At 48.1% G+C, this 57671-nt stretch carries 49 protein-coding genes, 3 tRNA genes and 1 other annotated feature (1 of these 53 running past the window's edge); of the genes, 43 read left to right on the top strand and 9 right to left on the bottom strand.

Annotated features, from left to right (window positions below; genetic code table 11):
* The 4 genes from OCV96_RS09745 to OCV96_RS09730 form a co-directional block, all read left to right on the top strand.
* Positions 1-130 carry the 3' portion of a hypothetical protein gene (locus tag OCV96_RS09745; RefSeq protein WP_227733678.1) on the top strand. The gene continues 8 nt to the left of window position 1, outside the view, so the window shows 130 of its 138 coding nt (coding positions 9-138); its start codon lies beyond the left edge, outside the window; the stop codon is at positions 128-130.
* Positions 131-138: 8 nt separating this feature from the next.
* Positions 139-651 carry a hypothetical protein gene (locus OCV96_RS09740; protein ID WP_262594398.1) on the top strand — a complete coding sequence of 171 codons (513 nt, stop codon included), beginning with the start codon at positions 139-141 and terminating at the stop codon, positions 649-651.
* Positions 652-916: 265 nt separating this feature from the next.
* Positions 917-2149, top strand: coding sequence for a carboxypeptidase regulatory-like domain-containing protein (locus tag OCV96_RS09735; protein WP_118504063.1), 1233 nt, complete (start codon positions 917-919; stop codon positions 2147-2149).
* A 30-nt stretch (positions 2150-2179) separates the two neighbouring features.
* On the top strand, positions 2180-2836 hold the full coding sequence (locus OCV96_RS09730; protein WP_117466709.1) for a hypothetical protein: 657 nt from the start codon (positions 2180-2182) through the stop codon (positions 2834-2836).
* A 411-nt stretch (positions 2837-3247) separates the two neighbouring features.
* Here the strand turns inward: OCV96_RS09730 and OCV96_RS09725 are convergent.
* From OCV96_RS09725 to OCV96_RS09715, 3 genes are all read right to left on the bottom strand, one after another.
* Positions 3248-3321, bottom strand: a tRNA-Met gene (locus OCV96_RS09725).
* A gap of 22 nt (positions 3322-3343) precedes the next feature.
* Positions 3344-3416: transfer RNA gene (locus tag OCV96_RS09720), tRNA-Val, on the bottom strand.
* Between the two features lie 125 nt (positions 3417-3541).
* Positions 3542-4657, bottom strand: coding sequence for a DUF362 domain-containing protein (locus tag OCV96_RS09715; protein WP_262594397.1), 1116 nt, complete (start codon positions 4655-4657; stop codon positions 3542-3544).
* Positions 4658-5012: 355 nt separating this feature from the next.
* Between OCV96_RS09715 and OCV96_RS09710 the strand changes: the two genes are divergently transcribed.
* The 17 genes from OCV96_RS09710 (at position 5013) to OCV96_RS09630 (ending at position 25694) form a co-directional block, all read left to right on the top strand.
* Complete coding sequence (locus tag OCV96_RS09710; protein WP_412195671.1) at positions 5013-6674, top strand: DEAD/DEAH box helicase; 1662 nt, start codon at positions 5013-5015, stop codon at positions 6672-6674.
* A gap of 109 nt (positions 6675-6783) precedes the next feature.
* The gene (locus OCV96_RS09705; protein ID WP_262594396.1) at positions 6784-8391 is read left to right on the top strand and encodes a hypothetical protein; all 1608 of its coding nucleotides are present in this window, start codon (positions 6784-6786) and stop codon (positions 8389-8391) included.
* A gap of 107 nt (positions 8392-8498) precedes the next feature.
* Positions 8499-9035, top strand: coding sequence for a 2-C-methyl-D-erythritol 2,4-cyclodiphosphate synthase (gene ispF, locus OCV96_RS09700; RefSeq protein ID WP_022153966.1), 537 nt, complete (start codon positions 8499-8501; stop codon positions 9033-9035).
* 168 nt (positions 9036-9203) lie between these two features.
* Positions 9204-9557: a BlaI/MecI/CopY family transcriptional regulator gene (locus OCV96_RS09695; protein WP_317239294.1), complete on the top strand. Its 354-nt coding sequence runs from the start codon at positions 9204-9206 to the stop codon at positions 9555-9557.
* Positions 9558-9616: 59 nt separating this feature from the next.
* Positions 9617-9852: a binding site (T-box leader), on the top strand.
* Positions 9853-9891: 39 nt separating this feature from the next.
* Positions 9892-10617, top strand: coding sequence for a serine O-acetyltransferase (cysE, locus tag OCV96_RS09690; RefSeq protein ID WP_262594394.1), 726 nt, complete (start codon positions 9892-9894; stop codon positions 10615-10617).
* A gap of 2 nt (positions 10618-10619) precedes the next feature.
* The gene (gene cysS / locus OCV96_RS09685) at positions 10620-12029 is read left to right on the top strand and encodes a cysteine--tRNA ligase (RefSeq protein ID WP_118504119.1); all 1410 of its coding nucleotides are present in this window, start codon (positions 10620-10622) and stop codon (positions 12027-12029) included.
* The gene (locus OCV96_RS09680; RefSeq protein ID WP_022312152.1) at positions 12014-12454 is read left to right on the top strand and encodes a Mini-ribonuclease 3; all 441 of its coding nucleotides are present in this window, start codon (positions 12014-12016) and stop codon (positions 12452-12454) included. The genes cysS and OCV96_RS09680 overlap by 16 nt, the downstream gene beginning before the upstream one ends.
* A gap of 76 nt (positions 12455-12530) precedes the next feature.
* Positions 12531-13274, top strand: coding sequence for a 23S rRNA (guanosine(2251)-2'-O)-methyltransferase RlmB (rlmB, locus tag OCV96_RS09675; RefSeq protein ID WP_117466732.1), 744 nt, complete (start codon positions 12531-12533; stop codon positions 13272-13274).
* A gap of 27 nt (positions 13275-13301) precedes the next feature.
* Positions 13302-13919, top strand: coding sequence for an RNA polymerase sporulation sigma factor SigH (gene sigH, locus OCV96_RS09670; protein WP_022312154.1), 618 nt, complete (start codon positions 13302-13304; stop codon positions 13917-13919).
* Positions 13920-14119: 200 nt separating this feature from the next.
* The gene (locus tag OCV96_RS09665) at positions 14120-15547 is read left to right on the top strand and encodes an efflux RND transporter periplasmic adaptor subunit (RefSeq protein ID WP_262594393.1); all 1428 of its coding nucleotides are present in this window, start codon (positions 14120-14122) and stop codon (positions 15545-15547) included.
* Between the two features lie 13 nt (positions 15548-15560).
* Complete coding sequence (locus OCV96_RS09660; RefSeq protein ID WP_262594392.1) at positions 15561-18623, top strand: efflux RND transporter permease subunit; 3063 nt, start codon at positions 15561-15563, stop codon at positions 18621-18623.
* Positions 18616-19251 (top strand): TetR/AcrR family transcriptional regulator, encoded by a 636-nt coding sequence (locus OCV96_RS09655; protein ID WP_022313261.1) that lies wholly within the window; start codon positions 18616-18618, stop codon positions 19249-19251. The genes OCV96_RS09660 and OCV96_RS09655 overlap by 8 nt, the downstream gene beginning before the upstream one ends.
* 77 nt (positions 19252-19328) lie before the next feature.
* Positions 19329-19401 (top strand) — tRNA-Thr (locus tag OCV96_RS09650).
* Positions 19402-19592: 191 nt separating this feature from the next.
* Positions 19593-20840 carry a hypothetical protein gene (locus OCV96_RS09645; RefSeq protein ID WP_262594391.1) on the top strand — a complete coding sequence of 416 codons (1248 nt, stop codon included), beginning with the start codon at positions 19593-19595 and terminating at the stop codon, positions 20838-20840.
* Between the two features lie 71 nt (positions 20841-20911).
* Complete coding sequence (locus tag OCV96_RS09640) at positions 20912-21778, top strand: hypothetical protein (protein ID WP_262594390.1); 867 nt, start codon at positions 20912-20914, stop codon at positions 21776-21778.
* Positions 21779-21862: 84 nt separating this feature from the next.
* Complete coding sequence (locus OCV96_RS09635; protein ID WP_262594389.1) at positions 21863-24952, top strand: AAA family ATPase; 3090 nt, start codon at positions 21863-21865, stop codon at positions 24950-24952.
* A 55-nt stretch (positions 24953-25007) separates the two neighbouring features.
* Positions 25008-25694: an HAD family hydrolase gene (locus OCV96_RS09630; RefSeq protein ID WP_262594388.1), complete on the top strand. Its 687-nt coding sequence runs from the start codon at positions 25008-25010 to the stop codon at positions 25692-25694.
* A 3-nt stretch (positions 25695-25697) separates the two neighbouring features.
* On the opposite strand, the gene OCV96_RS09625 is transcribed toward OCV96_RS09630, so the two are convergent.
* Entirely contained in the window at positions 25698-26030 is a 333-nt protein-coding gene (locus OCV96_RS09625; protein WP_119623520.1) for a cupin domain-containing protein, read from the bottom strand.
* Between the two features lie 122 nt (positions 26031-26152).
* Between OCV96_RS09625 and OCV96_RS09620 the strand changes: the two genes are divergently transcribed.
* From OCV96_RS09620 to pgsA, 7 genes are all read left to right on the top strand, one after another.
* Positions 26153-27331 (top strand): PP-loop family protein, encoded by a 1179-nt coding sequence (locus tag OCV96_RS09620; RefSeq protein ID WP_262594387.1) that lies wholly within the window; start codon positions 26153-26155, stop codon positions 27329-27331.
* 106 nt (positions 27332-27437) lie between these two features.
* The gene (locus OCV96_RS09615) at positions 27438-28316 is read left to right on the top strand and encodes a YicC/YloC family endoribonuclease (RefSeq protein WP_262594386.1); all 879 of its coding nucleotides are present in this window, start codon (positions 27438-27440) and stop codon (positions 28314-28316) included.
* Between the two features lie 17 nt (positions 28317-28333).
* Positions 28334-28612 carry a DUF370 domain-containing protein gene (locus OCV96_RS09610; RefSeq protein WP_262594385.1) on the top strand — a complete coding sequence of 93 codons (279 nt, stop codon included), beginning with the start codon at positions 28334-28336 and terminating at the stop codon, positions 28610-28612.
* A complete protein-coding gene (gene gmk / locus OCV96_RS09605; protein WP_022313125.1) occupies positions 28602-29237 on the top strand; it encodes a guanylate kinase in 636 nt (211 codons plus the stop codon). The genes OCV96_RS09610 and gmk overlap by 11 nt, the downstream gene beginning before the upstream one ends.
* Before the next feature lies 1 nt (position 29238).
* The gene (rpoZ, locus tag OCV96_RS09600) at positions 29239-29478 is read left to right on the top strand and encodes a DNA-directed RNA polymerase subunit omega (protein WP_022153806.1); all 240 of its coding nucleotides are present in this window, start codon (positions 29239-29241) and stop codon (positions 29476-29478) included.
* 5 nt (positions 29479-29483) lie between these two features.
* The gene (gene rimO / locus OCV96_RS09595) at positions 29484-30812 is read left to right on the top strand and encodes a 30S ribosomal protein S12 methylthiotransferase RimO (RefSeq protein WP_262594384.1); all 1329 of its coding nucleotides are present in this window, start codon (positions 29484-29486) and stop codon (positions 30810-30812) included.
* Between the two features lies 1 nt (position 30813).
* Positions 30814-31368 (top strand): CDP-diacylglycerol--glycerol-3-phosphate 3-phosphatidyltransferase, encoded by a 555-nt coding sequence (pgsA, locus tag OCV96_RS09590; RefSeq protein ID WP_117466760.1) that lies wholly within the window; start codon positions 30814-30816, stop codon positions 31366-31368.
* 668 nt (positions 31369-32036) lie between these two features.
* Here pgsA and OCV96_RS09585 read toward each other — a convergent pair.
* Both OCV96_RS09585 and OCV96_RS09580 read right to left on the bottom strand, forming a co-directional pair.
* Complete coding sequence (locus tag OCV96_RS09585; protein ID WP_262594383.1) at positions 32037-33662, bottom strand: type 2 periplasmic-binding domain-containing protein; 1626 nt, start codon at positions 33660-33662, stop codon at positions 32037-32039.
* 190 nt (positions 33663-33852) lie between these two features.
* Entirely contained in the window at positions 33853-35991 is a 2139-nt protein-coding gene (locus OCV96_RS09580; protein ID WP_262594382.1) for a glycoside hydrolase family 3 C-terminal domain-containing protein, read from the bottom strand.
* A gap of 220 nt (positions 35992-36211) precedes the next feature.
* Here OCV96_RS09580 and OCV96_RS09575 point away from each other — a divergent pair, with 220 nt between their 5' ends.
* From OCV96_RS09575 to OCV96_RS09540, 8 genes are all read left to right on the top strand, one after another.
* Positions 36212-37084: a helix-turn-helix transcriptional regulator gene (locus OCV96_RS09575; RefSeq protein ID WP_262594381.1), complete on the top strand. Its 873-nt coding sequence runs from the start codon at positions 36212-36214 to the stop codon at positions 37082-37084.
* 86 nt (positions 37085-37170) lie between these two features.
* Positions 37171-38436 carry a competence/damage-inducible protein A gene (locus OCV96_RS09570; RefSeq protein WP_227062014.1) on the top strand — a complete coding sequence of 422 codons (1266 nt, stop codon included), beginning with the start codon at positions 37171-37173 and terminating at the stop codon, positions 38434-38436.
* Between the two features lie 345 nt (positions 38437-38781).
* Complete coding sequence (gene recA / locus OCV96_RS09565; protein WP_227062016.1) at positions 38782-39810, top strand: recombinase RecA; 1029 nt, start codon at positions 38782-38784, stop codon at positions 39808-39810.
* A 4-nt stretch (positions 39811-39814) separates the two neighbouring features.
* Complete coding sequence (locus OCV96_RS09560) at positions 39815-40444, top strand: regulatory protein RecX (RefSeq protein ID WP_262594380.1); 630 nt, start codon at positions 39815-39817, stop codon at positions 40442-40444.
* 272 nt (positions 40445-40716) lie between these two features.
* Positions 40717-42237: a ribonuclease Y gene (rny, locus tag OCV96_RS09555; RefSeq protein ID WP_412124024.1), complete on the top strand. Its 1521-nt coding sequence runs from the start codon at positions 40717-40719 to the stop codon at positions 42235-42237.
* A gap of 216 nt (positions 42238-42453) precedes the next feature.
* Positions 42454-43740, top strand: coding sequence for an aspartate aminotransferase type Ic (locus OCV96_RS09550; protein ID WP_022313230.1), 1287 nt, complete (start codon positions 42454-42456; stop codon positions 43738-43740).
* A gap of 33 nt (positions 43741-43773) precedes the next feature.
* Positions 43774-44316, top strand: a complete 543-nt coding sequence (locus OCV96_RS09545) for an NUDIX hydrolase (protein WP_022313229.1) — start codon at positions 43774-43776, stop codon at positions 44314-44316.
* Positions 44317-44496: 180 nt separating this feature from the next.
* Positions 44497-45096, top strand: a complete 600-nt coding sequence (locus OCV96_RS09540; protein ID WP_022313228.1) for a stage II sporulation protein M — start codon at positions 44497-44499, stop codon at positions 45094-45096.
* A 44-nt stretch (positions 45097-45140) separates the two neighbouring features.
* On the opposite strand, the gene OCV96_RS09535 is transcribed toward OCV96_RS09540, so the two are convergent.
* Positions 45141-46169, bottom strand: a complete 1029-nt coding sequence (locus OCV96_RS09535; protein ID WP_022313227.1) for a 3-deoxy-7-phosphoheptulonate synthase — start codon at positions 46167-46169, stop codon at positions 45141-45143.
* A 237-nt stretch (positions 46170-46406) separates the two neighbouring features.
* Here OCV96_RS09535 and OCV96_RS09530 point away from each other — a divergent pair, with 237 nt between their 5' ends.
* Both OCV96_RS09530 and glf read left to right on the top strand, forming a co-directional pair.
* Positions 46407-47954: a Na+/H+ antiporter NhaC family protein gene (locus tag OCV96_RS09530; protein WP_022313226.1), complete on the top strand. Its 1548-nt coding sequence runs from the start codon at positions 46407-46409 to the stop codon at positions 47952-47954.
* A gap of 44 nt (positions 47955-47998) precedes the next feature.
* Positions 47999-49114 carry a UDP-galactopyranose mutase gene (gene glf / locus OCV96_RS09525; protein WP_022313225.1) on the top strand — a complete coding sequence of 372 codons (1116 nt, stop codon included), beginning with the start codon at positions 47999-48001 and terminating at the stop codon, positions 49112-49114.
* Positions 49115-49213: 99 nt separating this feature from the next.
* Here the strand turns inward: glf and OCV96_RS09520 are convergent, their stop codons facing one another.
* A complete protein-coding gene (locus OCV96_RS09520) occupies positions 49214-49897 on the bottom strand; it encodes a phosphatase PAP2 family protein (RefSeq protein ID WP_022313224.1) in 684 nt (227 codons plus the stop codon).
* Positions 49898-50027: 130 nt separating this feature from the next.
* A complete protein-coding gene (locus OCV96_RS09515; RefSeq protein WP_022313223.1) occupies positions 50028-50987 on the bottom strand; it encodes a diacylglycerol/lipid kinase family protein in 960 nt (319 codons plus the stop codon).
* A gap of 264 nt (positions 50988-51251) precedes the next feature.
* Here OCV96_RS09515 and glyA point away from each other — a divergent pair, with 264 nt between their 5' ends.
* From glyA to OCV96_RS09490, 5 genes are all read left to right on the top strand, one after another.
* Positions 51252-52490 (top strand): serine hydroxymethyltransferase, encoded by a 1239-nt coding sequence (glyA, locus tag OCV96_RS09510; RefSeq protein WP_022313222.1) that lies wholly within the window; start codon positions 51252-51254, stop codon positions 52488-52490.
* Positions 52491-52627: 137 nt separating this feature from the next.
* Complete coding sequence (locus OCV96_RS09505; protein WP_262594379.1) at positions 52628-54295, top strand: sulfatase-like hydrolase/transferase; 1668 nt, start codon at positions 52628-52630, stop codon at positions 54293-54295.
* A 145-nt stretch (positions 54296-54440) separates the two neighbouring features.
* Positions 54441-54884 (top strand): ACT domain-containing protein, encoded by a 444-nt coding sequence (locus OCV96_RS09500; protein ID WP_022313220.1) that lies wholly within the window; start codon positions 54441-54443, stop codon positions 54882-54884.
* 85 nt (positions 54885-54969) lie between these two features.
* Positions 54970-56181, top strand: coding sequence for a homoserine dehydrogenase (locus OCV96_RS09495; RefSeq protein ID WP_118539258.1), 1212 nt, complete (start codon positions 54970-54972; stop codon positions 56179-56181).
* Between the two features lie 42 nt (positions 56182-56223).
* Positions 56224-57543 (top strand): aspartate kinase, encoded by a 1320-nt coding sequence (locus OCV96_RS09490; protein ID WP_117466294.1) that lies wholly within the window; start codon positions 56224-56226, stop codon positions 57541-57543.
* Positions 57544-57671 lie beyond the last annotated feature (128 nt).

The raw sequence follows: 57671 nt of genomic DNA, 5'->3' as shown, positions 1-57671 counted from the left end.
AAAAGAGGAAGCAATGAAAAAGTATATTGCGAGTTTTTTAGCTATTTGTATGATCTTTGTTATGGTTCCGATTTTGCCCGCAGAGGCGGCTGGCCTGGAAGATACAGAAAGGGTGGAGATACTTGGGTAGAAAGCTACATGGATAGTCGGGAAACAGCAGTCATGACCGGGGACACGGAAAGCTTGAGAACAGTGGCTGTCAACGGCATCGTGAACGATGAAAATGCTCACAGAATTACATTGTCCGAAAATAACGTCAGCGTTTCTGATATGTCTTTTCAAATTTCTGGGATTGACATAGAGGATACAATAACTTTTGTGACATTATATGAGAGCATGGAATATGTAGATGACGGTGTTGTGAAGACTGCAGACATTGAACACAACCTGACTATCATGTACGATGAGGCATATGATGTAGCCAAAGTAGTGTCTGACAGTTATAGGGAGACTGTGTCAGGATTCCAATCCTGTTCTTATGTTTCTGAAGAAATTCAAGCTGTTAGTGAAGCGTTATACAGCTTGAATTCCATAAATACTGATTATTGTGCTGAAATTGTCAGAGTTGCAGAATCCCAGGTTGGGTATAAAGAAAAGGCTTCCAATTCAGACTTGGATAGTTTCACAGCGAACGCCGGTTCTGCAAACTAAAAGGTAATGTAAACCGAATTATGAAAAAATCGTATTCCTTTCCATTGGGGTGAACGATTATATTTTGCTTACGAAAGCCCCGTCAAGGTTGAATTTAACGGCTTTCAGTCCGGTCTTGACTGATCTTCCGATGCAAAATTTTGGTCACCCAAGCCAAAGAAAGGGGAGGTAAAGGCACAGCCTTGGAACACTTGATTTTACTGGAGTTGGGGTGATTTTGAGCGTATAAAGTTGACACTACCTATAAAAAATGGGAGGGTGAAATATGAAGAAAAGAATAATATCTTTGGCAATTGCTGTTATGTTCGGATGCTCTATTTATACTTCTGCTATTACTACATATGCAGAAGAAGCATGTGGAGAAACGGATACTGTGAGCAAGGGAACTTTACTTTATGAGACAGAGGTAATAACACAAAAAGATTATGACGAAGGATTCCAAAATTATGCCCTTTCTGCAGCAACAGTAGACTTGGCAGTAAGTATGCACACTTTTTCCAACAATAATTTGGCAAATGTTGTCGGTGTTGTAAGAGATTATGATACAGAAGCCTTTATTCCAAATGCTACAATTTCTGTAGATGGGGAAGTTGCGGTCATTACGGGTGAAGATGGACGTTTTCAAATAAAAAATCTCCCTTCAGGAACATACGATTGGGAAATAAATGCAGCAGGGTATTTTGCGGCAAATTATAGTAATTATGATGTTGACAGTGCGGATGGAACTACAATTTTTACATTCTATATAAATGATGACTTTTCTGTTTCGCAGGATAGAGAAGAAATAATGCATGATATAGGAGGACAAACTGTACTGCCTTCTATTATAGATAGAGGAAATTTTGCAACATCATCTGTTGCCAGAGCAATGAGTTCTGTTCCGGATGTAAGCAATTCTATTGCGGTTTACTATAATAATCAAACAAAAACTGTTGATAGAGAGACATATATCTATACTGTATTATCTTCGGAACTTTACGGAAAAAGTTATTACACTGGTAAAGGACTAACTTCAACACAGGTTAGTGAATTGTATGAAGCACAGGCAGTGGCGGCAAACACCTTCTTAGAGTATGCGCTGAGTGTTTATTCGAATCATTCGGGTAAAGATTATAAGGTTTGCTCATCTTCTTGTTGTCAGGTATATGATCCTACTAAGGTTACCGAGGAGGCAATAGATGCAACGGCAAATATTTTTTATACTTCTGGAGGTAAATCTAAAACGGATATTGTAATGTATAAACCATCATCTACAACTTATGATTATATTTGGGGTGCCTTTTTCTCAAGCTGTAGTGGTAATGGAACAAAAGATCATTCTACGCAGCCTGCTTTGAAAGCTGTAAGTTGCACAGATATTGCAACTGGTGCGGGAGGACATCGTTACGGGCTATGTCAAATGGGTGCCGCATTGCGTGCAAAAAATGGTGATTCCGCATCGAATATTTTGTTGTATTATTACACTGATTGCAGGATCATATCCTGCACATTAAAATAGAAAATGTGCCAGAAAGAGATTAAGACGAGTATGGGTAAGATGAAAAATAAGGTTTTGCCGGTCTCTGTTCTTGTGTTGTTTATGCTGATGTGCATCAATGCGTGTGGAATATCGAAATCCAGGGATAGTGCTGATATGGTCTCAGAGCTTAATAACAGGATTATAGAAAAGGTAGCAGAGAATTACGAAGAAGGTAACATCAGTGCATTAGATATTGTTATAGTTCGGATTGATTTTGGTTCTTTCTCGCAAGATAATGCCAGTGAAATATTCGTGTTATGCAAGATTTTGAATACCCCTCATGTTGCAGGATTGGATAAAACGGTGGGTATCCTTTTAGATGCTGATTCATTAGAAATGGTAGCATATAAGGAGTTTGCGGCTGATAAAGTAGTTATAAACTGTATTCAAGCGAGTGACGGACAAAGCAGAATATTGGTATCAAAAACCACAACATATCAAGGAATATCAACACAGGAAATTCAGCTTTTAGCTGTCGAAGGCAGTCAATGGGTAGAAATTCCGATAGATGCGCTAAAGATCATTGGAGATGAATCTTTTTATTATATGGATATAGTAGATGATTTGATTATTGTGGCATCTGAGGATAAATTGATAAGTTCTGAAGAAATCGTAGCAGTATTAAAGTGGAACCCTGAGACAGAGCAGTTTGTTTTGGAACAGTAACGGGTTTGGCGGTGTGCAAGTCCAAATTATTAAATAACAATGTGCATAAAGAAAAGCGGAAATCTGGCTATATTAGATGAAATCACCATGACCACTAATTCCTTTGTCTATCAGAATGCTGAAAGCGGTGATGCTAAAGTTTAATTTTTATTTAAAACCGTATTTTCCAAAGAGGGAAGAAGTTCGGCAACCGTAACTTTTTCCACGGAGTCAGCTTTCGTACCTTTTGTTTTAGGCTTCTTAACCCTGGTTTTAAGAGGAGAAAACCGGCGCATTTTAAACTCTGGTTTAACCATTATCACCGTCAGAAATCCAGAAGTAAACAAAAGTAAACATATTATTTGATACTTTGAGAAATCAAAAAAATCGGAAACGCTGTATTTATCAGCATTTCCGACCCTTTTAACCTAATAGCGAGAGGGGGATTCGAACCCTCGACACTGCGGGTATGAACCGCATGCTCTAGCCAACTGAGCTATCTCGCCATATGACCAACCGAAGTTGGAATGGAACCTATAGGGCTCGAACCTATGACCCTCTGCTTGTAAGGCAGATGCTCTCCCAGCTGAGCTAAGATTCCATTTCGTTGCTCTCGCAACCGACCTGTTCAGTATACAATGCGTGTCCCACTTTGTCAACACGTTTTTTGATATTTTTGTAAAAATTTTGTATGCAATTAGAACAATAATAGCAAAAAGCAGGAAATTACAGGGCTTTCTTTACACTGATAGCCTTCATGGGGCACATTTCCTGACAACAGAAGCAGGAGATGCAGCCTTTTCTCTTGAATTTCGCCTTGCGATTTTCGATTCTGATGACATGTGCCGGACAGCTTTCCGCACATTTTCCGCATCCCACGCATTTCTCCGGGGTCAGCTGCGGATAGGATTTCAACAGTCGGGAAGCCACGAACATGAAAGGCTTGCGTAAAAATTTCGGCACACCGTTGGTAAAATCTAATTTTATGGTATCCGGCTTCTGAAAAGGAGATAAGCCTTCCGGAACCGGATCTCCCACAAGCGCCAACTCCTTAGGGCGAGCCAGACCTTTTTCCAGTGCCTGACGCAGCATGACGATCTCTGTAGGTTCTAATCCCATAAGTTTTGCGGCGAAGCAGTCCTGGGTATAGAAATCTTTTGCCGCCAGCAGCATATGCAAAGGATGCGAAGTGCCGCCGGTGGGACCGTTACCCTCCATGGCATCAATGGCGTCAATGACGGTGAGATTGGGAGCTACGGTCTGAGCCAGTTCTAAGAGCATGTTGGAGAAATCTTCGATCTCCGGCCAGCGGTAGTGCATCTGGGGCTTTTCCAGACCGGGGATGGTGCCGAAGAGATTCTTGATGCCGCCGGAATAGCCGGTCATGGCATGGGTCTTCAGTTTACAGATATTAATGATATAATCGGCTTCCACGATAGGAGTGATCAGGTGGAAACTGTGATTTTTAAATCCTGCCGGACAATTTACGGTCTGTGCGGAAAAGTCCATGTTGAGTTCAGCACCTTCGCCCAGAGTATCCATGCCGCATACGTGATATACGTGTTTCATGGCTTCGGCATTGTAGAGACCGCCGGAACTTTCCGCAATGGTGATGTGCTGCATGCCCTGCTCTCGCAGCCACCTGATCACAGCTTTTATGACCAGAGGGTGGGTCGTGGCGGGAAAATCCGGGGATTTCGCCATGACGAGGTTGGGCTTGATGACGATCTTCATCTCCGGGCGTAAATCTGTGGCGATGTGCAGCGCCTCCATGCTTTTGCAGATGGCGGGATAGATCAGTTCTTCGTTATATTCCGGTACGATGTGTAATGTCTGTATCATAAAATCTCCATTCTGCCGCCGAACGGCATAAATAGTAATGCGAAATTTAGGTTATTCTGCTTTGGAAGCATTACTTTTTATTATATGGTAAACGAAATCACTTGTTTTTTCAATGCTTCCGTGCTATACTACGAAATGTTGTTGAGATTTGATGGAAGAAATCAGAAGCGCATCGCAATGATTTCTTTTTTTGTGCAACAATTCAGAACCAAGGTGATTTTCATGAAGATGCGATTTTGCGAATGAAGTTCTGAAGGTTGCCACGATTTTGAATTTAAAGGAGTATTTCGTGAGTTATTTTTTGGAAAATGAAGAAGTGAACGAAGCAGTAGAAGAAGTGAAAGCGCAGGACGGCATTGCCTCCATCGAGCCGTTGCTGGACAACCGTATTGTCCGTGCGATCCGGGAGATGGGGTTTGAAAAGCTGTCTCCGATCCAGGAGCAGGCGATTCCCTATTTATTACAGGGGGAGGACATCATCGGACAGGCCCAGACCGGTACGGGCAAGACTGCTGCATTCGGCATTCCGGCGATCCAGCACATTAATCCGGATGTGAAAAAGTTACAGACCATTATCTTGTGCCCCACCAGAGAACTGGCGATCCAGGCAGCGGAAGAACTGCGGAAAATCGCAAAATACATGCACGGCATTAAGGTACTGCCGGTCTACGGAGGACAGGATATCAGCCGTCAGATCGCGGGACTGCGGGGCGTACAGATTATCGTGGGAACCCCGGGACGTGTCATGGACCATATGCGCAGACGCACTATTAAGCTGGATCTGGTGAACATGGTGGTATTGGATGAGGCAGATGAGATGCTGAACATGGGCTTCCGTGAGGACATGGAGCTGATCTTGGGACAGATTCCCGGAGAGCACCAGACCGCACTGTTCTCCGCTACCATGCCGAAGCCGATCCTGGAGATCACGGACCGGTTCCAGAAGGATGCAAAAATAGTAAAAGTAGCGGCAAAAGAACTGACGATTCCGTTGGTATCCCAGAAATTCTACCGTGTGAAAAATCAGGACAAGGATGCAGCCTGTGTAAGACTGTTAGAGTACTATCAGCCGAAGCTGACCCTGATCTTCTGTAATACGAAGAAAAAGGTGGACGAACTGGCGGATCTGTTGAAGCAGCAGGGCTTTCAGGCAGAAGGGCTGCATGGCGATCTGTCCCAGGCACAGCGTGATGTGGCCATGAACCGTTTCCGTAACGGCGGAGCCAGCATTCTGATCGCTACGGATGTGGCAGCCAGAGGGATTGATGTGGATGATGTGGAAGCTGTCATCAATTACGATATTCCACAGGATATTGAGTACTATGTGCACCGTATCGGCAGAACCGGCCGTGCCGGCAGAAAGGGCAGATCCTTTACTTTTGCCAACAGCAGGGAAATTGGCAAGATCCGTGAGATCGAGAGAGTCTGTCATACCACCATTACCGAGAAAAAGCTTCCCGGAGCTGCGAAGGTGCTGAAAGCGAAAGCAGACAAATATCTGAACAAGGCATGGGAACTGCATGAGCATGAAGACATCGAGCTGATGAAGAGCTTTTTACAGCGGAAAATGGAAGAGGAAGGCTGTGATGCACTGGAGTTGGCAGCTGCCATGCTGAAATTACAGGTCGGCGACAAGGGCGAGGAGATCGCCGCAGATGAATATACAAAGCGTGGCAATCGTTTCGGGGACAGAGGCCGATCCGGCAGAGACGGTGGTGAAGGCCGCAGTTTCGGCAGAGGCGACGGAAGACGGAAGTTTGGCCGTGAAGACGGGGACCGCAGAAGATTCGGTCGCGGTGACAGAGACCGCAGGGACGACGACAATACCGTTTCCGGCGAGAACAGAAGACACCGCAGAGACGAGAACCGCGAGGACGGAAGAAAATGGGGCGGCCGCGACAAAAAGGCAGCGGACCGTAAATACTCCGGGGACAGAGCGGAGAGAGAAGTAAAAAAGAGAAAGAAGCGGGAAGAGCCGGGCATCGGCAACAGCTTCCCCAAGAGAAAAAAATCTTAAGTAGATGAGGAATTTTATGTATTTGCCGCAAAAGCCGCAGTTGTGCTTTTGCGGCAAATCGTGTATAGTTAGGGAAGAATGCATAGGCACTAACAGAAAGGTCTGCGGTATGAAAACACTGAAAAAACAGATACCATATATTTTGCTGGGAGCGACGCTTTTGCTCCTGCTTGGCTTGAATATCATCAGCCAGGATCACTGGCTGGATTCCGATATGGCGGCAGAGATGATCTTTTCCAGGATCCTTGCGGGGGAGCATCAGATGATTTCGACGACGAACTGGTATTATTCCACGGAGTTCCGTGTGCTGTATACACAGCTGATCATGGGACCGCTGTTCCGGATCTGCAACAACTGGCATGTGATCCGCACGATCACGAATCTGGTGTTTTACGGGCTGATGCTGGCTTCCTATTATTATTTTATGAAGCCGTTAAAAGTATCGCGCGGGCTTACGGTGTTAAGCTCCTGTCTGTTGCTTCTGCCTTTTTCCGAGACCATGATGACACACATGCAAATGGGCAATACCTACATGTCCCATGTGATTCTGGTGTTGTGGTTCTTCGGTATGTACCTGCGGCTGTGCAGTGGAGAATACAGTACAAAACGCAAGATCAGCCTGTGGATCTTCTATGTGCTGCTGGCTATTGTCTGTGGAATGTCCGGCGTACGTTACCTGCTGGCATTACAGTGCCCGTTGGTACTGACTTCTTTTTTCTATTTGTTGGGTGGAGAGGAGTTCCAGAGTTTCCGGGGAGAGATGACAAAGGCGCATTTTCGTGCCTTGCTGCCTACGACCCGGATGAAATATTTTCTCTACAGTGTAGTGGGAGCGTTTTTCGCAGTAGCGGGCTACGGCATTAATGTGGTATGGATCAGCCATAAATATGTGTTCCAGACCTACGGTGCCACGAATTTCATCGCTCTGTACCACGGGGTGCTGTTTGACCGGATCCAGAATGCAGCAGGCTGTCTGTTAATGCTTTTTGGTTATATTCCCGACAAGGGCTTTTTATCCCTGCGTGGTATTGTGACCATGGCGGCTTTCGCAATGCTGGGCATCTACGGATATGTTACGGTGAAGAGCGGAAAGACGGAGCAGAGTACAGGATTTCGCAGCCTGATCACACTTTTCCTGAAAGTCAGCTTTGTACTGAATCTGTTTGTGTTTATTTTCACCACCAGTACCATGGTGCCACGGTATTATATTACGATTTTTATTTTTGCACTGCCGGTATTGTGCTTTTATCTGGAAGAGGAGCAAATGCCATTTGACCGTCTGGCGGTGACGGCGCTGCTTACAATCTGTCTGATCCTTGGTACGGGTAAAACGGTGATGTCTTTCCTGACGGTGGACAAGAACGAAACGAAGCGTCCCGTGGCGCAGTTCCTTGCGGAAAACGGGTATGATTTTGGCTTTGCTACTTATAATAATGCCAATATCATTACAGAGCTTACCAATGGCGAAGTGGAGATCGGCAACATCGGAGATCCCGAACATCTGGAATATTTCAAGTGGTCTTCTCCCATGAAATATTATGAGGAAGGGTATCATACCGGGGAGACATTCTTGCTTCTGACGTCGGAGGAATGTGCGGAATATGCAGAGGCTCCGGCATTAAAGCAGGGCGAAAAGGTATATGAGGACGGCATTTATACCGTCTATCTATTCGACAGCACGGAGGAACTGATGAACTGTGCTGTGGCGAGACAATAATGATAGAGATTTAGTATATTGCGGACGGCATTGGCACCCGGCACTGGCCGCAACGGGACAGTCGGTACTTTTTGAAAAAGGATAACGTCTGCGGAAAGGTTGTAAATATGAGAATCGGAATGGGATATGACGTACACCGTCTGGTGGAGGGAAGAGACCTGATCATCGGTGGCGTGAAAATACCTTATGAAAAGGGGCTCCTGGGACATTCGGATGCGGATGTCCTGCTCCATGCCATCATGGATGCGCTGTTGGGAGCAGCGGCGCTGGGGGATATCGGGAAACATTTCCCGGATACAGATCCGGCATACAAGGGTATTTCTTCCATAAAATTGCTGGAAAAAGTGGGCGAGCTGCTGGAAGAGAATCATGTGTTTATCGAAAATATCGATGCGACGATCATTGCACAGGCACCGAAGATGCGCCCGCATATCGATACCATGCGGGAAAATATCGCGAAAGCCCTGCTGATCGATGTGGGACAGGTCAATGTGAAGGCTACCACGGAGGAAGGACTGGGATTCACCGGCAGCGGAGAGGGAATCTCCTCTCAGGCAATCTGTCTGGTGACTACGCCGTTTGATCTTACGGCACAGGCGATGCAGGGCGGCTGCGGAAGCTGCAGCGGATGCCCGAAGAGCTGATAATTTCGGAAAATAAGAACTTGACAAATAGGTCGATAGGATATAGACTTTAATTAGAACAAGGTCTGTATACTATCGACCTTTTATAATGTGATGAGTGCAAAAAAAGCCAATAGGATTGCATAATTGGCAAGTGCTGGATTAAGAAGGATACAAGGAGGAATGGGAATGTATCAGATGACGGAGACAGAATACAAATTTGCTGAGCTGATCTGGGAGGAGGAACCCATCGGTTCCGGAGAACTGGTAAAACAGTGCGCGGAGAAGTTCGGCTGGAAGAAATCCACTACCTATACGTTTATTAAAAAGCTTTGTGAGAACGGTATTTTCAAAAATGAGAATGCCATCGTATCTTCCGTATTGAATAAGGAGGAATACCACAGAGCCCAGGGGGATGCTTTCGTGGAGAAGGCTTATGGCGGTTCGCTGCCGAAGATGATCGCAGCATTTATCCAGAGCAAGAAGCTCAGCGCAGCGCAGATCGCTGAGATCGAAGCTATGATCGAGGATTATAAGGGGTAAGGGGTTGACAAAACCCGTATTTTTGCATATCTTATTTAGTAGGAATTATCATTTATAGAATAAAGGCATGGAACAGGAAAAGTACTTTTAGGTAGGACGCCAGAGAGAAGCCGTTAGAAGCTGGGAGCGGCTTTCGTCCGAGGAAAAGGAAGTGCGCCTGTGAGCTGATCCGGGGAACGTTAACAAAAGTATCCGGATCCGGTGAGCACCCGTTATGTGCGTGACGCCATAGGCGTAAGAGTGAAGGGCATCGTCCCTTAAGTAGAGTGGAACCGCGGATAAATTCGTCTCTAAGAGAAGAGTTTGTTCGCGGTATTTTTTTCGAGGTGAGAACATGGGCATCATCAAAAATTTAAAAGAAGAAGTCCGTATTATCAAGGAACGTGATCCGGCGATCCATTCTTCCATGGAGGTACTTTTGTATCCCAGTTTCAAGGTCATGATCCATTACCGACTGGCTCACAAGCTATATGTGAGCGGGCATTATTTCTGGGCCAGATATATTTCCCAGCGTGGTGTACGTAAGACGGGCATTGAGATCCATCCCGGCGCGCAGATCGGCAAGGGATTTTTCATTGATCACGGCAACGGTGTCATCATTGGTGAGACTACCATTATCGGCGATAATGTGACCCTGTATCAGGGAGTGACACTGGGAGGAACTGGCAAGGAGCACGGCAAGCGTCATCCGACCATCGGCAACAACGTCATGATCAGTGCGGGTGCGAAAGTACTGGGTTCCTTTACCATCGGAGATAATTCGAAGATCGGTGCCGGAAGCGTGGTCTTAAGTGAAGTGCCCCCCGGATCCACGGTCGTGGGTGTACCGGGACGCGTAGTAAAGCGTAACAACGCAAGCCTCCCCCAGGAGACCATGAACCAGACAGATCTCCCCGATCCGGTGCGGGAAGATATCACGGTATTGCAGCGTGAGAACTCCGAACTGACCAACCGCGTGCTGGAGATGGAAGATGAACTGAAACAGCTGCGCAGGCTGGTGGTAATGAGCGAAGAAGCGAAAACTGATAATACAGTTAAGACAGGAAAGGATAAATCATGAGTATTCAAATCTACAACACTTTAAGCAAGAGAAAAGAAGAATTTAAGCCCCTGGAGCCGGGAAAGGTAAAAATGTATGTCTGCGGGCCTACCGTATACAACCTGATCCACATCGGCAATGCCCGCCCCATGATCGTATTTGATACGGTGCGCCGTTACATGGAATACAAGGGTTACGAAGTAAACTATGTATCCAACTTCACAGACGTGGATGACAAGATCATCAAGAAGGCCAATGAAGAGGGTGTGGAGCCCAGCGTGATCTCCGAGCGCTATATCGCAGAGTGCAAAAAAGACATGGAGGGAATGAATATCAAGCCCGCTACCAAGAACCCTAAGGCTACCGAGGAGATCGGCGGCATGTTGGATATGATCCAGACTCTAATCGACAAGGGGCATGCGTATCCTGCAGCGGATGGTACGGTATATTTCCGGACCAGAAGCTTCAAGGACTACGGCAAGTTGTCTCACAAGAACCTGGACGATCTGCAGGGCGGTAACCGTTCCCTGTTAGTCTCCGGTGAAGATCAGAAGGAAGATCCCCTGGATTTCGTATTGTGGAAGCCGAAGAAAGAAGGCGAGCCTTACTGGGATTCCTGCTGGTGTCAGGGCCGTCCCGGCTGGCACATCGAGTGCTCTGTTATGAGTAAGCGTTATCTGGGTGAGGAGATAGATATTCATGCCGGTGGCGAAGATCTGATCTTCCCTCATCACGAGAATGAGATCGCACAGTCCGAGGCAGCCAATGACAAGCCTTTTGCAAGATACTGGATGCACAATGCCTTCCTGAACATTGACAACCGCAAGATGTCCAAGTCTCTGGGCAACTTCTTTACTGTTCGTGAGATCTCCGAAAAATATGATCTGCAGGTACTTCGTTTCTTCATGCTGTCCGCACATTACAGAAGCCCGCTGAATTTCAGTGCCGATCTGATGGAAGCAGCAAAGAACGGCTACGAGAGAATCGTTACCAGCGTGGATAACCTGAAGTTCCTGCTGGAAAAGGCAGCAGATGCCGAAATGTCCGAAGAAGAGAAGCAGTTAGTTACCGAGGCACAGGGCTTTGAGACCAAATTCGATGAAGCTATGGACGATGATTTCAACACTGCGGATGCGCTGGCGGCTATCTTCGAGCTGGTAAAATTCGTCAACTCCAATGCGAAAGCAGACAGCAGCAAGGCATTTCTGGAGGCTCTGAAACAGGAAATCGTGACTCTGTCCGATATCTGTGGACTGATCGTAGACAAGAAAGCGGAAATGTTGGACAGCGATATCGAGGCACTGATTGAAGAGCGTCAGGCAGCCAGAAAGGCGAAGAATTTCGCAAGAGCCGACGAGATCCGTGACGAGCTGTTAGCCAAAGGCATTGTGCTGGAAGATACCAGAGAGGGTGTAAAATGGAAGAGAGCATAACCCTTCTTACGAAAATAAAGGAAGCATTTGCCTGCGAAGGACAGGATGTCCGGGCGTATTCTCCGCTGACACTGGCCTATATCGGAGACGGGATTTATGAGCTGGTGATCCGCAGCGTGGTGGTGGAGAGAGCTAACCGTTCCGCCAATGATCTGCATAAAAAGACGACACGTTATGTAAAGGCACCGGCGCAGTCTGCCATGATCGAGGCACTGCTTCCGGAACTGACGGAGGAAGAGGAAGCGGTGTACCGCAGAGGACGCAACGCCAAATCCTACACCACCGCGAAAAACGCTTCCGTGGCAGATTACCGCAGAGCTACCGGTTTTGAAGCACTGATGGGCTATCTGTACCTGACGGGACAGATCGACCGGATGCTGCAGTTGATCAAAGACGGCATCCGTCTGGCAGGCATGGAACTGTAATAAAAATTTCGAGAGCTTGAAAAGCGAAGAAATCGTTTATAAAACGATACAGAAATTCACAATAGAAAGGACAGACATGGGATATCAGGAATTTACCATAGAAGGCAGAAATGCCGTGATCGAGGCCTATCGTGCGGGCAAACCCATTGACAAGCTGTTTATTCTGGATGGCTGTCAGGATGGCCCCATGATGACTATTAAAAGAGAAGCAAAAAAACATGACACGTTAGTAAAATATGTGACTAAGGAGCGTCTGGATCAATTATCCGAGACCGGAAAGCATCAGGGAGTTATCGCCTATGCGGCCGCTTACGAGTATGCAGAGGTGGACGATATTCTGGAAGCAGCAAGAAAAAAGGGCGAGCCGCCTTTTATTTTCCTGCTGGATAATATCGAGGATCCACACAATCTGGGAGCTATCATCCGTACCGCCAATCTGGCAGGAGCCCACGGTGTCATCATTCCGAAGAACCGCGCAGCAGGACTGACCGCGACGGTAGCCAGAACCTCCGCGGGAGCGCTGAACTATACGCCGGTAGCAAAGGTGACGAATCTGGCCAAGACCATTGAAGAACTGAAAAAGGAAGGACTGTGGTTCGTGTGCGCCGATATGGGCGGTACCACCATGTATGATCTGAATCTCAAAGGCCCCATTGGTCTGGTCATCGGCAATGAAGGTGAGGGCGTAGGACGTCTGGTGAAGGAAAAATGCGATATGGTGGCATCCATTCCCATGAAGGGGGATATCGATTCCCTCAATGCTTCCGTGGCAACAGGCGTACTGGCTTATGAGATCGTGCGTCAGAGATTACAGGCGTAATATAGGAGTGGAAAAAAAGGGGAAAGCATGGCAGAGCATTTCAAATATGAAGAGATGACGGATGAAGAACTCATCGACCAGCTGCGGGAAGGTGACAGACAGGTGATGGATTACATCTGCGACAAGTATAAAAATCTGGTGCGAAGCAAGGCAAAATCCATGTATATTCTGGGCGGAGACAGCGAAGATCTGATCCAGGAAGGGATGATCGGGCTGTTCAAGGCAGTGCGGGATTATGACTGCGGCAGAGATGCCAGCTTTTATACCTTTGCAGATCTGTGTATCAGCAGACAGATGTACACGGCAGTGCAGGCTTCCAAGCGCCTGAAGCACTCACCGCTCAACAGCTATGTATCTCTGTATGAGCGAAGCAGCGAGGGCACGGACAATGAGGAGAAAAATCTTATTGAGGCTCTGGCAGCCAGAACCCAGATGAGTCCGGAGGAACTGTTCCTGGACAAGGAGCGGGTGGAAGATCTGGAGAGAGCTATTGAGACAGAACTCAGCAGCTTTGAAAAACAGGTGCTGGATTTGTACCTGACGGGAATGAGCTATACCCAGATCGCCAAGGTGCTGGGAAGAGACGAAAAGTCTACGGACAATGCCTTACAGCGTCTGAAGAGCAAAATCCGGAGACTGGTGTGATGCAAAATAATGAGAGAAGAGAACACATTCTTGAAAAAATTTTTCAGGAATGTGTTTTTTATAGTTTTTTAATAGAATCTGCAGAGTTGGAATATTGACTTAAAACCCGGCATAGGAGTATACTGCAAATGCTGACCGACCGGCCGGTCGGTTAATAAAGCAAATACATATTCATAACTATTCAGAAAGGCGAAAAGATCATGCACAATACATGGAAAAGAAATTGCAGCGTCGGAATGGCGTTGTTGATGGGAGGCAGCCTGTTGCTCGGAGGCTGTGGCAGCAATGCGGTGCAGGACACTGCGGAGACCTCTGCGGTCGTTGTAGATATGGAGCAGGCTCAGACCGGAAAACTGACCCTGCAGAACAGCTTTGTGGGGACGGTTTCTCCCCAGGAGCTGGTCTATGTCATTCCCTTTGCCTCCGGCACGGTGACGGATACTTATTTTGAGGTGGGGGATCAGGTCAATGCCGGGGATGTTCTGTTCAAGATCGATGATTCCGCAGCAAAATTACAGTTAGAACAGGCGCAGCTCAGTGCGGCCAATGTAAGGCAGCAGGCAGACAGTGCCCTGACCACCCAGCAGGAATCCGCCAATATCCAGATGGATAGCAGCAGAGTGCAGGCACAGTCCGGGTATGATCAGGCACAGATCGCGTATGTCCAGGCGAAAAATGCCTATGACCAGAACTATGATGATCTTTCAGATCAGATCGACGCATGCAATGCAAATATTACACAGCTGGAAAATGCCATAAAAGCAGCGTCATCCAGTGTGAGCGGCGGAAATGCGTCAAGTGTTGTGCAGATGAAGACGCAGATCGAGACACTGAAAGGAACGAAGAAACAGCTGGAGTCCAGCAGAAATTCTCTGGTGGCCGGATTACAGCAGGCGGAATCCGCTTACAATGCAGCAAAGAGCAGCATGAATATTGTGGATCGTTCCCAGGCATTGTCCCAGGGACAGGCACTGGAGGATACGAAGAAGCAACTGTCCACCAGTGAACAGCTGGCAAATGTGGGCGTGGAAAGTGCGGAACTGGCATTATCCTACTACACTGTCAAGGCTCCCATCTCCGGTACAATCCAGAGCAAGGGAGTGGAAGTCAACGGCATTGCCGGAAGCAGCAATCCTGCGTACACCATTGCCAATGAAAATATGATGACCGTGACTTTTCAGGTCAGCGAAGCTGTGAAAAATACACTGACCATGGGGCAGGAAGTGACCGTGGAGCGGGGAACCACCAGCTACGCCGGCAGCATCACCGAAATCGGTGTGGCAGTGAATCAGCAGACCGGCCTGTTCCAGATCAAGGCAGCGGTAAATGCCAATGGCAGCGATCTGCCCAGCGGTGTATCCGTGAAGCTGACTACCGATACCTATCATACGAACGACAGTGCGGTGCTGATCCCTTATGATGCAGTGTACTATGATAATACCGGTTCTTATGTATACTTAAGTGTGGACGGCAAGGCCGTGAAGACCTATGTGACCACAGATCTGTTTGATGATACACAGATTTCTGTTACTGAGGGAATACAGCCCGGAGATACCGTGATCACCAGCTGGTCTCCCAAGCTGATGAACGGTGTGGAAGTCACCGCACCGGTGAAGGCAGAAGAGTAGGGGAGGCAGCAGAATGAATTTGACAAAGCTAGCTCTGAAAAGACCGGTGTCCTGTTTCCTTGTGATCCTGGCACTGGCAGTATTCGGCATCAGCTCCATTTTTGGTTTCAAGATGGAACTGACGCCCGACATTGAGATGCCCATGCTCATTGTCATGGCTACCTATCCCGGCGCAGACCCGGAGAGCGTGGATGAACTCGTGGCATCCGTTATCGAAGATTCCGGTTCCACCCTGAGCGGTGTGGATTCCGTGAATTCCTATTCCTTTGAAAATTATTGTATGGTCTTGTTCACCTATGAATATGGTGTGGATATTGATGAATGCCACAATGATCTGCGTGCCGCCATGGAGACTGCAAAGTTGAGTCTGCCGGATGACGTGGATCAGCCTACTATCATCGAAATGAACATGAACAGTATGGATGTCATGACGATCTCTGCGGTGGAAAAGGGTGATGTGGACCTGTTAAAAGTAGTCAACGAAGCTGTGGTTCCGGAGCTGGAATCCCTGTCCAGTGTGGCACAGGTATCCGTCACCGGTGGTTCCGAGGATTATATCAAAGTAGAACTCAATGAGACCCTGATGAAGCAGTACGGTCTGAACATGTCCACGGTGGCACAGATGCTGGGAACCGTAGACTTTACTTATCCTGCAGGCAGCGTGACCCAGGGCAGTCAGGACATCAGCGTGGCGACGTCCATGGAGTACAATACCGTACAGAAGCTGCGTGAGATGCCACTGATGACCACCAAGGGACAGGTCATTACTTTGCAGGACATTGCAAATGTTACTACGGCATCCAAGGATGCCACCAGTATCAGCCGTTACAACGGACAGGACAATGTCAGCATCGGCATTAAGAACAAAAGTAGTGCCGGTACGGTAAATGCCTGCAAGGATGTGAAGGAAAAATTACAACAGATCCAGGCGGAGAACCCGGCCATCGAATTTGAAGTTACTTATGATGCCAGTTCCTCCATTATCAGCTCCCTGACCAGTGTAGCCGAGACCCTGTTATTGGGTGTTGTATTGACCATGGCGGTGCTGTTCCTATTCTTTGGCGATTTCAAGGCCAGCCTGATCGTCGGAGCCTCCATGCCCATTTCCCTGTTCCTGACTCTGATCCTTATGAGCATGATGGGATTCTCCATGAACATTGTAACACTGGGATCTCTGGTCATTGCCATCGGTATGATGGTAGACGCTTCCATCGTTGTGATCGAGAGCTGTTTCCGAAGACAGAAGAGTACACCGGATCTGAAACAGGCAGCCTTAGAGGGAACGAAGGAAGTGACGGCTTCTATTATCGCTTCCACCATCACCACCATCGTGGTATATCTGCCGCTGGCCACTATGAAGGGCCTGTCCGGACAGATGTTTGAGCAGCTGGGATTCACCATTGTATTTGCCATGCTGGCATCCCTGATCGCAGCTATGATGCTGGTACCGTTGTTCTACACAGTATTTAAACCGAAGGAAAAAGAAAATCTGCCCATCGATAAGCTGTTGAAGAAATTTACCACATGGTATCAGAAGATCCTGCGGAAGCTGATGAAGCGCAGAAAGACTGTCGTTGGTGTGGCTGTGGCGCTGATGATCGGCACGGTTCTGCTGGCAGGAACGCTGGACATGGAGCTGATTCCTGCAGCGGATGAAGGAGTCGTGGCGGTTACGGTGAATTTCCGTTCCGGTACCACACTGGAAAAAGAGGATGAAGCACTGAAGCTGTGGGAACAGATCGCTGAAGAGGAACCGGATGTGGAATTCTATTCCGTATCCATCAGCGGCTCCAGTGCAACCCTTACCGCAGATCTCATCAAGAAGAGAACCCTGACTACAGCACAGATAGTAGATAAATGGAATGAGATTGCAGCCGGTATGACGGATATGGATGTTACGGTAACATCTTCCGGCAGCAGTATGAGCTCCATGATGAGCACCAGCAGCTATGAGATCGATTTACAGGGTAATGACAGGGCAGAACTGGCACAGGCCGCAGAAGACCTGCAGGCAGAGATCGAGAAGATTGACGGTGTCGTAAAGACAGAAAACTCTCTGGTCAACTCTACGACGTTGGCCAAGGTAGTGGTAGATCCTCTCAAGGCAATGCAGTACGGACTGACACCCATTCAGGTCGGCATGACTATCCATAATGTATTAAGCGGGATGAATCCGTTGACGATCACCAATGATGGTTCGGAGTATGCGGTATGGCTGGAATATCCGGAAGGAAGCTATGATGATCTGAACCTGCTGATGGATCTGGGACTGGATACTTCTTTTGGCACCGTGGTACCGTTAAGAGATATTGCAGAGATCAATTACGCACAGAGTCAGGAGACCATCATGAAGCAGGACGGTCTGTATCAGGTCAGCGTGACGTCCACTATGACCTCCGAGAAGATATTTGATGCCCAGAATGCTATCAACGATCTGGTGGATCACACGGTATTCCCGGATTCTGTAACCCCGGCAGACAGTATGATGACTGGAATGATGAACGATGAGTTGCAGGCATTGTTGCAGGCAATTCTGGTAGCTACATTCCTGGTATTCCTGGTGATGGCAATGCAGTTTGAATCCCCCAGATTCTCCTTCATGGTCATGATGTGTATTCCTTTTGCACTGATCGGATCCTTCCTGCTGTTGTTCATTACGCAAAGTACCATTAGTATGGTATCCCTGATGGGATTTCTGATGTTGATGGGTATTGTGGTAAATAACGGTATTCTGTTCGTGGATTCCGCAAATATGCTGCGGGAAGAGGGAATGTCCACTGAGGATGCGCTGGTGGCTTCCGGAAGTACCCGTCTGCGTCCTATCCTGATGACGACATTGACAACGATCCTGTCCATGATCCCCATGGGACTGGGACTGGGCGATAACGGTGTCATGATGCAGGGAATGGCACTGGTTATCATCGGCGGTCTGACGGCTTCCACGATCCTGACCCTGATCCTGATCCCGACCTTCTATCTGATCTTCGATAAGCGGAGCAGACAGGAGAGAAGAGCGGCTAAGAAGCTGGCAAAATCTCAAAGATCTGGAAAAACGGGGGATGCGGAAAATGAGTAAAATAACCGGATTGGAGGCACCGAACCAGGTGCCTCCCAAGGTGACCGCCATGTACCGGGCCGTCAGCACACTTTTGCGGGAGGACAAGGATATCTCGGAAATGAGCGTGTCCATGATCACCGGGCTGGCGGGCATTGGCAAGGGAACTGCTTATGAATATTTTGATTCCAAGGAAGAGATCATTGTCTGTGCCCTGTTGTATGAAATCCGTACAGTAACGGAGCAGGCTTCCCATCAGATTCAGACCTGTCCGGATCTGGAGACCCAGATCCACAGAATGCTTTTGCTGGTGGAAGAACATTCCCAGTGTGTGGATGCCATCATGGCGTTTCTGCATCTGCTGACGGATCATTCCAAGGAGGGAAATCTTCTGCGGCAACGGATAGCGGAACAGAAGGAAAACGGGCCCGTGGATCTTCTGGTCCGCCAGATCATAGACAGTGCACGGGCGAAAGGAGAACTGCGGGAGGACATTCCGCTGTCTTATATTACCAATGCGCTGTTAGCTCGGATGATTTCCTATCTGATGTACCAGTGCCACCATATCGGTGATGATATGCCCCCAGAAGAGATGCGCAGACTGGTTACCGAAAGCATAATGAATGAATTGTGCAAAAAAAATATATAATTTAAAATAATTCTATTGACAAAGTGAGATACCTTTGATAAAATGTAACACGGTGATTGCGTTAGCAGTCACGTGATGCTGCTGTGGCTCAGTCGGTAGAGCGTCGCATTGGTAGTGCGGAGGTCACGGGTCCGATTCCCGTCAGCAGCTCTTTTGAAAAGCGTGGAAACCTTGAAAATACAAGGTTTCCACTTTTTTTGTGTGCCTGAAAGTTTGCAGACGATGGTAGACAAGCAGAATAAACCAGATGTACACTTGCACGGGCCAACGATTCAGCTTACAATATAAAATAGTAAATTTATGTTCGGACACAAACTAACCCGGTCAGATGAGGAAAACGTATGGAGAAACTGCACAGAGTATGTAAAAATTTCACACGTCATGACAAGAAGACCCGTACGATCCTGCTGTGCGAGATGCTGGAGTACACGAATGTATTTTTGGAGGCGGCATTCCGGGCGGAGGGGTATTCCTTCGAGACTTTAAAGAACCCGGTGAAGGACCGCACTCTGGCACTTCGCTATATCAGTAACGACTATTGCTATCCGACGGTATTGATCCTTGCACAGTTCCTGGAATATCTGGAAAGCGGGGAACGGGATCCGGAGGAGATCGCTTTTATGGAGCCGCAGGCGGGCGGTGCCTGCAGAGCCGGGAATATCTACAATCTGCTCCAGAGAGTGTTGTACCGCATGGTAGAGCAGGGACAGCTGGAGTATGCCCAGATTCCCGTAATCTCCCTGAACCTCATGGGAGAAGAAAAACATACAGGCTTTCGCATTACTCCGTCACTGTTGTCCGGTGGGATTGCTGCCGGATGCTATGGCGATCTGATCATGTGCCTGTACCAGCAGGTGAAGCCCTACGAACAGAATCCGGGAGAGACGGACCGCATCCGCAGTCAGGTGGAAAAGAAACTGTGCGAGAGCATTCGGAGACACAGGAACGGACGGCACACCAGAGAGAAAAATTACCGGTATGCCTGCGAAGTATTTTCGAAGGTACCGGTGAAACCCGGGAAGAAAAAGAGAGTTGGCATCACCGGTGAGATCTATATGAAATATTCGAAACTGGGAAATGATGATATCGAAAGTTTTCTGCTCCGGCAGGGAATGGAGCCTTACAGTGGTGGTTTCGTCAACTACTGTCTGTATTTGGTGGATACAGAGCGGTATAAGGCAGAAAAGTACCAGCACAATCCCATCATGGCGAAAGCCTGTGCCTTTGTGCTCCACCGGTTGTGTGAGGCACAAAAACATCTGCTTACGGTGATCGGGGAGACAGACCGGTTCCAGACGGATCTGCCGTTCCCAGAACTGAAGGAGAAAGTGCAGGGGATTCTGGCGGAGGGCTGCAATACCGGTGACGGCTGGCTGATTGCCGCAGAGGTGATACAATATGTGGAAAAAGGCTGTGGCAGTGTGCTGATCCTGCATCCATTCGGATGTCTGGTCAGTCATGTCTGCGAGCGGGGGATTTTGCAGCGGCTGCATGCCCGTTTTCCGGATGTCAGTATCCAGACCATAGAGTATGATTACGACCAGAGCAAGACCCTCAGAGAAAGCCGCATTTTATTGGCAATTTCCTAGGTTGGCAGCAGGTGCAGAACGTGGTACAATAAAACAGAAACTATTGCAACGTGTATTTTCAGGAGGGGAACATGAAGATAAAATGCGACTGGTGTGGCAGCTGGATCAACGATTTTGATCAGGTCTGCCCGAACTGTGGCGGTGTCAACAACAATTACAACCGCCATGCCAACGGTGTACCACAGACAATCGAGGAACTGAAAGCCTGGGCGAAGGAGATGAATCTTCCGCTACAGGACATGCGGACCTTTATCGGAGAGGATTACAAGGGCGCGAAAGCCTTCGGTATTTACAAGGATGAGACCGATGGCACCTTCGTAGTCTATAAGAATAAAGAGGACGGTACCCGGGCAGTACGTTACAAGGGAACCGATGAAGCCTATGCGGTCAACGAACTTTACCAGAAGATGAAGGAAAGAGTAGCTGTACAGAAGGCACATCAGCAGCCGAAAACTGCGGCACCTGCCAGCCGCCCAACCAAAGATTACACCGCCTATAATAAGAAAAGAGCCCGGAGCAAAAAGATAGAAAAAACGGTTCTGACAATTTTCTGCCTGATCATGGCAGCATTGTCTCTGGTGGCGATTTTTACAGGCGCCTATTCTATCTGGCAGATTGACAACAGACCGGATAACGGCTATTACACCTATGAGGATCAGAACTATTACTATTATCATGGGAACTGGTACGAATGGGAGAATGATTCCTGGCGCTATGCACCGGATGAATCCTGGATGGAAAGTGATTACGAGAGTTACTATGATTCCTACAGCTATGACAGCGGTGCGGAATATGATAATTTTCAGGATTCTTCTTACTACAGTACCTATGATGACAGCAGTTATGACAGTGACTGGGACGATGACAGCTGGGATTCCGGATGGGATTCCAATGACAGTTGGGACTCAGGATACGATGACTGGGGCTCTGACTGGTAAAATGTGATTTAGAATACATACAAAGGAAGTCTTCGACAGACTTCCTTTGCTTTTTCTTTTTTATGGTTTTGAACAGGAGAGAATATGAGCAGTTTACCAGGCATTACGAGGCAGGATGAGGAAAAAAGATTACAGCATACGTTAGAGATCGCACAGCGCAAGGTGGATGCCAACAGGCAGAGTGTACAGGCTCTGGCGGAAGAACTGCATGCCATGCAGGAGGAATTCGACGAGAACGACAAGGAAGCCCAGGCCCTGTGGCACAATGCGGATGCCCGCTTCAAGTTCGTGAATCAGGATCTGCGCCGGGCGGAACAGGCGAGGAAAAAGCCCTACTTTGGCAGAATCGATTTCCGGGACAAAAAACTGAAAAAAAACGAGGTCTACTATATCGGCAGAAGTGTCATTGCGGATAACCCGGCAGAACCGGAGGTCATCGACTGGAGAGCACCCATTGCCAGCGTATATTACGATGCCGCTCTGGGGGATGTCTCTTATTCCGTAAAGGGGGAGGGAAAATACGACATCACCCTGTCGCGGAAGCGCACCTATGAGATCGAAAATGATGAGCTGAAGGACTTCTACGATTCGGATGTGGTGGCCAACGATGAACTGCTGACAAAATATCTGGCGCGGAACAAAAAGGCGGTGCTGGGCGAGATCATTGCCACAATCCAGCAGGAGCAGAACGAAGTCATCCGCAAAAAGCCCCAGCACAACATGATCGTACAGGGAGCGGCGGGCTCCGGCAAGACCACAGTGGCCATGCACCGTATTTCCTACATCCTGTACAACTACGAGCAGGAGTTTGCACCGGAAGATTTTTATATTGTGGGAAGCAATCAGGTGCTCTTAAACTATATAACGGGAGTGCTGCCGGAACTGAATGTTTACGGTGTCTCCCAGATGACCATGGAGCAGTTGTTCGTAAGGCTTTTGTACGAGGACTGGGACAAGTCCTGGCAGATCAAGCCGGTGGTAAAAGGTGTGACCCCGGCGGTGAAGGGAACTCTTGTCTGGTTTAAGGAGCTGGAGAATTTCTGCCTGCGTTACGAATACCGCGCGATACCCAGAGAGGACGTGGTGATCGAAAAGACTGGCAAAGTGCTGCTGGACCGGGCCACCATTGCACGCTTATTGAAAGAGACAAAGGATCTGTCCCGGGCGGACAAAATCAGCAGACTGACGGATTATCTGATGGCACGGCTGGAAAATGAGCTGAGCGGAAAATATTATTCCTATACCCAGCCGGAAAAGCAGAAGCTCAAGCATTATTATGAGACCTATTTCGGAAAAAGGGAATGGAAGGGCTCTGTGGCGGAACTCTACGAACAGTTCCTGAAGGAAGAGCAGGAGAAAGATTTCACGGTCGAGGTGCCGGAAGGTGGCTACGATGTCTATGATCTGGCGGCCATGGCCTACCTCTACAAGCGCATCAAGGAGGACACGGTGATCCGGGAGGCGGGGCATGTGGTCATTGATGAAGCCCAGGATTTCGGCATGATGGCCTATGCGTCTTTAAAATATTGTCTGAGCAAATGTACCTATACGATCATGGGAGATGTGGCCCAGAATATTTCCGACCGCTACGGTCTCAACGACTGGACGGAACTGCGGAAATTGATGCTGCCTGGAGAGTTTGATTATTTCGGCATTTTGCAGAAAAGCTACCGTAACACGGTGGAAATCTCGGAGTTTGCCACGGACATTCTGTATCACGGAAGCTTTCCGGTCTATTCGGTGGAGCCCATCATACGTCATGGGGAACCGGTCACGGTGAAAAAATGTGTGGATTTTACAGAGCAGGTGACACAGGCGGAGCAGATCATCAAAGCATGGCAGAGCAAGGGGCTGGATACCATTGCCGTAGTCTGCATTGACGAAGCGGAGGCGGAAAAAGTAACAGCAGCCTTACAGGGCAGCGTGGAACTGAATACCGGAGATGCGGGAAAATGGGAGATCGGCGAGGGCGTCATGGTACTTCCGTTAAAATACACCAAAGGCCTGGAATTCGATGCAGTACTGATCTTCAACGCTTCGGAGGAAGATTACCCGGTGGAAGACGGGTATGTGAAGCAGCTGTACGTGGCAGCCACCCGAGCCCTGCATGAACTGACGGTGCTGTACCGGGGGAAACTCACCGGACTGATCGCAGATCCGGTATCCCCAGAGCAGAAGCAGAGAATGCGCCTTGCCGCAGATGCCCAGAAGAAGCCGGTGAAAACGGTGGTAAAACAGGCAGAGCCGGAGAAGACAAAAGAAGAGATCTACAGACAGAGGGCACAGGAAGCGGAAAAGGAACGTGTGGCCAGAGAGCGTTACGGCCCAAAGAAGATCATCGTGACAAGAAACAGTCAGGGGACAACAGACGGCGCTACACCGAAGAAAGCAGGAAAGTCAGGGGGACCTGAATCGAGGCGGACGGGACAGCCGTCACCTGCGAAAGTATACGGGGCAGGAAACGGCAATGCTGGCAGAGCAACCGGCAGACAGGAGCCGCGGATGATAGAAAATAACGGTGAGTACGGCGATATGCCGGATGCCAAAACACTGATGCCCGCCGGACATTCCAGGATCGACTGCGCTGTGCGCATGGTCATGAAGGGCAAGGGCTATGTGGATCTTTTGAGTAGTTACGGAACCTTGCGGATCACACCCCTTGCGGTGGATCTGTTCCGGATTTGTTTTGCCAAAGGGCAGTGTCGTGAATTCCCGAAAGCGGCGGTGACGGCAGCAGGAGACCTCAGATGCACGGTGCGGGAGAATCCTTCCCTGGTGGAAATTACAGCGGGATATGCTCAGATCCGTGTGGATAAAAAGACGGGAGCATTGACATTTTTAAATACACAGGGTAAGATTCTGCTGACGGAACGAAGCAGAGAACCAAGGCAACTCGGAGAGAAAAAGAACTGGAGCTTTTTTGAATGGAAAAAGGACGAGGCTCTGATCGCCGGAGGGATTGGGGCACCGAAACCTTTGAAGATAGGTAATTCCGCTGCTTATTTTTCCTACGGAAGAGCGGATGACAGATATCCGGGGCTGGCTTCGTCTAAAGGATATGAGATGATCTTCCCTGCGGGAAGCAGGGTATTGTGCTGCAACATAGCCATGTACGGAACTTATATTTCCATGGAAGAGACAGATATCATCGATTACTATTTACGCGCAAAATGATGGGGATCATCGGTATGGGTAACAATCTGATGGTGCTCTGGATGTGAGGAGAATTATGAAGACAACAATAACCGCAGTGATATTTGATATGGACGGTGTCCTCTTTGATACCGAGAGGATGTATATGGAGTGCTGGAGAGAAGCGGCGGAGCCCAGGGGCCTTAAAAATGTGGACGAGATTTCCAAAGCCTGTATCGGAAGGACACTGCAGGGCACGAAGGAAGTGTTCGAGGCAGCGAAAGCAGAGCAGGGCATCGATGTGTCTTTTGAAGAATTGCATGAGGATTGCAGCCGGAGATTTAAGGAAAAGGAAGAACGGGAAGGCCTTCCCGAGAAGCCGGGCGTGCATGAGATCCTGGAATATCTGAAGGAGAACCGCATTCCAACAGCATTGGCATCCTCTACACGCAGGACCGCAGTTATGGAGCATCTGGACAGAGCGGGTATCACATCTTATTTTCAGAGAATTATCTGCGGCGACATGGTGGAGCATGGCAAGCCTGCACCCGATATTTATCTGAAGGCATGCGAGGAGCTTGGGGTTGCACCCGGACAGGCACTGGCGGTGGAGGATTCCTTCAACGGTATCCGGTCCGCCTATGCGGCAGGCTTATATACTGTGATGGTGCCGGACCAGCTGCCGCCCACAGAAGAGATTCTTGCGCTGGTAGACAAAAAGTGTGACAGCCTGACAGAGCTTCAGGCGCAGCTGACGGAGCTTCTGGCGGTATGTGGGGACTGAGGATCATTCTACTGCGGCATGGAACCATAGAACCTTACAGCAGTCACAGGAGGGATCCCGTCTGATCACATGATCCGTGTGAGCCGGTACCATAAAGGCGGTACCGGGCAGCAGAGGGATTTCTTCGCCATCGATGAGAGCATATCCTTTTCCGTCCAATACGAAGAAGCCTTCCTGATCGTCATGCTTTTGCGGCATGTGATATTCTGTGTTGCGATAGAGGGATACGCCCATACGACACCCTTTTACACACCCCTGGTCTTCATCTAACAGAGTGTGCCCGGTGCGTTCGGGCATTTGAGCTATAATGGAATCTAAAGTAGTATAAGGAATCATTTGTGTGCCTTTCTATGGATGTAATGTAACGATTCAGTTACCATATTTTTAATAACAGTGTAGCAGACTGAGAGAGGAAAAACAATAGACTGCCTGTTCGGGCAGAGTAAAGGAATATAAAAATGGAAGAAAAAGAGACAATACGGCCCATTGAGATCACATGGGAAGAACTACAGTCCCGGGACCTTGACCGATACATCCTGGTGGATACCAGAGGGGATGAAGCAGTAAACTATGGAATGATTCCCGGAGCCATTGCAATCCCCGAATGTGAACTTATAGACAGACTTGCGGCGGCAGCAGGGGATAAAAAAGTAATTTTGTATTGCAGCCGTGGACAGAACAGTAAGGTGTCTGCAGAGTATTTCAGAGAACAGGGAATGGAGGCCTACAGCTTACAGGGCGGCTATACCGGATGGCTGCTGAACCTGATACAGAAGGAACAGCCCGGAGAAAAGGAAAATGAACGGGCAAGGGAAATTGAGAAGAGCATCCGCAAAAAGTTCCACAAAGTCCTGTTTTCCCGGTTTGCCAAAGCTATCAACGAATACGATATGATTCAGGAAAACGACAAGATCGCTGTATGCATTTCCGGCGGTAAAGATTCCATGCTGATGGCAAAACTGTTCCAGGAGCTGAAACGCCATAACAAGTTCCCCTTTGAACTGGTATTTTTAGTGATGGATCCCGGCTACAGCGAGGCAAACCGTAAGATCATTGAGAACAATGCGAAGCTGATGGATATTCCCATCACCATTTTTGAATCCCAGATATTTGATGCGGTGTATGACATAGAGGATTCCCCCTGCTATCTGTGTGCGAGAATGCGCAGAGGCTATCTGTACAGTCATGCGAAAGAGCTGGGCTGCAACAAGATCGCTCTGGGACATCATTACGATGACGTCATCGAGACGATCCTGATGGGAATGCTGTACGGTGGACAGGTACAGACCATGATGCCGAAGCTTCACAGTACGAATTTCGAGGGCATGGAGCTGATCCGCCCTATGTACCTGATCAGGGAGGATGACATCAAGCACTGGAGAGATTACAATGATCTGCATTTTATTCAGTGTGCCTGCCGGTTCACTGACACTTGTACCACTTGCCGTACCGATGGCAGCAGTCCCTCCAAGCGTATGGAGATTAAGAACCTGATCGCTTCGCTGAAACAGACTAACCCTTTTATCGAGGGGAATATTTTCAAGAGTGTGGAGAATGTAAACTTACGTACGATCATCGCCTACAAAGAGGATGGTGTGAAGCATCATTTTCTGGAGCATTACGACGAGTGGAAATAGTGTAAATAGGGCACCTGCACTTGACGGAAAGGGCATATTTATTCTATAATAGAATGAAAACCGTAAATTGCGGAAGGTATTACACGCCCTTACAACAGGAGAAGCTATGATCAAGAGTATGACGGGATTTGGCAGATGTGAAACTGCCGAGAATAACAGAAAGTTTACCGTAGAGATGAAGTCTGTGAATCATCGCTACCTTGATGTGAACATCAAAATGCCGAAGAAGTTGAATTTCTTTGAATCTGCGATCCGCAGTGAACTGAAGAATTATATTTCCAGAGGTAAAGTAGATCTGTTCATTACCTACGAGGATTTTTCCGAGAACACGTCCAATGTCCGTTACAACAAGGAACTGGCGGCGGAGTATCTGGGATACCTGAAGCAGATGGCCAGTGATTTTGACTTAGACTGCGATATCCGAGTGTCCACTTTGTCCAAGTATCCGGATGTATTTGTGATGGAAGAACAGGACATCGATGAGGAAGAACTGTGGAAAGAACTGCAGAGAGCCCTGAAGGGTGCCTGCGAGATGTTTGTACAGACCAGGATCACCGAGGGCGAGCATTTAAGAGATGACTTAATTAGCAAGCTGGATGGCATGCTGAAGCTGGTGGATTTCATTACGGAACGTTCTCCCCAGATCATTACTGAGTACCGTCAGAAGCTGGAAGACCGTGTGAAGGAACTGCTGGGCGATACTACTGTAGATGAAGGAAGACTTCTGACCGAGGTGACGATCTTCGCAGATAAGGTATGCGTAGATGAGGAACTGGTGAGACTGCGCAGCCATATCGAGACCACGAAGAGTACGCTGATGGCCGGTGGCAGTATCGGAAGAAAGCTGGATTTTCTGGCACAGGAGATGAACCGCGAAGCCAACACCATCCTGTCCAAGTCCAACGATCTGGAGATCTCCAACTGTGCGATTGAGCTCAAGACCGAGATCGAAAAGGTTCGTGAACAAATACAAAATATTGAATAGCCACGAAAGGTGATACCATGAACCGATTGATCCATATAGGATTTGGCAATATTGTAAATACGGATAAGATCATCGCCATCGTCAGCCCGGAGGCCGCACCCATCAAACGACTGGTGCAGAAGGCCAAGGAGACCGGACAGGCAATCGACGCCACACAGGGACGGAAGACGAAAGCGGTACTGGTCATGGAGAACAGTCAGGTCGTTCTGTCGGCACTGCTTCCCGAGACAATCGCGGGAAGAGCACAGGCACTGTGGCCGGGAGAGGAAAAAGAGGACAGAGAAGATGCAGAATAAGGGAATATTGATGGTGATCTCCGGATTCTCCGGAGCCGGCAAAGGAACACTGGTGAAAAAGCTGTTATCGGAATATGACAATTATGCGTTGTCCATTTCCATGACTACCAGACAGCCCAGAGAAGGCGAGGAGGACGGAAGAGAATATTTCTTCCGTACCAGAGAACAATTTGAAGAAAATATTGCAAAAAACGGATTTATCGAGTATGCTCAGTATTGCGGCAATTATTACGGAACACCGAAAGCATATGTGGAAGAGCAGATGCAGGCAGGCAAGGATGTGATCTTAGAGATCGAGATCCAGGGAGCCATGAAGATCAAAGAGCAGTTCCCGGAGAGCCTGTTACTGTTTGTTACCCCTCCCAGTGCAGAAGAACTGCAGAAGAGACTGGTGGGCAGAGGAACCGAGACAGCAGATGTCATTGCACAGAGACTGTCCCGGGCTTATGAGGAATCAGAAGGCATGGATGCCTATGATTATATAGTAGTGAACGATGATCTGGATGTGTGTGCCGCAGAAGTACAGAAGTTTGTGGAAGCGGCGAAAAATGAACCGTCCCGTCGTAGAGAATTTATCAAAGAGATCAGAGAGGAACTGAAAGGTTTCGCGAAAGGAGCAAAATAAAATGTTACATCCCTCTTATACCGATTTAATGAAAGTAGTAAACAGCGAGGTAGAACCCGGTGAAGCACCTGTAGTCAACAGCCGTTATTCTATCGTTATGGCAACTGCCAAGAGAGCAAGACAGATCATCGCAGGTGACGAGCCTCTGGTAACTGCCAAGGTGGATAAGCCTCTGTCTATCGCAGTAGAAGAACTGAACCAGGGGAAGATCAAGATTCTTGGTGATGATGAGGAAGCATAAGACGCATGAAGATATTGTTTGTATCCCTGGGCTGTGACAAGAATCTTGTCGATTCTGAGAAGATGCTTGGCATGCTCCAGGAAAAAGGTTATACCTTCACGGATGATGAAGCAGAGGCAGATGTAGTAGTAGTAAACACCTGCTGCTTTATCGGTGATGCCAAGGAAGAAAGCATCAATACATTACTGCAGATGGGAGAACTGAAGGACAGCGGACAGGTCAAAGCACTGATCGCAGCAGGTTGTCTGGCACAGCGTTACCGTGAGGAAATCCAGAAGGAGATTCCGCAGGTGGACGCCATTATCGGAACCACTGCTATTGATGAGATCGTAGCTGCCCTGGAGGAAATCCTTGCAGGCCAGAAACAGAATCATTATGAAGATATCAATGCCGCCCCTGTGACAGAGACCAACCGTGTTGTCACTACAGGCGGACATTTTGCGTATCTGAAAATTGCAGAGGGCTGTGACAAACACTGTACCTACTGCATTATTCCGAAGGTTAGAGGCAATTACCGCAGCGTTCCCATGGAGAGTCTCATCAAGGAAGCCAAAGAGTTGGCGGACAAGGGCGTACGGGAGCTGATCCTGGTAGCACAGGAGACCACGCTGTACGGTATGGATCTGTACGGTAAAAAGGAACTGCCCAGACTTTTGCATGAACTGGCGCAGATTCCCGGCATTTATTGGATCCGTATTTTATATTGCTATCCTGAGGAGATCACGGACGAGCTGATTGATGCAATTGCTGCAGAGCCCAAGGTCTGCAATTATCTGGATATTCCCATTCAGCATGCTTCCGACAATGTGTTAAAGCGCATGGGAAGACGTACCGACCAGGCAGAACTTCGTGCTATCATCGGTAAGCTTCGGGAGAAGATTCCCGATATCTGTTTGAGAACGACTCTGATCAGCGGATTCCCTGGAGAGACTCAGGAGGATTTCGAGGAACTGTATCGCTTTGTTAACGAGATGGAATTCGATCGTCTGGGCGTATTCCCTTATTCCCAGGAGGAAGATACTCCCGCAGCCACCATGGAAGATCAGGTGCCGCAGGAGGTCAAGGAATTTCGCAGGGATGAACTGATGGAATTGCAGCAGGCCATCGCTTTTGACAAAGCGGAGGATATGGTAGGTCGTATCCTGACTGTAATGATCGAGGGCAAGGTAGCGGACGAAGAGACCTATGTCGCAAGAACCTACAGAGATGCCCCTAATGTGGATGGCTATCTGTTTGTAAATACTTCAGCGAATCTGATGACCGGAGATTTTGTCAAGGTTCTGGTCACCGATTCCAATGAATATGATCTGATAGGAGAGATATACCATGAGTAAGATGAATCTGCCTAACAAGCTGACTATTTTCCGTGTGATCCTGATCGTGCCGTTTATTATCCTGTTGCTGGGAGGCCAGGCCGGATGGTTCGGCGATAATACCTTCGTGACGGATATGATCGCGTTGGCTATCTTCATCATCGCCAGTCTGACGGATCTGATCGACGGTAAGATCGCCAGAAAATACAATCTGATCACAGATTTCGGAAAGTTCATGGATCCGCTGGCGGATAAGCTGTTAGTATGTTCCGCCATGATCGCACTGATCGAGATGAACCGTATCCCTTCCTGGGTGGTCATCATCATCATCGCCAGAGAGTTCATCATCAGCGGCTTCCGCCTGATCGCTTCCGACAACGGTGTAGTCATCGCCGCAAGCTACTGGGGCAAGTTCAAGACCACCTTCCAGATGGTTATGATCTGTCTGATGATCGCCAACTTCCCGCAGTTACAGATCCTCACCGATATTATTATGTGGATCGCACTGATCCTCACCGTAGTATCTCTGATCGATTATCTCGTGAAGAACAAAGATGTTATGAAAGATACGAAGTAAATAGAAAGTTAGCCTAGCTACGAGCCATGCAAAAATAGAACGGAATACCTCGGTGGGAGCTTGCTCACACAAGAGGTTATTTCGTTCTATTTTTATACGGCGACAGCCGTCTATGAAATAAGATTGACAGCGTTCTTTGCTGACAATCTTATGAATAGCGTGGCTCATTGCGGATGGTAGTTTCAAATCCACGAACGTCCACAGCAAACGGAACATCCTTCCGCGGTGGGCATCGCGGCATTTATTATAGCCTACGTTACGAAATGCCTTGTAATCTACATTTTTTCTCTGTTGAGCCCCGGAAGTTTCCGACAAGCGGGGCGTAATCCGTGTTTTTTCTCTGTTGAGCCCCGGAGGTTTCCGACAAGCGGGGCGTAATTCGTGTTTTTTCTCTGTTGAGCCCCGGAAGTTTCCGACAAGCGGGGCGTAATCTACATTTTTCTTCTACTATGTCCCGAAGATAAAACCCTCCGCAATGAGCCGCATCTCGGCATAAGTAAAGACAGCGAATCATGCGCGAGCGCCCATCGCTGTCTTCACTATGCCTATGCGCGGCTCATTGCTCGCGTAACTTTCCAGTTACCGTAAAAAGCCGTCTCACATTTTTGTGAAGCGGCTTTTTTAGTGCGCCCGGCGGAGCAGGTTGCTAATCGGTTATTTTTTACTATTTAGTCTGCATTCAGCTGTCCGAGGATCTCGTCTACCATATCCTGGGTAGTCTTAACATAATTGTCCATAGCGGCATCTACATCTCCGCCCTTTACAACAACCTCGGCGATGACTACGTTTTTGGCATCATTGATCGTACCGCCGTAGTTGGTAATACCGTCACAGGAAGCAGAGTGGGGAGCGTCTACGCTGTGTTCGGAGAAGAACTCGTTACATTCCTTGGTCAGATCGGTAGCGGATTCAAAACCATTCTCTAAGGAGCAGATCATGGAAGAAGGATCGATAGCATTCTTTTTCCATAATGCACTGGGATCGGAAGGATTCAGACGCAGATGGAACTCACCGTCTTTGTATTCATAGGTCTTGGCATTGTCAGTACCTTCACCGGTAACAATAGTCTCAGCCTCAGTAGACCAATGGTAGCCTTCTGCACCGTATACCCACAGGGTCTGTACAGTACCGCCGTCGAACATGGTCTCGAAGACTGCATCGAAGATTGCCTGTTCTCTGGAATCATCGCCGTCACCGTCATCAATGATGCAGTATACAGGAGATTCTCTGTTCAGGTAGCCATCCATTTCAGCGATGGGGGCCAGTCTTGCCAGTCCGGAATCTACACCGTTCTTATCCATGTTGTTAACCAAGTTATCGTTCCAGTAACCGGACCAGTAGGTGAAAGCACCGAAGGAACCGGACTGATCGGAAGACCACCATTTTTCACGGACATCCTTGGTACCCATGGTCAGGGATTCGGGATCGATGACACCGTCTGCGTAAGCCTGCTGTAAACGAAGCAGAGCATCTTTGGTCTCCTGGGTGTTGAAACCGTCATACCATACACCGTTCTCATCATAGGTGAAGCTGGGATATGCGTTCTGCCAGAACTGAGGCAGATAGTTGGTGTAAGGAGCCTCGGAACCGATAAAGCCTGCTGCAGCTACGCCGTAGGTATCGTTCTTGCCATTGCCATCGGGATCCTGCTCGGTGAATGCCTTTAACATTGCATAGTAGGAATCCCAGTCGGTAATATCCTCAGCCTTCATGCCGACTGCATCTAGCCATGCCTGCTTTACATAAGTGATACAGCCGCCGCCAAGACCGGTGGACAGACCATACTGTCTGCCGTCGATACGGACATTCTCGTTTACTGCGGGCAGTACCATGTGGCTGTGGAACTTTGCATTATCATAAGCAGCTGTCATATCCCACAGAAGACCTGTTTTTGCATATTCTGCATACTGACCGGCATTCAGCAGAATGACATCGGGGTAATCACCGCTGGCAAACAGACGGCCAACGCCATCTACATAGCTGGAATGGTCTAACTGCTGGATATTCAGACTGATGGGATGGCCCAGTGCTTCACTGACAGCTGTGTCCCATTGTTCGACGAATTTGTCCTGATAAGCATCCACAGATGCATTGAAGGTACCGTCTACGACGAGGGTAACCTTGTCCAGTACATAACCGTCATCGGAAGAAGCGGTGCTTTCGGTAGCAGCAGTAGTGCTTCCGTTATCGGTGGTGGATGCTGCGGGAGTATCGGAACTCTGACTTCCGCAGGCGGTGAGTGCAGTCAGCATGGAAACGGACAGCAACAGGCTTAAGATCTTGTTTCTTTTCATTGTAATCCTCCTTGTTTTCCGAAGGAAAATCCGAGCCCCTATGGCGAGGAGAGGATTTATCCTCCTTGTTTTCCGAAGGAAAATCCAATTTCACAAAGTGAAATTTCCCCTTATGGCGAGGAGAGGATTTATCCTCCTTGTTTTAAAAATACATCTCTCTATAGCAAATGGTTTACCACCATAATGCTCATTATAAAGTGACCGCGAATACCTGGCCTCTGTTGCCTGTATAGATCTTCTGATCTTCTTCTGTGAGATCCGGCTGGGAAAATCCCAGATAAAGTGTAGCAGAAGTGCCATCAAATACTCTGTTGCCGGAATTGTCTACCGTGGTAAAGGCCATGGGCGGAATGGTGATCCGGAATTCTTTGCTTTCTCCGGCATCCAGACGGATCCGTTCGAACGCAGCCAGCTTGTGGTTGGGAACTTCGTTGGAAGAACCGTTTACATGGACATAGACCTGTATGACATCACTTAAGTCACGATCCGTGGGATTCTGGCAATGTATTGTGATTTGTGCGGAAGGAATCTCCTTCGTGTAATCAACTTCAGTTACTTTTGCTTCTGTGATCTGCAATTCTCCGTAGGTGAGTCCGAAACCAAAAGGCTTCCAGGGTCTGCCTTCAAAATAACGGTAAGTGCGTCCGGTCATATGATAATCGGTAATGTCTGGCAGCGGTCCGGCATTATAATAGAAGGTAAGGGGCAGCTTGCCGCCGGGAGATACTTTGCCGAACAGGATGTCTGCAATGGCCCGTCCGCCTTCTCCGCCGGGATACCAGGCATGCAGTATTGCAGGCACCTGATCTTCGTAAGCGGACAGATCGATGGGGCTTCCGGCCAGATCAATCAGAATCACCGGAGTACCGGTAGCGATGACCTGTTCTACCAGATCCCTCTGGATCTTGGGAAGCAGCAGATCTGGCTTGTCTCCACTGGCAAATGCATTACCCACATCTCCCTGTTCTCCTTCCAGTGTGGAGTCGAGACCGACACATACAATGGCTAGGTCACAGGATTCTGCCAATGCCACAGCTTCGGGGATACGGTAGTTCTGAAATACCTTTCGTACGGAAGGGTCATCATAGAGCAGACATCCCTCTGCATAATTGACATCCCAGCCGGTATCCTCGCAGATTCTTGTAATTCCTTCCACTACAGTGATGGAACGGGGCGGGGTACCGTTGTAGTTACCAACCAGTGCGGCATGACTGTCGGCATTGGGGCCGATGACAGCCATGCGTTTGTTATCTTTCAAGGACAGAGGCAGTGTACCGTCATTTTTCAACAGAACACAGCTTTCCACAGCGGCCTGATAAGCCAGTTCCCGATGTTCTTTACAGCCCACCACATTGTAGGGAATTTCGTCCAGGGAACTGTGATCGAAGAGTCCTAACAGGTATCTGGTGGTGAAAAGACGTTCTGCACTGCGGCGGATTTCTTCTTCGGTTACCTTTCCCTGTTTATATGCCTGTAAAATATATTCATAGGTACAGCCGCAGTTTAAATCACAACCCTTTTCCAGGGCAAGAGCGGCGGAATCCTCCGGAAATGCAGTTACATGATGTCCCTCGTGGAAATCACGGATCGCCCAGCAGTCGGAAACGTAATGTCCTTCAAAATGCCATTTGTCGCGAAGCACCTCCTCCATAAGATAGGAGTGAGCACAGCAGGGTTCCTCGTTGGTACGGTTATAAGCACCCATGACAGCTTCCACATCAGCCTGTGTCACCAGAGCTTCAAAAGCGGGAAGATAAGTTTCCCACAGATCCTTCTTCGTAGCTTTGGCGTCGAAACTGTGACGCAGAGCCTCGGGACCGGAATGCACCGCAAAATGTTTGGCACAGGCGGCAGTGGTCAGGTAACCGTCTCTTTTGGTCTGTAATCCTTCCACAAAGGCACAGCCAAGAGAAGCGGTAAGTACGGGATCTTCTCCGTAGGTCTCCTGGCCTCTTCCCCAGCGGGGATCACGGAAGATATTGATATTGGGCGACCACATGGTCACACCTTTGTACCGGGTGCGGTCTCCGAGGCGGGAATAAGCATTATATTTTGCCCGGGCTTCCAAAGCGATGGAACCGGCGATTTTCTGTAATAATTCACGGTCAAAAGTTGCACCCAGGCCAATCGCCTGCGGATAACAGGTGGCAGTACCGGCTCTGGCAACACCATGAAGGGCTTCACTCCACCAGTCATAGGCGGGAATGCCCAGACGGGGAATCGCGGGAGACGAGTGTAACAGCTGGGAAGCAGCTTCTTCTATTGTCATTTGTGCTACCAGTGCGGTAGCTTTTTCTCTGGCTTCTGTACGATTCATAATATATCTCACTTTTTGTTTTTTAAATTGGAACTGCTTTCATTTAAGCTTATTGTAAGTGAAAAAAGTGTGGACTGCACGACAAAAAGAAATTACATATGGGACAAAAATTGCTATTTTTAACAAAACAGGTAGAAATTCGGGACGGAATATGGTATGTAGAATACAGAGAGCTTTAAATTTTGTGCCTGCGGCCCAAAGTTTGCAGACTGTGAAAGGAATGGGGATTGGTATGAACACAGTAAAACCGTTTTATGAGAGCCGGAAAAAGGTCTATGACTGTCATGTCTGGTGGCATCCGAATTTTCCGTTCCATCTGCATAAGCATATGGAATTCGTTCATGTGACGGAAGGAGAGATGGATGCTACGGTAGCGGGGGTGAGCTATCATCTGACTGCCGGAGATTGCCTAATGATCTACCCGAACCAGCTCCATTCCTACAGTTCTGTGGGAGAGGTGGGAATGCTTCTGATCATTGCAGATATGGATTCCATCGGGGAATTTCAGGAAGAACTTACCTATTATGATATGGAGTCTCCCTGTTTTCAGAAAAGCATGCTCAGCCGTTACGGACAGATGGTACTGGACATTCTGGCAGATATTGGTCTGCATAAGGAACTGCGGCCATTTCGGCAGGACAAGGGACTTCTGATGGCACTGTTGGCGGATATGTATGAAAATATTCCAGTGATCAAAAAGGACAAGCCTTCGGATCTGAATATCACGCAGAAACTTTTGCAATATATCAACGATAATATCACCGGGGAACTGACGGCACAGAAGGTGGCAAAAGAGTTGGGTATTAGTCCGTATTATCTGTCCCATATTTTTTCCTCCCAGTTAAATATCTCTTTTCCTTCCTATGTAGCGCAGCAGCGGATGATCCTGGCCTGCAATCTGTTGAAGGACAGCAGAAAGACGGTGACAGAGATCAGTTACGAATGCGGATTTCCTAATATGCGGACCTTCCACCGCTGTTTTCAGAAAAGGTATGAATGCACCCCTACTCAGTGGCGGGAGCGGAGTCACAAGGGAACGGATGAAAAAATACGACACCAGCTCTGGAATCAGGAAAAAGTGGAAAGTGAAAATTCTCTGGAGTAAAATATTTCCTTTTCTCCGCCCGAGAAGTGTAGTATACTGTCTGTGGGAAAGATATAGGACAAGTGACAGCGAAAGGCGGTAAAGATATGACAGCGGAGATCATCTGTGTAGGTACCGAATTATTACTGGGGAACATTGTGAATACGAATGCAGCTTATCTGGCGGAAAAGCTGGCGGGAGCCGGACTGGACTGTTACTACCAGACAGTGGTGGGAGATAATGTGGAGAGACTGGCAGGTGTGTTGAAATGTGCCATGGAGCGTTCGGATGTGATCCTGTTATCTGGTGGACTGGGACCCACGGAGGATGATCTGACCAAGGAGACTGTGGCGGAAGTCTGTGGAAAGAATCTCTCGGTGGATGATCACAGCATGGAGCGCATTGCCGAATTTTTCGCAGTCAGAGATATTCAGCCCACGGAGAACAACTGGAAACAGGCCATGGTGCCAGAGGGAGCGAAGGTGCTGGACAATGATAATGGAACAGCGCCGGGCATTATTCTGGAGACGGAGAAGAACCGTATTGTGTTGCTGCCGGGACCCCCTGCGGAACTGGTTCCCATGTTCGAACAGCAGGTGCTTCCTTATCTGGATACACTGACTCCCGGGGTGATCTGTTCTCAGATGGTAAAGCTTTGCGGTGTGCCGGAGAGCCAGGTGGAGGATACCCTGAAGGATCTGATCGACGGACAGACCAATCCTACGATAGCTACCTATGCCAAGACGGGAGAAGTACATATCCGTGTCACCGCTTCCGGGGAAGATACCAAGGCAGCTGGAAAAGCCATTAAACCTGTGGTGAAGGAACTGAAATCCCGTTTCGGAGCGGATATTTACAGTACCAAGGCGGAGACTACCCTGGAGATGGCGGTAGCAGATCTGCTGATGGCCAATGATCTGACGGTGACAACCGCGGAATCCTGTACCGGCGGCATGATCGCGGCAAGGATCATCAATGTCCCCGGGGTATCGGAGTGCTACAAGGCCGGACTGGTGACTTATTCCAATAAGGCAAAACGGAAATTCCTGGGAGTGCGTAAGAGCACGCTGGACAAATACGGTGCCGTCAGCAGCAAGACTGCCTCAGAGATGGCAAAAGGAGCCGCACTGTTAATGAAATCGGATGTGGCTGTGGCAGTGACCGGAATTGCGGGACCGGACGGCGGAACCGAGGAAAAGCCGGTAGGACTGGTATATATCGGATGCAGCGTAAAGGGAGAAGTTACGGTGAAAGAGTATCATTTCTCCGGAACCCGCAGCCAGATCAGAGAGGCAACTACCTCTGCAGCACTGATTCTTATGCGCAGCTGTATTCTGAAATACTTCAGTAAAGTTACTTTTGGTAAAAAGTAACAGAAAAATATTTTGTGAGATACCCTCAAAACGAAGGGGTAAAAAATTGTAGATAGTGACGAAAACACAGGAAATGTATCATGCGTCCTTGCGGGAAGCGGGGATGTGTGATACATTCTTTTTGTATCTTTTATCTCTGATTATCGACAGACATTTCAGGATGTTCAGGCATTCGCCAAAATTTCAGACGATCATCGGAACGAAAAAATAAGGGGGAATGCTTATGAGGGAGCTTTAATGTACACAAAATATGTATAATAAAAATAGACATTGACAAACACGAACAAATGTTTTATCCTAAATAAAAAGCAGAACATTTGTTCCTTGAACAAAAAGGAGATTGACATGGAAAAAGACGATAAGCTTAAAGCATTGGATGCGGCGCTGAGCCAGATCGAGAAGCAGTACGGAAAGGGCGCGGTAATGAAGCTGGGAGATCCCACGGCACAGATGAATGTGGAGACCATCCCCACCGGTTCTTTAAGTTTGGATATAGCGTTAGGACTGGGCGGTATTCCCAAGGGAAGAATCATTGAGATCTACGGACCGGAATCCAGTGGTAAGACCACCGTTACCTTACATATGATCGCAGAAGTACAGAAAAGAGGCGGTATTGCCGGATTCATCGATGCGGAGCATGCTCTGGATCCTGTCTATGCGAAGAACATCGGCGTAGATATTGACAACCTGTACATTTCCCAGCCGGATAACGGTGAGCAGGCACTGGAGATCACGGAGACCATGGTACGCTCCGGAGCCATTGACATTATCGTAGTGGACTCCGTAGCCGCACTGGTACCCAAGGCCGAGATTGACGGTGATATGGGAGACAGCCATGTGGGTTTACAGGCACGACTGATGTCCCAGGCGCTGCGCAAGCTGACCGCTGTGATCAGCAAGTCCAACTGTACGGTTATCTTTATCAACCAGCTGCGTGAGAAGGTAGGTGTAATGTTCGGTAATCCTGAGACCACTACTGGCGGACGTGCGCTGAAGTTCTATTCTTCTGTACGACTGGATGTCAGAAGGATCGAAGCTCTGAAGCAGGGCGGTGAAGTGATCGGTAACCGTACCCGTGTCAAAGTCGTTAAGAATAAGATTGCACCTCCTTTCAAGGAAGCAGAGTTTGATATCATGTTCGGTGAAGGTATTTCCATGGTAGGAGATATTCTGGATCTGGCAGCCAGCTGTGACGTTGTGGCAAAGTCCGGTGCCTGGTATGCCTACGAGGGCAACAAGATCGGACAAGGCCGTGAGAATGCCAAGCAGTATTTAAAAGACAATCCCGCCATCTGCGATGAGATTGCCGAGAAGGTCAGAGATCATTACGGACTAAAGGCAGATGTCACTGCCGCAGCAGAGAAGGAAGAGTAGATCCATGCTGGTAACACAGGTTACGGAACTTTCCAAATCGAGAAGCAAAGTATATATTGATCAGGAATTCGCCTTTGTATTGTACAAAGGCGAATTGCGTCTTTACCATATAAAGGAAGGACAGCAATTAAGCGAGGAAGACTATCGGACTATCATGCAGGAGGTACTTCCCAAGCGGGCGAAGCTTCGTGCCATGAACCTGTTGCAGGGAAGAGAATATACGACGGCACAGCTGCGGACAAAATTACAGCAGGGCTTTTATCCGGCGGAGATCATAGAGCAGGCTATCGTCTATGTGGCGGGCTTTCATTATATCGATGATTTGCGATATGCCGTGGATTATATTACTTATCACGAGGACAGCCGCAGCAGGCGGCGGATCGAACAGGATCTGCAGGGCAAGGGAATCCCGGCAGCTACCATGGAAGAGGCCTGGCAGGTCTGGCGGGAGAACGGTGGGGAGCAGGACGAACAGCGTATGATCCGGGAACAGCTTCATAAGAAGCACTATGATCCGGAAGCAGAGACAGACTGGAAGGAACGTCAGAAAATCTACGCTTTTCTGGCCAGAAAGGGATTCTCCGCAGAAGCTATCCGCAAAGCCATCGGTGGCATGCATAGCGATGATTTCTGAGAATACCGGACGACGCATAACAGCAAGAAATAATGCACAAAGATTGTTTTGATATAGGAACTATTTTTGGACTAATTGCGACTTGTACTTGACATGGGTGTAATTTCAGTTTACACTAATACTGTTGTGAATTGCTTGTTAGAATGTACATAAATTGCATTCTATTATGAACGATAATTTGTATTATCGGAGCAAAATGTACAATGAAAATTTCATAAGGAGGTGCTCCTGTAGTGGACACTAATATTGTAATAGTATTAGTGGCTTCTGTTATTGCCATTATAGCTGCAGTGCTGATCACAGCAAAGGTTACCACGAACCGTCTGAAGAAGAACGCGGAGGGAACCATCGGCAACGCAGAGGAGAAGGCAAGAGAGATTATTGATGAAGCTCTGAAGACTGCAGAGAACAAAAAGCGCGAATCACTCCTGGAAGTCAAGGAAGAGTCCATTCGTACCAAGAATGAACTGGACAAAGAAATCAAGGAACGCAGAGCGGAAGCCCAGCGGTATGAGCGCAGAGTTCAGCAGAAGGAAGAGAACATCGATAAGAAAGCAGATGCCATCGAGAAGCGCGAGGCAAGTTTAGCATCCAGAGAAGAATCCCTCAATCGCATGAAGGAAGAAGTCTCCAGACTGAATGAGCAGCGTGTGCAGGAACTGGAACGAATTTCAGGATTAACCTCTGAACAAGCAAAAGACTACTTATTGAAAATTGTTGAAGATGAAGTGAAACATGAATCGGCCGTGATGATCAAGGAAATGGAGAGTCGGGCCAAAGAAGAAGCAGACAAAAAGGCAAAGGAATATGTGGTTAACGCTATACAGAGATGTGCAGCAGACCATGTCTCTGAGACTACAATTTCCGTTGTACAGTTACCGAATGACGAAATGAAGGGACGTATCATCGGACGTGAGGGACGTAACATCCGTACCCTTGAGACCATGACAGGTGTAGACCTGATCATAGATGATACACCGGAAGCAGTAATCCTGTCCGGATTTGATCCGATTCGTCGTGAGGTAGCGAGAATTGCGCTGGAGAAGCTGATTGTGGACGGACGTATCCATCCGGCCAGAATCGAAGAGATGGTAGAGAAGGCGCAGAAGGAAGTCGAAGTAATGATCAAGGAAGAGGGAGAAGCCGCAACTCTGGAGGTTGGTGTACATGGCATTCATCCCGAACTGGTAAGATTACTCGGTAAGATGAAATTCCGTACCAGCTATGGTCAGAACGCATTAAAGCATTCCATCGAGGTTGCACAGTTGTCAGGTCTTCTGGCAGCGGAGCTGGGACTGGATGTGAGACTTGCCAAGAGAGCGGGACTGCTGCATGATATCGGTAAGGCAGTAGACCACGAAATGGAAGGTTCCCATATTCAGCTGGGTGCTGAACTGTGTCGGAAATATAAAGAGAACGCTACGGTTATCAATGCCGTGGAATCTCACCATGGCGATGTAGAGCCTACTTCCCTGATTGCATGTATTGTACAAGCTGCTGATACAATATCCGCTGCAAGACCGGGAGCTAGAAGGGAAACACTGGAAACCTATACTAGCAGATTAAGACAGTTAGAAGATATCACAAACAATTTCAAAGGTGTAGATAAATCTTTTGCTATTCAGGCAGGTCGTGAAGTTCGTGTTATGGTAGTGCCCGAGCAGATTTCAGATGCCGATATGGTATTGTTGGCAAGAGATATTTCCAAGCAGATCGAAGCTGAATTGGAATATCCCGGACAGATCAAGGTAAATGTGATCCGTGAGAGCCGCGTAATTGATTACGCCAAATAACTGACCAGTCAGAAATGACAATTTCATACGAAGTAAGAAAAGCTGTTGTGCTGTTAAAGCACAGCAGCTTTTTTGATAAAATTTTCGAAAAAAGGTATTGTACAAAGAACTTTCTTATAGTATGATATTCGAAGTGTATGATTGTATACGATTATCCAACGTCCACAGAAGAAAGCGTATTCCCTATGGGAAAAAACGAGAAAGGTATGGTACGAAATGAAAGCATATCAGGAATTATCCAAGGAAGAACTTTTAACATTGAAGGCAGAGCTGAACGCTGCATATGAAGATGCAAAAGGCAAAGGCCTGAAACTGGATATGTCCAGAGGAAAACCGGCAGTTAACCAGCTGGATATGACAATGGATTATCTCGATGTTGTAAATTCTCAGAGCGCTATGAAGGCTGAGGATGGAATGGATGTTCGAAATTATGGTGGCCTGGACGGTATTCCTGAGGCAAAGAAACTGATCGCTGACATTCTGGAAGTGAAGCCGGAGAATGTGATCGTCTGCGGTAATGCCAGCCTGACCATCATGTATGATACCGTATCCCGAGCTATGACCCATGGCATCTTAGGCAATACCCCCTGGTGTAAGCTGGATCATGTAAAGTTTCTGTGTCCCGTACCCGGTTATGACAGACATTTTGGAATCACAGAGCATTTCGGAATTGAAATGATCAATGTGCCCATGACACCCGAAGGACCGGATATGGACATGGTAGAGAAGCTGGTGTCTGAAGATCCTGCCATCAAGGGTATCTGGTGCGTACCCAAATACTCCAACCCTCAGGGCTATTCCTACTCCGATGAGACTGTAAGACGTTTCGCAGCATTGCAGCCTGCCGCACCGGATTTCCGTATTTTCTGGGATAATGCCTATGCCATCCATCATTTATATGATGACAGACAGGACCAGCTGTTAGAGATTCTTTCCGAGTGTGAGAAAGCAGGACATCCGGACATGGTATTCGAGTTCTGCTCCACCTCCAAGGTAACCTTCGCAGGAGCCGGCATTGCGGCTATTGCATCTTCCAAGGCAAACCTGGATGATATGCGCAAGTCCATGACAATCCAGACGATTGGTTATGATAAGATCAACCAGTTACGCCATGTACGTTATTTCAAGGATATCAATGGTGTACGTGAACATATGAAGAAGCACGCAGCGATCATGCGTCCCAAGTTCGAGGCTGTACTGCAAGTGCTGGAGAATGAGCTGGGAGGCTTAGGCATCGGTACCTGGACTAAGCCCAACGGTGGATATTTCATCTCCTTTGATGCCCTGGAAGGCTGTGCCAAGGCTATCGTGGCAAAGTGTAAGGAAGCAGGCGTGACTCTGACCGGAGCAGGCGCTACGTTCCCCTATAAGAAGGATCCCAAGGATTCCAATATCCGTATTGCACCTTCCTTCCCCACACCAGAGGAGATGGCAATGGCTACGGATCTGTTCGTGCTTTGTGTCAAGATGGTGAGCGTAGATAAATTACTGAAAAACAGGTAAGTATTCGATTTGGATGAGAAGGGATGATAAGTCATGGAAGAATTCAAGCGTATCAGCCGTGATCTGGTAGCAAAGGGTGCTATTATCGACTATTATCAGGATACCATGCAGATTCCCAACGGTAATATTGCAAAATGGGATCTGATCGACCATAAGGGTGCAGCTGCGGTGGTAGCCGTGAGAGAAGACGGTAAACTTCTGATGGTGCGTCAGTACCGCAATGCCCTGGAGCGTGAGACGTTAGAGATCCCGGCAGGCGGACTGAACGGGAGAGAAGAGCCCACGGATCAGGCAGCTATGCGGGAATTGCAGGAAGAGACCGGGTATCATACTGACCATGTGGAACTGTTGACCTCTATTTATACCACAGTGGCATTCTGCAATGAGAAGATCGATATTTATCTGGCCAGAGGACTGAAAGACAGAGGAAACCAGCATCTGGATGAAGATGAATTTATCAATGTAGAGGCTTATTCCGTAGAAGAATTAAAGCAGATGATCTACGACTGCAGGATCCAGGATGCCAAGACAATCTGCGGCATTTTAACTTACGCATCCAAATACCTGAGTGAGTAATTCCGTTACAGACAAAAGCAGTCACGACCGGCTGCTACATAATGATTTTAGGGAACCCCATCCAGACAGGCAGTACCTGTCCGGATGGGCTTTTTCTTTTCTGAAAGACGAATAAGAAAGCATGATTTTCCATGTTGTCCGCATATATTACTAACAACGCCTGACGGGAGACGAAAATATATGAAATGGAACAGATCCATGTTGCCTGCGGGAAAACTCCCGCTGCACTTTTTGTTTTTGACGGGATTTGTGGTGGGATTGTTTGCGGTGTATTTCGGACGGGGAATTCTGTTAAACCGTGCAGGAATGCTGGATGAGGACACGTTATATCGCATGAAATATATGACCGTGGACAGCAGTATCCTGTTCTGGTACGTGCTGTGCAAAAGATGTCGGAATTTTCTGGTGCTTATTATCATGGCAACGACTTATCTGGGATGGATTTTCTGCGGAGGAGTCACCGTAAAATACGGATTCTCTGTGGGCTTTTTTCTGAGTACGGCAGTGTTTAGGTATGGAATCAAGGGGATCCTTCTGGGGATCGTGAGCATCTTTCCCCATTATCTGTGTTACCTGCCGGCTATGATCCTGTTACTCAGATGGTGTGAAGATATGCACCGGAGTATTTATTTTTACCATCATACAACCGGGCAGGGAAAAAAATCCCTGCCCGGCAGATTGGGAAAACTGGCGCTCATATGGATTGCACTGGTCTTCGGATGTTTATTGGAATGTTTTGTGAATCCTGCGTTATTAAAAGGATTCCTGCAGTTTTTTTGAAACTGTTTTAACTATTCAGCGCCCCATTTGCAAAATCGTTCTTTTTATTCGTACTCAGCGATATCGTAGATCAGACGCTCACTGTCTTCCCAGCCCAGACAGGGATCGGTGATGGACTTGCCGTAGCAGCCGGCACCCACCTTCTGGTTGCCTTCCTCGATGTAGCTCTCGATCATGACGCCCTTGACCAGCTTGTGCAGATCGGGGCTGAGTTTACGGCTGTGCATGACTTCCTTGGTGATACGGATCTGCTCCTTGAACTGCTTGTTGGAGTTGGAGTGGTTCGCATCGATCACGCAGGCAGGATTCTTCAAATCCATTTTTTCATACATATCCCACAGACGGATCAGATCCTCGTAATGGTAGTTGGGGATATTGGCACCGTGCTTGTTGGTAGCACCGCGCAGTACGGTGTGTGCCAGATCGTTGCCGTGGGTATTCACCTCCCATCCGGTATAGATGAAGGAGTGGGGGTGCTGTGCCGCATATACGGAGTTCAGCATTACGGAGAAATCTCCGCTGGTAGGATTCTTCATACCGGCAGCTACATCGAAGCCGCTGACGGTCAGACGATGCTGCTGATCCTCTACGGAACGGGCACCGATGGCCACATAGGAGAGGATATCGGATACATAACCCCAGTTCTCCGGGTATAACATTTCATCTGCGGCAGTGAGACCGGTCTCTTTGATGGCGCGGATGTGCATTTTACGCATGGCCATCAGACCTGCCAGGAAATCCGGTTTCTTCTCGGGATCGGGCTGGCTGGTGATACCCTTGTAGCCTTCGCCGGTGGTGCGGGGCTTGTTGGTGTAGATTCTGGGCACCAGGATCAGCTTGTCCTTAACTTTCTCATTCACTCTGGCAAGACGATTGACGTAATCACATACGGAATCTTCGTTATCAGCGGAGCAGGGTCCGATAATCACCAGAAACTTATTGCTTTTGCCGGTGAGGACGTCACGGATTTCAGCATCTCTTTCTTCTTTGATCCTGGCTAATTCTGCCGGAAGGGGCAGTTCCTTGCGGATCTCCGCAGGAGTGGGCAGTTTTTTGATAAATTCGAAACTCATGGTATTCCATCGTGCGCAGGGCACGTCCTTTCTGCTAAATGTCATTGCTCATTATAGCCCAGATCGTGCGAGGATGCAAGAGAATTTAGCGATTTAAAGCGAAAAAGAGAAAAGGAACGGATAAATTGCTGTGCTAAAGCGTTAATTTGGAAAATTATATTGACAGGTATACGGGTTTGCCATAAAGTAAAAATGTATCTGAAATGTTACAAAAAAAGTACGAGAGAGGGCAAAATTATGTACGGAACAATTTGGGCATTGCTGCCGCCTGTGGTGGCAATCGTATTGGCACTGATCACAAAAGAAGTATATTCGTCACTGTTTATCGGCATTGTTACGGGAGCTTTGATTTATACCGGATTTTCTCCTATTGCAACGCTGGATACGGTGATCAACGAAGGATTTATCAATTCCGTGGCGGATGCATGGAATATCGGTATTTTCATGTTCCTGATCCTGTTGGGCACCATGGTGGCACTGATGAACAAGGCAGGAGGCTCTGCAGCCTTCGGCGAATGGGCGAAAAAGCATGTAAAGACCAGAGCGGGAGCGCTGCTTTCCACCTTTTTATTAGGTGTTCTGATTTTCGTGGATGACTATTTTAACTGTCTGACTGTAGGCTCTGTTATGATGCCGGTAACAGACGGACATAAGATTTCCCGAGCAAAGCTGGCATACATTATTGATGCCACCGCAGCACCCATCTGTATGATCGCACCGATCTCTTCCTGGGCGGCCGCAGTATCCGGTATGGTGGATGAAGGTGTTTATTCCGGTATTGAACTGTTCGTAAGAGCTATTCCTTATAACTATTATTCTCTGTTGACCATCGTATTCGTCATTGGTATGGCGCTGATGGGCTTCGACTACGGCCCCATGGTAAAGCATGAGCGCAATGCCAGAGAAAAGGGTGACTTGTTCACCGAGGGAGAGCGCGTGGTCAATGCAGACAATGCACCCAAAGGTTCCACCAGAGGCAAGGTCTACGATCTGTTGATCCCGGTGATCGTACTGATTGTCTGCTGTGTCATCGGCATGATCTATGTCGGCGGCTTCTTTGAAGGCGTGGGCTTTATCGATGCATTCAGCGCAACGGATGCTTCCGTGGGACTTCCCTGGGGATCTTTGATCGCATTATTATTTGCCATTGTATACTATATGTGCAGAAGACTGGTATCCTTCAAGGAGGCCATGAACTGTCTGACGCAGGGCTTCATTGCCATGGTACCTGCAATGCTGATCCTGACCTTTGCTGTTACTCTGAAGACCATGACCGGACTGTTAGGTGCGGATGTCTATGTGGCAGGCCTGATGCAGGGAGCATCAGCAGGGCTTACCAATATGCTTCCGGCCATCATTTTCCTTGTAGCATGTTTCTTAGCCTTTGCTTCCGGTACCAGCTGGGGAACCTTCGGTATTCTGATCCCTATCGTTACCGGCGTATTTACCGATCCCACGACCGGAGCTATTGTACCCGGAGCCGAGCATTTGATCATCATCGGCGTGGCTGCATGTCTGGCAGGTGCCGTTATGGGTGACCATTGCTCCCCCATCTCCGATACGACCATTATGGCTTCTGCGGGAGCACAGTGTAATCATATCAACCATGTATCCACCCAGGTGCCTTATGTGCTGACTGTGGCGGCAATCTCTTTTGTGACTTATATCATTGCCGGTTTTGTACAGAATGTGGTGATCTGTCTGGTGATCGGTATTCTGCTGACACTGGCTACTCTGGTGGTTCTGAAACGTGTCTTCGGAGAGAAGGCTGTCGTACGGAAATAACGTAAGCGCAGGAATGCGACTGTGAGAAAGGAAATATATAAATTATGAAATACGACTATCTGGTGGTCGGCTCCGGATTGTACGGAGCGGTGTTCGCAAAAGAAGCGGCTGACAGAGGGAAAAAGGTTCTGGTCATCGATAAACGCCCTAATGTGGCGGGAAACATTTATACGGAAACCGTGGAAGGAATTCATGTCCATAAATACGGTGCCCATATTTTTCACACCAATGATACAAAGGTGTGGAAATACATTACGCAATTTGCGGAGTTCAACCGTTTCACCAATTCTCCGGTGGCCAATTATCACGGAGAGTTGTACTCACTGCCTTTTAACATGTACACTTTTAATAAAATGTGGGGCGTGGTGACTCCCGAAGAAGCTGCGGCCAAGATTGAAGAGCAGCGGCAAACTGCCGGGATCACGGAACCGAAAAATCTGGAGGAACAGGCCATCTCTCTGGTGGGTAAGGATATTTTTGAAAAACTGGTAAAGGGCTACACCGAGAAGCAGTGGGGACGTGACTGTAAAGATCTTCCGGCCTTCATTATCAAACGTCTGCCGGTGCGTCTGACTTTTGACAACAACTATTTCAATGCGTTGTATCAGGGCATTCCCATTGGCGGTTACACGAAGCTGGTGGAACATCTGTTAGAGGGCATTGAGGTACGCCTGAACACAGATTATCTGGAGCAGAAAGAGGAACTGGATAAACTGGCAGAGACTGTTGTCTATACCGGCCCCATCGATGCCTATTTCGGCTACTCTCTGGGAGCACTGGAATATCGTTCCGTCAGGTTCGAGACAGAGGTGCTGGATGTTCCCAACTTCCAGGGAAATGCTGCGGTGAATTACACGGATCGCGAGACTCCCTGGACCCGGATCATCGAGCACAAATGGTTCGAGTTTGGCAAGGACGAACAGGGACAGGATCTCCCGAAGACGGTCATCAGCAGAGAGTACAGTTCCGAATGGAAGCCGGGAGATGAGCCTTATTATCCAGTCAATGATGAAAAGAACGGCGCTTTATATGCAGAGTATAAAAGGCTGGCAGATACGGAAAAGAACGTGATCTTCGGCGGAAGACTGGCGGAATACCGCTACTATGATATGGATGCGGTCATTGCCTCGGCATTGAGGAAGAGCGAAGAAGTATTGTAATGTAACAGATCATAAATGAGGGCAAAAGAAATGCAGTGGCGTGGGTAACGTCACTGCATTTTTATAGCTGCGCCGTCGGCGCATGTTTTGAAACAACCTTTAGCCGATCTGCGGTTTTGCTTTTCTCTTATTGCGGAACTCTCTGACAGCGATCAGCAGATCATAACGATATACCAACGTGTACATCACAGCCGCCATGACGAAAGCAGTAAGCACATCAAATACGGAATGCTGTTTGATGAACATGGTTGCCATAATAATGGAGACAGCCAGGATCAGGGAACCGATGCGGATGCCTTTTTTCTTCTCAAAGCATTTGCTGCGGATAATGGCAAAGTGTGCACCCAGAGAATTATATACATGAATGCTGGGCCACAGGTTGGTAGGAGTGTCTGTCCGATACAGAGCGGCTACCATACGGGTGAAGATATTGTCTCTCGGCATAACAGCGGGACGAAGGTGCTGTCCGTTGGGCCACAGGGTGGATACGATCAGGAAAATCGTCATGCCCGTGAAGAGGAAGATACAGGTGCGGTAATAATCCTCTTTGTTCTTGAAAAAGAAATAAATGACCACAGCCGATACATAGGCAAACCACAAAAAGTAAGGGATGACGAACACTTCACAAAAAGGAATATAATCATCCGCCGCCATATGTATGATCCGGTAATGTCCGGTAGTATTTTTCTCCAGCCAGGCGAACCAGGCCATGTAAATAATGCCATATATAATAAGAGGAATGGCATGTTTATATTTCAAATAGAAGATCCGTAATTTTTCCATAAAAACCTCATTTCTCTAAAAACCTATGTTCTAAAATCAATTTTAGTATAGCTATCGGAACAAAAAAATCAAGGCTTTTTTGGAATACTTAAGCATTCTTAAGAAAATCTTTAGAGTGTGTTAAATCTGTTTAAGGTGTGATCATCCGGATGGCACCGGGGAGACATTCCACCCGGAAACCGCGGCTCTTTCTTGTCACTTCTCCGTCTGTATGCACCCACAGAGGAGCGGAAGCTGTTATGGACATCTGTGTGGCGGTATGGGCATTGATGCCTTTGACAAAATAATGTTTGCCGAAAAAGGCAGTGGGCAGGGCCAGCAGAACCAATCCCTTGGAAATATTGCCTACGGAACAGAGATCCAATACCCCGTCATGATCGACAGCGGGAGGGCAGAACATGAAACCGCCGCCCTCGTAACGGTGACTCATACAGGTCACGAACAGAAAACGGGGGAGTTCTACGGATTCCTTTTTGTCATGTACCTTGTCCTCCAGTGTCAGCGTGCAGGAGACCTTGCGGGCAGTGATCAGCTGTTTTAAGGCGATACCCAGATAGGTCAGCTTTCCTAAGCCGATCCGGTTCATGGTATCCTTGATCCGGGAACTCATGGCTTCCGCACAGACGGCGGCATCAAAGCCGATCCCGCAGCTGACGGCAAAAAGCCTGGATTCTTCCGGCTGGTCTTCGTCCAGATAGGTCAGTCTCCCCAGATCCATGGCTCTGGGAGTATTATTATGAAGGATCAGATTGAGAGCAGCCTTTGGATCCTTGGAAATTCCCAGATCTCGGGCCAGATCATTGCTGGAGCCGGTGGGAATGTAGCCGAGGATGACTTTGGAAGGATCTGCAATGCCCTGAAGGGTCTCGTTTATCGTGCCGTCACCCCCCAGAACGATGAGCGTTAAGTCAGGCTCTGCAGCATGCTCTGCGGTGATCTGTGCGGCCAGCTGTCGGACTTCTCCGGCTTTCCCGGAAAAATAGGTCTGATATTCGGTATTGCCTGCTTTCAGAGCCGGCTCCACCTGTTCGGCCCAGATCTTTGCCCCTCTTCCGGAGCGGGAGGCGGGATTGATAATAATATGATACATGAGAATTCCCCATCTTTCGTAAAGTTGTAACTATTCAGAACCGGGAAAAATTGCATAAATTCGCGAATCCTGCTTGCATGAATGAGCATAATTTTGAAAATTTTTATGGCGAATGAGGCTCTGAATAGTTATGTTAAAGTTTATTCTAACACACCAGGGGGCTTCTGCCAACATTGTTCATTTTCTATCTTTGCAAATAAAAGGTTCTATGCTATACTAAACCATAAGTTTAGCGAATTAACGTAACATAAGGAGGAATGAGGCATGTATTCATTGGATGAAGTAAAAAAAGTAGATCCCGAAGTGGCACAGGCCATTATTGACGAGGAGAATCGTCAGAACAGTCACATCGAGCTGATCGCATCTGAAAACTGGGTAAGTAAGGCTGTTATGGCAGCTATGGGAAGTCCACTGACCAATAAATATGCGGAAGGATATCCCGGCAAGAGATATTACGGTGGTTGTGAGTGCGTGGATGTCATCGAGAATCTGGCGATCGAACGTGCCAAGAAGCTGTTTGGATGTGATTATGCCAATGTACAGCCCCATTCCGGAGCACAGGCAAATATGGCAGTGCAGTTCGCTGTGCTGAAGCCCGGCGATACCATTATGGGTATGAATCTGGATCACGGCGGACATCTGACCCATGGTTCACCCGTCAATATGTCCGGTAAATATTTCCATGTAGTACCTTACGGCGTGGATGACAACGGTTTCCTGGATTATGACAGAATGAGGGAGCTGGCCCTGGAATGCAGACCCAAGATGATCATTGCAGGTGCTTCTGCATATGCACGTACCATTGATTTCAAAAAGTTCCGTGAAGTAGCGGATGAAGTCGGTGCGGTACTGATGGTAGATATGGCACATATCGCAGGCCTTGTGGCAGCAGGCCTTCATCCCAGTCCCATTCCCTATGCGGATGTAGTGACCACCACCACCCACAAGACACTGCGCGGACCCAGAGGCGGTATGATCCTCTGCAACAAGGAAGCCAACGAGAAATTCAATTTTAATAAAGCTATTTTCCCCGGCATTCAGGGCGGCCCGCTGATGCATGTCATCGCAGCCAAGGCTGTCTGCTTCGAGGAAGCATTAAGCGACGACTTTAAGGTATATCAGAAGAACATTGTGGACAACGCACAGGCATTGTGCAAGGGCCTGATGAGCCGTGACATTAAGATTGTCTCCGGCGGTACCGACAATCATCTGATGCTGGTAGACCTGACCCCTTACGGTCTGACCGGTAAGGCAGTGGAGAAGCTGTTGGATGCAGCTCACATCACCGCCAACAAGAACACCATCCCCAACGATCCCCAGTCTCCGTTCGTGACCAGTGGTATCCGCCTGGGAACCCCTGCGGTAACTTCCAGAGGTCTGAACACCGAGGATATGGATCAGGTGGCAGAGGCCATTGCCATGGTCATCAAGGGCGGCGAGGAACAGGTTCCCGCAGCCAGAGCCATCATTCAGAAATTAACAGACAAATATCCTCTGATCTAGGCAGAAGCTGTTTGCAAAGGTCAGCCCGTACATGTAAATGTGCAGGCTGGCCTTTATTTATGTTGGAGTTGAGTTTATACAGTCGTCGTGTTAAAATGTTGGACGGAATACAAAAGAACAGCAGATAGAGGGAACAGATGAAAAAAGAGAAATGGAAAACCTTTGTGACGGACAGGTGGAAGGTGGCAGCGCCGGGACTGCTGGCAGCTTTTGCTGTCTGTTTTATTTTTTTTATTTATGCACCGTTGGAATTGTATGTTACGAACCAGACAGAATTCTGGTTTGATTTTTATAAGATATTAAAAGCGGTTCTGCAGAATTTTGCACTTTTTTTTGGACTGAATGTGTTGGGAATCCTTTTGGCAGCCTGTATCTCCAAAGTTTTTTGCCGGTTCGTTACGGCAGCGGAACTGGTGGTTTTGCTTACTTTATATGTGCAGGGCAATTTTCTGGTGAATCATATGCCGCCTTTCGACGGCACGGAAATCGTATGGGAGGACTACCGGGGAGAAAATATAAAGACAGCGATAGTGTGTATTCTCATAGCGGCAGCGGTCGTGACCGTGGCAAAGCTGCTTGGTGCAAAGAGATTTCAGGGAATCTGTATGGCTGTGAGTGCGGGACTTTCGGGAATCCTCATGATAACGCTTGTGACGATGACTGTGACCACAGGGGCTTACCGGGAGAGAACCACTTATTATGCACTGGAGAACGGACAGTACCGTCTGTCACAGGATCAGAATTTCCTGGTATTGCTGTTGGATGCGGTGGATGCGAAGACTTTTGAAGAAGTGATGGATTCGGATCCGGCCTATACAGAGACATTTGCTGATTTTACTTATTATCCGGATATGGTGGGAGCATATCCCTGGACGGCGTTTTCTGTTCCGTATATCTTATCGGGCAAATGGTATGAAGGAGAAGAATATTATCTGGATTACGCGGCGGCAGCTGTGGATGAATCAGGATTGTTCCGGGAACTGTCTGAGAGGGATTATGACATCGCATTGTATGAGTCTGATCCGTGGGTGACTTCGTATACCTATCAGTTTTCCAATATGGTGGAACTGCAGCATGAGGCGTATGTCTGGAAGTATTTCAGGCGGGCAATCTGCAAGCTGGGCGGCATCCGCTACGCACCGTTTTTCCTAAAGGAATACTGTTATCGGGCCATTGTACAGACGCAGGGGCAGCACAATGCCTTTGTGGACGAGAGCAATCCTCTGTATACCTGGGATCTCAAAGAATTTGCCACACATATGCAGGAAGAAGAGGTGACGTATCAGGAGGGAAAGTGTTTCCGGTATTATCATTTGCAGGGAGGGCATGTTCCTTTCCTGTATGATGCGGATCTGAATACGGTAGGAGATTCTTCGTATACGGAGACGCTGGAGGCCAATATCAGGGTGATCGGTCAGTTTCTTGATAAGCTGAAACAGTCAGACCTGTATGACAATTCGGTTATTATCGTTATGGCAGATCATGGCTTTGATCCTCAGAATGAGGTCTCGGCATATGACAGACAGAATCCTCTGTTCCTGGTAAAAGGTGTGGGAGAGAGCCATCCGTTACAGACATCGCTTGTTCCTGCAGCTTACGAGGATCTTCAGGATGCATATGTGAGACTGATGGACGGAGCGGCGGGAGATGCGATTTTCCCATATCAGGAGGGAGAAAAAAGAGAACGCCGGTACATTTTTTATGAGAATACAGAACACGTCATGTATGAATGGTTACAGACGGGACCGGCATGGGATTTTAACGCATATCGGGAGACGGGGAACAAATATCCCCGCAAGAATTAGAGACAACCCCTGTTTTGAACTTTTTGGAATTTACAGCAAAAGGTTAAAAATGGGGGTTGTCTTTCATGCTTTACTGTGCTAGAATATCCCTCGGTGAAAAACAAGTGTCCGCACTACAGATACGAACTGGAAGAAAGGATAACATATGGGAGAAACGACCAAGTATTTTGTGGTGAAGCAGAAGGCGATCCCCGAAGTACTGTTAAAGGTAGTGGAAGCAAAGCGGCTTCTGGAGTCAGAGAAGGTTCTGACCATACAGGAAGCGGTTGATGCGGTAGGTATCAGCCGCAGTTCTTTTTATAAGTACAAAGATGATATTTTTCCCTTTCATGACAATTCCCAGGGAACGACCATCACTCTTACCTTTCAGATGGATGATGAACCGGGGATATTGTCGGATGTGCTGAAGATCATCGCAGAGTACCGGGCCAATATCCTGACGATCCATCAGAGTATTCCCATCAACGGAATCGCTTCTCTGACATTGAGTATTCAGGTATTGCAGACCACGGGGGACATTTCCCGGATGATCGAGCAGCTGGAGGGACAGCCCAGTGTACATCATGTAAAAATACTGGCAAAAGAATAAAATTTTTCACACGCAAATTTGTGCCTGCGCAAGGTACTAAAGTACCTGAAAGTTTGCAGGCTATGAGAAAGGCAAGGGTTATGATATGATCAACGTTGCAGTATTAGGCTACGGCACCGTGGGCAGCGGTGTGGTGGAAGTTATCGAGAAAAACAAGGACATGGTGAACAAGAAGTCCGCACAGGAACTGAAGGTAAAATACATCCTGGATCTGAGAGATTTCCCCGGAGATCCTTACGAGGACAAAGTCATTCATGATTTCAATACGATCTTACATGATGACAGTGTGACCATTGTCTGTGAGACCATGGGCGGTGTCGGAGCCGCTTATCAGTTCACGAAGCAGGCTCTGGAACGGGGCAAGAGCGTCTGCACCTCCAACAAGGAGCTGGTAGCCAAGCACGGTCCCGAACTGCTGCAGATCGCCAGAGAACATAATTGCAACTATCTGTTCGAAGCCAGTGTGGGCGGCGGTATTCCCATTATCCGTCCGTTGAATTATTCCCTGACAGCAGAGAAGATCGAGGCTATCAACGGTATCTTAAACGGTACTACGAATTATATCTTAAGTAAAATGGAAAAAGAGGGTGCGGACTTTGCTGCGGTTCTGAAGGAAGCGCAGGACAAAGGCTATGCGGAGCGCAATCCGGAAGCGGATGTGGAAGGTTATGATGCCTGCCGTAAGATTGCAATTCTGTCTTCCCTGATGTTCAGTAAAAATGTGGATTCCGAGAAGGTTCCCACCGAAGGTATCACTAAGATCACAGCAGCGGATTTCGAATATGCCAATGCCACAGATCATACCATCAAGCTATTGGGCAGAAGCAGGGCCATTGATGATAATACCGCAGAGGTTATGGTAGCACCGTTTTTACTTTCCAAAGAACATCCGCTTGCCATGGTACATGGTGTATTCAATGCTGTATTTGTCACCGGCAACATGCTGGGAGATTCCATGTATTACGGACGGGGCGCAGGTAAGCTTCCCACCGCCAGCGCGGTAGTATCGGATGTCATCGACTGTGCAAGACATCAGGGCAAGGTAATCATGTGCTTCTGGGACAAAGAGGAAGTAAAGCTGGCAGACATCGGCGAGGCCGAGAGAAGTTTCTTCATCCGGGCAAAGGCCGGAGCGGAAGATGCGGTTACAGCAGCGTTCCCCGGAGGCCGGGTGGTACATCTTAAGGACCGGAAGGAAGACTTCGGATACTTCACACAGAGTATGAAGGAAAAAGATTTTCAGGCAAAATACGAGGCACTGGGCGAGCACATGCTCGGCAGGATCCGTCTGGTATAAAAAGGATATACTATTATTAGATAGAGTTGAGGAGAAAATGTTATGTCAAAAGTAGTGAAATTCGGTGGAAGTTCTCTGGCGAGCGCAGAGCAGTTCAAAAAAGTAGGAAACATCATCCGGGCAGATAAGGAGAGAAAATATGTGGTACCTTCCGCACCGGGGAAAAGATTTTCCGATGACACCAAGGTAACGGATATGTTGTATGCCTGCTATGATCTGGCAGATCAGGGCAAGAGCTTCAAGGCAGAGCTGGATGCTATCAAAGCCCGTTATCAGGAGATCATCGACGGACTGCAGCTGGATCTGGATCTTGTCGATGAGTTCAAGACTATTGAGAAGAATTTTAAGGCAAAGGCCGGCAGCAATTACGCGGCTTCCCGTGGTGAATATCTGAACGGTATTATCATGGCAAATTATCTGGGCTATGATTTCATTGATGCGGCAACCGTCATCTTCTTCGATGAGAACGGCGAATTTGACGCAGCAAAGACCAATGAAGTACTGCGTGCCAGACTGGCAGAGAGCAAGGAAGCAGTTGTACCCGGCTTCTACGGTGCCATGCCCGACGGAACGGTGAAGACTTTCTCCAGAGGCGGTTCCGACATCACCGGTTCCATCGTGGCCAAGGCTGCCAAAGCGGATGTCTATGAGAACTGGACCGATGTATCCGGTTTCCTGATTGCGGATCCCCGCATCATTGATCATCCCGAGGCTATTGAGACTATCACCTATCGTGAACTTCGCGAGCTGGCCTATATGGGTGCTACCGTTCTTCATGAGGATGCCATTTTCCCGGTACGTCAGGAAGGTATCCCTATCAATATCCGCAATACAAACGCTCCCGAGGACAATGGTACCTGGATCGTGGGAAGCACCTGTCAGAAGTCCAAATACGTGATCACCGGTATCGCCGGCAAGAAGGGCTTCTGCTCCGTCAATATTGAAAAAGATATGATGAACTCCGAGATCGGTTTCGGCAGAAAGGTATTGCAGGCATTTGAAGAAAATGGTATTTCTTTCGAGCATGTTCCCTCCGGCATTGATACCATGACGGTATTCGTACATCAGGATGAGTTCATGCACAAGGAACAGAAGGTAGTGGCAGGCATCCATAGACTGGCCAATCCCGACGCCATTGACATCGAATCCGACCTGGCATTGATCGCTGTCGTAGGCCGTGGCATGAAGTCCACCCGCGGCACTGCAGGCAGAATCTTCTCCGCACTGGCACACAAAAATATCAATGTCAAGATGATCGACCAGGGATCTTCCGAGCTGAACATCATCATCGGTGTGGCAAATGAAGATTTTGAGACTGCAATTCAGGCAATCTATGATATCTTTGTGATCACAAGATTATAAGTTTATCAGATATAAAAAGACAGGTCAGTTCGACCTGTCTCAGACTGTAGACAAAGCTCCTTCCTGTGAGGGAGCTTTTCTTGTGTCATGACTGCAAAAATTATGTACTTACAAGCATATAAGAAGTA

Origin of the sequence: Waltera acetigignens, from assembly GCF_025567015.1 — a bacterium.
GTDB lineage: Bacteria > Bacillota > Clostridia > Lachnospirales > Lachnospiraceae > Acetatifactor > Acetatifactor acetigignens.
Note: the sequence above shows the minus strand (reverse complement) of the source record. Positions and strands in the feature narration are given on the sequence as shown.

Coding starts and splice junctions, on each gene's coding strand:
- OCV96_RS09740 (WP_262594398.1), top strand. CDS start 139: ATGGATAGTCGGGAAACAGCAGTCATGACCGGGGACACGGAAAGCTTG.
- OCV96_RS09735 (WP_118504063.1), top strand. CDS start 917: ATGAAGAAAAGAATAATATCTTTGGCAATTGCTGTTATGTTCGGATGC.
- OCV96_RS09730 (WP_117466709.1), top strand. CDS start 2,180: ATGGGTAAGATGAAAAATAAGGTTTTGCCGGTCTCTGTTCTTGTGTTG.
- OCV96_RS09715 (WP_262594397.1), bottom strand. CDS start 4,657: ATGATACAGACATTACACATCGTACCGGAATATAACGAAGAACTGATC.
- OCV96_RS09705 (WP_262594396.1), top strand. CDS start 6,784: ATGAAAACACTGAAAAAACAGATACCATATATTTTGCTGGGAGCGACG.
- ispF (WP_022153966.1), top strand. CDS start 8,499: ATGAGAATCGGAATGGGATATGACGTACACCGTCTGGTGGAGGGAAGA.
- OCV96_RS09695 (WP_317239294.1), top strand. CDS start 9,204: ATGTATCAGATGACGGAGACAGAATACAAATTTGCTGAGCTGATCTGG.
- cysE (WP_262594394.1), top strand. CDS start 9,892: ATGGGCATCATCAAAAATTTAAAAGAAGAAGTCCGTATTATCAAGGAA.
- OCV96_RS09680 (WP_022312152.1), top strand. CDS start 12,014: ATGGAAGAGAGCATAACCCTTCTTACGAAAATAAAGGAAGCATTTGCC.
- rlmB (WP_117466732.1), top strand. CDS start 12,531: ATGGGATATCAGGAATTTACCATAGAAGGCAGAAATGCCGTGATCGAG.
- sigH (WP_022312154.1), top strand. CDS start 13,302: ATGGCAGAGCATTTCAAATATGAAGAGATGACGGATGAAGAACTCATC.
- OCV96_RS09665 (WP_262594393.1), top strand. CDS start 14,120: ATGCACAATACATGGAAAAGAAATTGCAGCGTCGGAATGGCGTTGTTG.
- OCV96_RS09660 (WP_262594392.1), top strand. CDS start 15,561: ATGAATTTGACAAAGCTAGCTCTGAAAAGACCGGTGTCCTGTTTCCTT.
- OCV96_RS09655 (WP_022313261.1), top strand. CDS start 18,616: ATGAGTAAAATAACCGGATTGGAGGCACCGAACCAGGTGCCTCCCAAG.
- OCV96_RS09645 (WP_262594391.1), top strand. CDS start 19,593: ATGGAGAAACTGCACAGAGTATGTAAAAATTTCACACGTCATGACAAG.
- OCV96_RS09640 (WP_262594390.1), top strand. CDS start 20,912: ATGAAGATAAAATGCGACTGGTGTGGCAGCTGGATCAACGATTTTGAT.
- OCV96_RS09635 (WP_262594389.1), top strand. CDS start 21,863: ATGAGCAGTTTACCAGGCATTACGAGGCAGGATGAGGAAAAAAGATTA.
- OCV96_RS09630 (WP_262594388.1), top strand. CDS start 25,008: ATGAAGACAACAATAACCGCAGTGATATTTGATATGGACGGTGTCCTC.
- OCV96_RS09625 (WP_119623520.1), bottom strand. CDS start 26,030: ATGATTCCTTATACTACTTTAGATTCCATTATAGCTCAAATGCCCGAA.
- OCV96_RS09620 (WP_262594387.1), top strand. CDS start 26,153: ATGGAAGAAAAAGAGACAATACGGCCCATTGAGATCACATGGGAAGAA.
- OCV96_RS09615 (WP_262594386.1), top strand. CDS start 27,438: ATGATCAAGAGTATGACGGGATTTGGCAGATGTGAAACTGCCGAGAAT.
- OCV96_RS09610 (WP_262594385.1), top strand. CDS start 28,334: ATGAACCGATTGATCCATATAGGATTTGGCAATATTGTAAATACGGAT.
- gmk (WP_022313125.1), top strand. CDS start 28,602: ATGCAGAATAAGGGAATATTGATGGTGATCTCCGGATTCTCCGGAGCC.
- rpoZ (WP_022153806.1), top strand. CDS start 29,239: ATGTTACATCCCTCTTATACCGATTTAATGAAAGTAGTAAACAGCGAG.
- rimO (WP_262594384.1), top strand. CDS start 29,484: ATGAAGATATTGTTTGTATCCCTGGGCTGTGACAAGAATCTTGTCGAT.
- pgsA (WP_117466760.1), top strand. CDS start 30,814: ATGAATCTGCCTAACAAGCTGACTATTTTCCGTGTGATCCTGATCGTG.
- OCV96_RS09585 (WP_262594383.1), bottom strand. CDS start 33,662: ATGAAAAGAAACAAGATCTTAAGCCTGTTGCTGTCCGTTTCCATGCTG.
- OCV96_RS09575 (WP_262594381.1), top strand. CDS start 36,212: ATGAACACAGTAAAACCGTTTTATGAGAGCCGGAAAAAGGTCTATGAC.
- OCV96_RS09570 (WP_227062014.1), top strand. CDS start 37,171: ATGACAGCGGAGATCATCTGTGTAGGTACCGAATTATTACTGGGGAAC.
- recA (WP_227062016.1), top strand. CDS start 38,782: ATGGAAAAAGACGATAAGCTTAAAGCATTGGATGCGGCGCTGAGCCAG.
- OCV96_RS09560 (WP_262594380.1), top strand. CDS start 39,815: ATGCTGGTAACACAGGTTACGGAACTTTCCAAATCGAGAAGCAAAGTA.
- OCV96_RS09550 (WP_022313230.1), top strand. CDS start 42,454: ATGAAAGCATATCAGGAATTATCCAAGGAAGAACTTTTAACATTGAAG.
- OCV96_RS09545 (WP_022313229.1), top strand. CDS start 43,774: ATGGAAGAATTCAAGCGTATCAGCCGTGATCTGGTAGCAAAGGGTGCT.
- OCV96_RS09540 (WP_022313228.1), top strand. CDS start 44,497: ATGAAATGGAACAGATCCATGTTGCCTGCGGGAAAACTCCCGCTGCAC.
- OCV96_RS09535 (WP_022313227.1), bottom strand. CDS start 46,169: ATGAGTTTCGAATTTATCAAAAAACTGCCCACTCCTGCGGAGATCCGC.
- OCV96_RS09530 (WP_022313226.1), top strand. CDS start 46,407: ATGTACGGAACAATTTGGGCATTGCTGCCGCCTGTGGTGGCAATCGTA.
- glf (WP_022313225.1), top strand. CDS start 47,999: ATGAAATACGACTATCTGGTGGTCGGCTCCGGATTGTACGGAGCGGTG.
- OCV96_RS09520 (WP_022313224.1), bottom strand. CDS start 49,897: ATGGAAAAATTACGGATCTTCTATTTGAAATATAAACATGCCATTCCT.
- OCV96_RS09515 (WP_022313223.1), bottom strand. CDS start 50,987: ATGTATCATATTATTATCAATCCCGCCTCCCGCTCCGGAAGAGGGGCA.
- glyA (WP_022313222.1), top strand. CDS start 51,252: ATGTATTCATTGGATGAAGTAAAAAAAGTAGATCCCGAAGTGGCACAG.
- OCV96_RS09505 (WP_262594379.1), top strand. CDS start 52,628: ATGAAAAAAGAGAAATGGAAAACCTTTGTGACGGACAGGTGGAAGGTG.
- OCV96_RS09500 (WP_022313220.1), top strand. CDS start 54,441: ATGGGAGAAACGACCAAGTATTTTGTGGTGAAGCAGAAGGCGATCCCC.
- OCV96_RS09495 (WP_118539258.1), top strand. CDS start 54,970: ATGATCAACGTTGCAGTATTAGGCTACGGCACCGTGGGCAGCGGTGTG.
- OCV96_RS09490 (WP_117466294.1), top strand. CDS start 56,224: ATGTCAAAAGTAGTGAAATTCGGTGGAAGTTCTCTGGCGAGCGCAGAG.